Genomic DNA, 56,482 nt, shown 5'->3' with positions numbered 1-56,482 from the left:
TGGGCGACAGGTCTGGCGGGGCCAGCTGGAACAGCTCCTCCTCATCGGTCAGAAGCGGAACGTCGAGATCCAAGTGATGCCACTCGACCGTGAGGACAACGCCGGTGTGGACGGCGCCTTCACCCTGCTGACTCCGGGGAGCGGGAACCCGGTCGGATACTTGGAGGCGCAGGGCCGGAGCACACTGGTGACCGATCGCAAAGAGGTCCATGCGCTGTCGGCCCGCTATGGGATTATCCGAGCCCAGGCCCTCACTCCGAGTGAGTCACTGGCCTTCATCGAGAAGTTGCTGGGAGAGGTATGAACGTCGAAGCGCTGACCTGGACCAAGAGCAGCTACAGCGGCGCTGAGGGCGGCCAGTGCGTCGAGGTCGCCGCCACCGCGGGTGCGGTGCACGTCCGTGACTCCAAGGATACGAACCGGCCCGCGCTGACCGTGGAGCCCGCCTCCTGGACGGCGTTCGTCGAGTACGCGGTGTTGTGACAACGACGTTCCTCGACTCCACCGCCGAGCGCCTCGCCGCCCTCCCCACCGTCCGGGCCGTCGCCCTCGGCGGCTCCCGGGCCGAGGGTACCCACCGCCCCGACAGCGACTGGGACCTGGCCGTCTACTACCGGGGTGCCTTCGATCCCGCCGACCTGCGTGCCGTCGGCTGGGAGGGCGAGGTCTCCGAGGTCGGCGAGTGGGGCGGTGGCCTGTTCAACGGGGGTGCGTGGCTGACGATCGACGGGCGGCGGGTCGACGTGCACTACCGGGACCTCGACGTCGTCGAGCACGAACTGGCGGAGGCGGAGGAGGGGCGGTTCAGGGTGGAGCCGCTGCTGTTCCATCTCGCGGGCATTCCCACGTACCTCGTGGTCGCCGAGCTCGCCGTCAACCAGGTGCTGCGTGGCGAGCTGCCGAGGCCCGTCGGCTATCCGGACAAGCTCCGGCGCACGGCCTCCGAGCGCTGGTACGGCACCGCCCGAGCCACCCTTTCCTACGCGCAGGCCAACCACGCCCTGGCGGGCCGCCTCACCGAGGTCGCCGGAGCCCTGGCCCTGGCCGCCGTACAGACCGGGCATGCGGTGCTCGCGGGGCGGGGGGAGTGGGTGACGAACGAGAAGCGGCTGCTGGAGCGGGCCGGGCTGCGCGGGATCGACGAGGTGATCGGGGGACTGCGCCCCGAACCCGAGGCCCTCCGGGACGCGATCCGCGCGGCGGAGACGATTCTCGCCACTCAATAATGCTTGGGATCTGATCAGTTGATCCTGTTAACGTCCCTTCCGTGGCGAAACTCAACCAGATCATCGCAGTCGAGAAGGGCGTCAAGTCCAAGGCCCACCAGGACCTGACGGCCGCCCACCACGGCCTTCAGAAGCCTGCCCTGCTGGCCGGTATCTCGCGGACGTACCAGCCGAAGGACGAGGAGGGTGAGCAGTTGCCGCCCGAGTCGACGCGGGTGCAGGTGCAGGCCGAGGACGTGCTGCGGCAGACGGCGGCGACGCTCACGCGGCTGTTCGATGTGACCGCCACCAAGGACCGGGCCAACTGCGCCGCCCGCGCCGATGTGAAGGTGGACGGGCGGGTGCTGCTCGCCGATGTGCCGGTGGCCTATCTGCTGTTCCTCGAGAAGCAGCTCGTCGACCTCAACACCTTCGTGCGGAAGCTGCCCGTCCTCGACGCCTCCGAGTCCTGGGTGCAGGACCCGTCCACGGACGCGTGGAAGACCGAGCCCGTGCGGACGCTGCGCACCAAGAAGGTGCCGCGCAACCACGTGAAGGCGGAGGCGACGGACAAGCACCCGGCGCAGGTCGAGGTCTACTACGAGGACGTGCCGGTCGGGTACTGGACGACCGTGAAGTTCTCCGGCGCCCTCCCGGCCCGGCGCGTGAACGAGATACTCGACCGCGTCGAGAAGCTCCAGCAGGCCGTGAAGTTCGCCCGGGAGGAGGCGAACGGCGTGGAGGTCGTCGACCAGCGGACCGGAGACGCCGTGTTCGGTTACCTGTTCGAGTAATCTCGAAGACTCCCCGGCCCATCGCGGCCGGGGTGCGCGAGGAGCGCAAGCTGAAGCTGAGGCTTGTCGTGATGAGCGGCCGTACCCGCCAAAGAATTCAGGGACGGACCGCGTTCAATCTCAGACTCTCGCTCCAGACTCAGCATTCGCCGCCGATCGCCGGATCGACCGGGCCCAGGCCCCAGCACGTCGAAATGCTGGTTCAAGTCCAGCCCGCGCAGCTCGATGCGCGGTGGTCCAAAGGCAGGACGCGGCGACATAACGACTGACCTGGGCTCTCAAGCGTGCCGGCGTGCCGACATGGGCGGCATTTCAGGACCCGGGGGCAGGCTACGCCCTCGGGTCCGCTTACGTGGCCCGCGGAATTGCGTTCATAAAGAACACGGCTCCCCGGCCATCTGTCACACCGCCGAAACACATACGCCCCGTCCCGTTCGGGAACACGATTTAGGGTTGAAGCACCGAGCAGCCCGGCCACCGTCGCCCGAAGGCGCACCCCCGCCCTCGTCCGCACAGGAGCCCAGTGACCCGCGTCTCCCCCGTCCTGCCCCCGTGGCTCGCCCACGCCTTCCGCGCCCAGCGGGGACCCGTCCCCTGGAGCGCGGTCACGCGGGGTGCGCTGGCCGCCGGTCCGCTGCTCCTCGTCGCCGTGCTCACCGACCGCGTCTCCCTCGGCATCGTCGCAGCCATCGCCGCCATGCTGGCCGGGACCAACGACCGGCCGGGCAGCCGGCGGGCCTCGGTCAAGCGGCTCGGGGTGCCCGCGCTGGCCGGGGCGGCGGGGCTGCTGGTGGGGACGTACGGCGGACAGCACCTGGGAGCCGTGCCGCTGACGCTGCTGCTCACCGGGCTCGGCCTGGTCGCGGGTGGCGCGGTCGCCGTCGGGCCCGCGGCCAGCGCCGCCGGTTCGCAGCTGCTGGTCGGCGCCGCCGTCGGCGCCGGGATGCCGCTGCCCGAACCGGGGTGGCTGCGGGCTCTCGCCTTCCTCGCCGGGGCGGGCTGGCTGCTCGCGCTGCGGCTGGTGCTGCCCACACCCGGCTCCCTCGCCGGTGACTTCCGCTTCGACGGGGAGCGGGACGCCGTCGCCGGGGTGTACGACGCGATCGCCGAGCTGCTCGACGCGGTGGGGACCGAAGCCGCCCTGGCCCGCCGGGCCGCGCTGACCGCCGCCCTCGACCACGCGCAGGACGCCCTCGCCGGGCCCCGGCTGCGGCGTCATGCCAGCTCCGCGGCCGAGCGCCGGCTGCACGCCCAGTACGCCGCCGCGCTGCCCCTCGCCGAGGCCGCGACCGCCCTCGCCTGGGCCGGGGAGGCCGTCGGCGAGCGTGCCTCGGAGGGGCCCCGGCGGCTCGCCGGCGCCGTACGCGACAACAGTGGCGCCGGCCCGCTGCCCGCACCCCACCGGTCCGCTCCCGCGCTGCGCGCCCTCGACGACGCCCTGCTGCGCGCCGCCGAGACCTTCGACCGGGCCGAGAACGCACAGCGGCGGCTGCACACCCGCCGCCGCACCGCGCGGGACCTCCTCCGTGCCGCCCTCGGGAGCGGTGGACGGGAGTACGGCCTCAGGGTCGCCCTCTGCTTCGGAGCCAGCGTGGCCATCGCCCAGGCGCTGCACCACGCCCGCTGGTACGGGCACCAGCACTGGTACTGGCTGCCCGTCACAGCGGTCTGGCTCGTCAAGCCCGACCTCGGGCCGCTCGCGTCCAGGGTCATGTCCCGGGCCGCGGGAACCGTGCTGGGCGCTCTCGTCTTCGCCGGGTTCGCCGCCGTACTGCCCCGGCCCGAGGGGCTCGTCGCGCTCGTGACCGTCTGCGGGGCGCTCATCCCGGTCGCCGTCCGGCACTTCGCCGCCCAGACCGCCGTCATCACCCTGCTCGTCCTCGCCCTCGTCATGGTCGGCGGGGAACCCCAGGCCTCCGCCGGCCGGATCGGCGAGACGCTGCTGGCCTGCGCCCTCGTACTGATCGTCGGGCACCTGCCGATGCCGGGGGCGCGCGGCGCGGGCGTACGGCAGCGGCTCGCGGCGGCCGAACACGCCGCGCACGCCTACCTCGCCCACGTGCTGAGCGAGTCCGACGACCACGCCGAACGGTGGACGCTGCGCCGCGAGGCCTACCGTGCCCTCGCCGAGGCCCGTACCGCCATAGCCCTGTCCGCCGCCGAACTGCCCGCCCTCGCCCGCCACACGGAGGGCACGGACAGCGTCGCCGCCGTCCTCGAACGGCTCGTCGACACGACCACGGCGAGCGCCGTGCACCTCGACGACACCGGTCACCTGACCCCGGAGCAGACCCGGCTCCTCACCGAACTCGTCGGCGAGCTGGAGCAGGGGCGCGGTAGACCCGTTCCGCTGAAGGCGGGTTCCATTTCTCCATGAGGGGAGTCCCGTTCTTCATAGGGTGGATCCCATGGATCTCGCCGACGGCCTCATCGACCAGCCCTACGACGTCTACCGGCGCCTGCGCGAGGAGGCGCCCGTACATCGCGTTTCCGGCCCCGACGGGACGCCGGCCTGGCTGGTGACGCGGTACGAGGATGCGCGCGAGGCCCTCGCCGATCCCCGGCTGTCGCTCGACAAGAAGCACGCCACGGCGGGCACGTACAAGGGTTTCGCCCTGCCGCCCGCCCTGGACGCCAACCTCCTCAACATGGACCCGCCCGACCACACCCGCATCCGGCGCCTGGTCGGCCGGGCCTTCACACCGCGCCGCGTCCAGCAACTCCGCGAGCCCATCCGGCGCACCGCCGACGAACTCCTCGACGCGCTCGGCCCGCACGGCACCACCGACCTGGTCGCCTCCTATGCCGCGCCGCTTCCCATCACCGTCATCTGCGACCTGCTGGGCATCCCCGAGAGCCGGCGTTTCGACTTCCGGGTGTGGACCGACACCCTCATCACGCCCGACCCGGCACGCCCGGACGCGGGACGGGAGGCGGTGGCCGCCATGCTCGGCTTCTTCACCCGCCTCCTGGCCGACAAGCGCGGGGAGCCCGCCGACGACCTGCTCTCCGACCTGATCGCCGTGCGCGACGAGGGCGACCGGCTGAGCGAGGACGAGCTGATGTCCCTCGCCTTCCTCATCCTGTTCGCCGGATACGAGAACACGGTGCAGCTCATCGGCAACGCCGTGCTCGCCCTGCTGAGCCACCCCGCCCAACTGGCCGCCCTGCGCGAGGACCCCGCGCTGCTCCCCGCCGCCGTGGAGGAGATCGCGCGCTACGAGGGACCCGCCCTGCTCGGCATCCGGCGCTTCCCGGTCGAGGACGTCACCATCGGCGGGATCACCGTGCCCGCCGGCGAGACGGTCTGGGTGTCGCTGTCCGCCGCCAACCGCGACCCCGCCCGCTTCCCCGACCCCGACCGCCTCGACCTCACCCGTGACACCGGCGGCCACCTCGCCCTCGGCCACGGCATCCACTACTGCCTGGGCGCGCCGCTGGCCCGCGCCGAGACCGAGATCGCGCTGGCGGCGCTGCTGGAGCGGTTTCCGCACCTCGCGCTCGCCGATGACCTGTTGCGGTGGCGGCCCTCCCTGCGCGCCCGGGGGCTCGTCACACTTCCGGTGACGTTTGCGACGAGTGCTTGATCTGACACGTTCGGTGTTTTTGATGCCCCAAAGTGCACGGACTCTCACCTACCGCAGTGAACAGGTGTCAACAATGTCTCAGTCCCGTCACCCAGCGAGCCCTTTTCCCTTTCCAGAGCGTTAACTCCTTTACGAGTACGACGCATTTCTGGAGGTGCAGGATGGTGAACGGGCGAACGGTGCTCGAACGCTTTCCCGCCGGTGGACCGCGGGGATCCTGGCCGGCCGAGGAGTTCGCGCACGCGCGGCGCCTCGAAGGGCTGCCCGCCGAGGTCGTCATGGACCTCGCGACCGACACGTTCCTGGTGATCGTCCGGGGTGCCGACGGCGCCGAATGAGCGGGCTCAACCCGCCTTCGGGGCGGGTAGCTTCGCCGTGAACTGTTCCGCCTGGAGCGCGTACAGCTCCGCGTAGAGGCCGCCGGTGGCCAGCAACTCGTCCGGGGTGCCGGACTCCACGAGCCGGCCCTGGTCGAGGACGTGCACGACGTCGGCGTGGCGCACCGACGCCAGCCGGTGGGTGATCAGTACGACGGTCTGGCCGCTGCCCGCCAGCGCGCGGATCCGATCGAAGACCTCCAGCTCGGCCCGGGCGTCCAGGGCCGCGGTCGGCTCGTCCACGATCAGGATGCGGCCGCGCCGGTACGCGGCCCTGGCGATGCCCAGGCGCTGCCACTGGCCGCCGGACAGCTCGTGCCCGCCGCTGAAGTTGCGGGCCAGCAGGGTGTCCAGGCCGCGCGGCAGGTCCGCGACCACCTCCTGCGCCCCGGCGTCCTCGACGGCGTCGGCCAGGCGTTCCTCGGTGAGGGGCGCGGAGGAACGGCCGACGGCGACGTTGACCCGGGCCGTGAACGGCCAGCGCTTGAAGTCCTGCGCGACCATCGCGATGCGCTCGGCCAGTTGGTGCCGGTCGGCGCGCGCCGCGTCGACGCCGTCCCACAGGATCCGGCCCCGGTCCGGCTTGTACAGGCCCGCGAGCAGCTTGACCAGGGTCGTCTTGCCCGAGCCGTTCTCGCCCACCAGCGCCACGATCCGGCCCAGCGGCAGGTTGAGCGTGACGTCGTCCAGGGCGGGGCGGGTGGAGTCGCCCGGGTAGCGGAAGGTGACGTTCTCGAAGCGGATCTCGTGCGGATCCTCGGGCAGGGCCTCGCCGCCGACCGGGATGGCGCGTTCGGCCGCCTCGGTGTAGAGCCGCTGCAAGTCGCCCACGAACAGAGCCTCCTCGTGCAGCGTGTTGATCTCCAGCACCAGCGTGTCGAGGCTCGCCGAGCCGGTGCGGATCGCGATCACCGCCGTGCCCGCCACGGACAGCGCCATCGCGCCGGACAGCAGCAGCGCGCCGAGCGTCGCGTACGTCGCCACCGTCGCCAGGCTCGTCCAGGCCGCCGCGATCAGACCCGTACGGGCCGCCAGCCGGGCCAGCCGCTCCTGCTCCGCCTCCGCGCTCTCCGACATCGCCCGGAAGTGCCGCAGCAGGAAAGGGCCGACGCCGTGCACGCGGATCTCCGGGGCGGCCTCCGGTTCGGTCAGCAGGCTGCTGATCAGGTGCCCGGCGCGGGCGTGCTGCACCCAGGTGTGGAAGGACTCGTAGCGGCGCCGGGCGTTGGTCAGCGCGCCCCAGGCGCTCGGCAGGGTCATCGTGATCAGCAGGGGGAGCAGGGCCGGGTGCAGTACGGTCAGCACGCCGGCCGCCGCGATCAGCGAGATCAGCGCGTTGATCACACGTGTGCCGTACATGATCATGCGGCGCGCCGACGACGCCCCGTACTGCGCGGTGTCCAGCAGCTTGTGGAAGGCGTGGTCCTCGATCGCGGACAGCTCCACGGCCGCGGCCCGCTCCAGGTACAGCTCGGTGGCCACCCGCTCCACCTTGGGCTCCAGCCGGCCGGTCGCGTACGTCGACGCGGCGCCCAGCAGCGTGGTGACCAGCGCCACCGCGGCCATGACGATCAGGGCGGGGGCGGCGCCGCGCAGCCGCTCCTCCAGGGCGCCGCCGCCGATCAGCCGGCCCAGCACGCTGTTCACCGCCAGCAGGCTCGCCGCCTGGGCCACGCCCCGGCCCGCCTCGGCGGCCAGCACCGTACGGGCGGCCCTCCGGTCGGCCTCCCGGGCCAGCCGCAAGCTGCACGCGAGCATGCCGGGCAGCCGGGTCACCATGGCCCGGAAGTCAAGCTCCAGGAAGGCGTCCCGGTGCTGGTTCCACCCCATGTCGTAGCGCAGCGGCCCGCCGAACAGCAGCCGCTCCGACTCCGACACCTCGGGCCCCGCCGAGTCGTGCCTCTCACCCACCGTCAGCCTCCCCCCGGTCATGACCGAACGGCCACTATCGCGGGCGCGCACCTTCACGGGGCAGGGCGCGAGCCAAATCGCCGGGGGCGCGCGGGCGTACACCACCCGGCTCGCTGAATAACACGCTGAGTAGCACGCTGAGTGACAGCCCCTCCGGCGTTCGAGGAGCGGGGTCCGGGGCGGAGCCCCGGGCGGGGGCGCAGGGGCCCAGCCCCTGGAGGACGGGAAGGGCAGGGACGGCGGGGGCGAATCGCCTCCCGGACCCGCCCTGGCACCGCCCCACCCCCAACTCCCGCAAAGGCACGGAGCGCTACGCGCTGATGGGGCGTGACCAGTCCGGTGTGGTCCCGGTGACCCGGCACAGTGCGAGGTACAGCGGGATCGGCGGGGTGTACGGAACCGTGCCCTCCGGCCGGTGGATGAGGCGAGCGGTCCGGGGGACCGGGGCGCCGGTGGCGTAGTGGGCGGGGGCGGGCCACGACAGGGCGTAGTCGGAGTCGGACGGGACGATCCACCACCAGTGCACGCCGTCGGTGTACACGCACCCCACGCGTGGCAGCCGGGGCACGATCACCGGTCCGAAGCGGGCGGGAACGGCCACGGCGTCGCAGCCCAGCGGGGCCGTCATGCCATCGGGGACGGCCGGCAGCGGGGCGTTGCCGGCGCCCCCGGCGCGCCCCGACGGGCCCTGCTCACGCCGGATGCGCACCAGAGTGTCCAGGCCCATCACCTGGCCGGGGCGAGGGGTGCCGGTCACGGCCTTCCCCACGTCCGGTCCCGCCCACGCGGGATCCTTCCCGGGGCGTCCAAGTCGTGCCGCGCCTTCGCCTGCTCGTCCTCGCCCGGGCCTCGCCCCGAGCCGTGGCCCGTGCCGTGGCCCGTGCCGTGCGGTGCGGCCGGCTTGGAACGGGCGCCCCAGCCGAGGTCGTTGCGCGGTTCGTCGGCGTCGTCGTGCGGTGTGTCACCCTTGCGCGGCAGCTCGGCCCAGACCAGCAGACCCGACCCGAGCTCCTGCGCACCCCAGGCCCGGCACATGGCGTCGACGAGAAGCAACCCCCTCCCGTGCTCCTCATCGGGCCGCTGCGGCGAGGGGTGGGGCTCACCGGGGGCACAGCCTTCGTCCTGCACGGCTATGCGCACGGTGTCGTCGTGATCGTGCAGCTCGCACACGACGCGACTGCTCGCGGTGTGCACGATCGCATTGGTGACCAGCTCGGATATCACCAGAGCCGCGGTGTCACAGGTGTCCGCGCAGACCTGCCAGCCCGTCAACCGGGCACGCGCCAGACGTCTCGCCTGTGCGGGCGAACCCGGATGTGCGGCCAGCTCGAAGCGGAACCGGCGCCCGGCAGCGCCCCCACCTGGGGCGACTCCCGTGGCGGCACCGAGACCGAAACGGCCTGCGGCGGCGTCTGTTCCTAAGGGCGCGGACGGAATCACGCTTGCCACTATCGCCCCGTCGTGAACACTTGGCAAGTGTCACTCTGAAAATTGCAGAGTGCTGTGTGACTCGGTCAAACGCCGTGGCACACTGCTCGCAACAGCACGCTGAGCGGCGCCAGTTGGGATCGTCGAGGATCCACCCGATCTTCGAACGTGATTTCGAATGGCGCCGTAGGTCTGTCAGTGATTCTCGACGTTCCGTCGCGTTCCTTCGCGTTCAGGCGCGTTGAGCCGTGGTTGAGCCGTATTCGTCCGTGGAGGTGGGAGCGTGAGCGAGCCACGGTCCGCGCCGACGGTGGGCCAGGTGGTCCTCGGCCGGCGCCTGCTGGACCTGCGGGAACGCGCCGGGCTCAAGCGGGAGGAGGCCGCCCGGATCCTCCGCGTCGCCCCCGCCACCGTCCGCCGCATGGAGATGGCCGAGGTCAGCCTCAAGATCCCGTACCTCCAACTGCTCCTCAAGGCCTACGGAGTCTGCGACGAGGAGGCCGAGGCCTTCGTCCAACTGGCCGAGGACGCCAACAAGCCCGGCTGGTGGCAGCGGTTCCACGACATCCTGCCGGGCTGGTTCTCGATGTACGTCAGCCTCGAGGGCGCGGCAAGCCTCATCCGGTCGTACGAACCGCACTTCGTGCCCGGCCTGTTCCAGACCGAGGACTACGCGCGCGGGGTCCTGAGGTCGGGCGCCATCGGACAGACCCGCCCCGAGGACATCGAGCGGCACGTCGCGCTGCGCATGGAACGCCAGCAACTGCTCACCCGTTCCGACGCGCCTCGGTTCTGGGCCGTCATGGACGAGACGGCCCTGCGCCGTCCGGTCGGCGGCCCGGAGGTGATGCGCGCGCAGCTCGACAGGCTGATCGAGGCCACGAAGCTGCCCAACGTGACGCTCCAGGTCGCCCCGTTCGCCAACGGGCCGCACCCCGGCACGTACGGGCCCTTCGTGCTGTTCCGATTCGCCATGCCCGAACTCCCGGACATGGTCTACAGCGAGTACCTGACCGGCGCGGTCTACCTGGACGCGCGTACCGAGGTGGCGACCCACCTCGAGGTCATGGACCGCATGGCGGCGCAGGCCGCTACGGCACAACGCACGAAGGAGATCCTCCGGGATCTCCGCAAGGAGCTGTGAATGGATCGCATCAAGCCGCGCAGTCGCGTCTACAACGGCATGCCCGCGCGGGAGTTGGGCAGCGAAGGGTGGCACAAGCCCTGGAGCGGCGGCAACGGCGGGAACTGCCTGGAGGCGATGAAGCTCGCTGACGGCCGGATCGCCGTTCGCCAGTCGACCGACCCGGACGGTCCGGCGCTGATCTACACCACGGACGAGATGACCGCCTTCATCGAGGGCGCCAAAGCGGGGGAGGCCGACTTCCTGCTGTCCTGAGCCGCCTGTTCTAACCGCCTGTTGTTTTTGTTACTTGCTGAACTCCCCCTTCGGGTAATGACTTGAACATCTCACGGAGTGCTTCATGACCGGGCAGGACCCCACGGCCGCCATCCAGATCGACACCAGCAGGCCACACCCCGCGCGCATGTACGACTGGTATCTCGGCGGCAAGGACAACTACCCCGTCGACGAGGAGATGGGCCGGCAGATGCTGGCCCTCGAACCCAGGGTGCCGGTGATGGCCCGGGTCAACCGCGCGTTCATGCACCGCGCCACGCGGTGGCTGGCCCAGCAGGGCGTACGGCAGTTCCTGGACGTCGGCACCGGCATCCCGACCGAGCCGAACCTGCACCAGATAGCCCAGCAGGTGGCACCGGACTCCCGGATCGTCTACTGCGACAACGACCCGATCGTGCTGGCCCACGCGGCGGCCCTGCTGCGCGGCACACCCGAGGGCGCCACCGAGTACCTACAGGCCGACGTGCGCGACCCGGCCGCCATCATCGAGGGCGCGAAGCGGGTACTGGACCTCGACCGTCCCGTCGCGCTCTCGCTCGTCGCCCTGCTGCACTTCGTCTCCGACGAGGACGGCGCGCACGAACTGGTCGACCGGCTGCTGTCCGAACTGCCCTCCGGCAGCTACCTGGTGATGACCCACGCCACCGCCGACTTCACCCCCGAGGAGTCCGCGGCGGCCACCGAGAAGCTCAAGGGGGCGGGCGTCACGCTGGCGCTGCGCTCCCGCGAGGAGTTCGCCCGCTTCTTCGCCGGACTCGAACTGGCCGACCCCGGCGTCGAGATCGTCCACAAGTGGCACCCCGAGCTGGGTGATCCGGTTCCGGGGCAGGACGACGGGGTGATTCCGGGGTACGGGGCGGTGGGCCGCAAGGCATAACCCCCGGCCCCGCTGCCGGTTCGTCCCGGCCCCGCTGCCGGTTCCTCCCGGCCGCGCTCCCGGCCCCGCCCGGCCGCGCTCCCGGCCCCTCCCGGCCTCCTCACGGCGGCGGCAGTACGGCGCACAACGCGTTCACTGCCGCCGCGTACGCGTGTTCCGGCGGCGTCGCGTAGCCCACGACGAGGCCGTCCCGGGCGGACATGTCCGTCTCCGGGTGCCGGAACTCCTTGAGACCCTCGAGGGCCACGCCGTGCCAGGCGGCGGCCTTGACGGCGGACGGCTCGCTGCCGGGCGGGAGCCGGAGCACCGCGTGCAGCCCGGCCGCGATGCCGGTGACCTCGATGTGCGGGGCGTGCTCGGCGAGCGCCGCGACCAGCCGGTCCCTGCGCCGCCGGTAGCCCTGCCGCATGCGCCGCACATGACGGTCGTACGACCCCGAGACGACGAAATCGGCCAGCGCCAGCTGGTCCGGGACGCTCGCCCACGCCTCACGCTCGCCCTTGGCCGCGAGCACGGCGTCGACGTACCGCTCCGGCAGGACCATCCACCCGAGCCGCAGCGCGGGCGACAGGCTCTTGCTGACCGAGCCGATGTGGATCACCCGCTCGGGGTCGAGGCCCTGGAGCGCGCCGACCGGCTTGCGGTCGTACCGGAACTCCCCGTCGTAGTCGTCCTCCACGACCACCCCGCCACGCGCGCGTGCCCAGTCGACGACGGCGGCCCGGCGCTCCGCGTGCAGCGGACCCCCGGTGGGGAACTGGTGCGCGGGCGTGAGCAGCACGGCCCGTTCGCGCCCCAACCGGTCCACCCGCGCGCCGTGTTCGTCGAGGGGGAGCGGCACGGTCCGCACACCGGCCGTCGCGAGCACCTGCCGGTGGAAGTCCAGGCCGTACGCCTCCACCGCCAGCGGACCGCGCAGCACACCGCCGCCGGTCTGTCCCTGTCCGAAGAGCAGCCGCAGGGCGTGCGCGAAACCGGAGCAGACGACGATCCGGCCCGGCTCGGTGCGCACGCCACGCGCGCGTGCCAGATACTCCGTGAGCGCCTCCCGCAGTTCCAGCCGCCCGGCGGGATCGCCCGGCCCGAACGCCTCGCTGGGCGCGGCCTGGAGAGCCCGCCGGTAGGACGCGCCCCAGGCGGCCCGGGGGAACGCGGACGCGTCAGGAGTGCCCTGGCGCAGGTCGTGGCGGGGCCCACGCGCGCGTGCGGGTGCCTTCCGCGGCGTCCGTGCGGCCGGCCGCAGCGGCTCGGCCCGGTCGGCGACGCGGGTGCCCGAGCCCTGGCGGGCGGTCAGCCAGCCCTCGGCGACCAGTTCCGCGTACGCGTCGGCCACCGTGTTGCGGGCGACGCCCAGATCGGCGGCGAGCGAGCGGTACGGCGGCAGCGGAGTGCCCGGGGCCAGCCTGCCGCCGCGCACGGCCTCGCGCAGCGCCCGGATCAGCGCGGCCCGCCGCCCGCCCGGCCCGGACAGCTCCGCCTGTAGGTCAAGGTGCAGGTCCGAGCCGATCCGCTCTGCCAGATTGACCCATGATTCCGCCATGGAAATGCACCCTACAGCCGGTCTTTCCGGCCCGTAGGTTGAAGGACATGACGACGAACACCACAGCTTCCGCCCTGACCGCCGCCGAGACCGGACACACCCGCCTCGACTTCGCCAAGTCCGCGCCGAAGGTCTTCCGCGCCCTCGTCGGCTTCGACGCCGCCGCCCGCGAGGGCCTCGACCCCGCCCTGGTCGAGCTGATCCAGATCCGCAGCTCGCATCTCAACCACTGCGCCTACTGCCTGCACATGCACACCAACGACGCCCGCAAGGCGGGGGAGAGCGAGGACCGGCTGCACATGGTCGCCGTGTGGCGCGAGGCCCGCCACTTCTTCACCGAGAAGGAACAGGCCGCGCTCGCCCTCACGGAGGCGGTCACCCTGGTCGCCGACGGCGGCGTCCCCGACGAGGTCTACGCACAGGCGGCGGCCCACTTCGACGAGACCGAACTGGCCCACGTACTCGCCCTGATCCTCGCGATCAACACCTGGAACCGGGTGGCCCTGTCGACGGCCAAGGTGGCCGGCACGGACGAGCGGCGCCGCTGACCCCGGGACGATTCACACCCTCATGGGCCGGTCGTACGGCCCTATCGGCGCCGGCAGCCGCGAACTCCCCGTCAGATGACGGTCGACGGCCGCCGCCACCGCCCGCCCCTCCGCGATCGCCCACACGATGAGCGACTGCCCGCGCGCGGCGTCCCCGGCGGCGAACACGCCGGGGACGTTGGTCGCGAAGCCGGTGTCCCGGCTGATCGTGCCGCGCGGCTCCAGCGCCAGCCCCAACTGGTCGATGAGGCCGTCCCTGCGGTCGGGCCCGGAGAAACCGAGGGCCAGCAGGACGAGATCGGCGGGGATGTCTCTGTTGCTGCCGGGCAGCGGGCGGCGCAGCGCGTCCACCTCGACCAGGTGCAGCGACCGCACGTGCCCGTCCGCGTCACCGGCGAAACGCAGCGTCGACGCGGCGAACAGCCGCGCGTCGGCGTCCGCGACCGGCGCGGTCTCCAGATCGCGCGCCTCCTCGTGCGCGGGCGACATCCGGTAGATCTTCGGATACGTCGGCCAGGGCTCGGTGTCCTCGTCACGCTCGGCGCCCGGCTGGGCGTAGATGTCCAGCTGGGTGACGGACGCGGCCCGGTCCCGCACCGCCGTGCCCAGGCAGTCGGCCCCCGTGTCACCGCCTCCCACGATGACGACGTGCTTCCCGGCGGCCGACAGCGGCGACACCTCCAGGTCGCCCTCGCACACCCGGTCGGCCAGCGGAAGGTACTCCATCGCCTGGTGTATGCCGGCCAGTTCCCGGCCCGGCACGTCCAGTTCCCGCCAGGCCGTGGCTCCCGTGGCGATGACGACGGCGTCGTACCGTGCGCGCAGCTCGGCCGCGTCGACGTCCCGCCCGACCGCCGTCGACGTGCGGAACTTGGTGCCCTCGGCGCGCATCTGCTCCAGCCGCCGGTCCAGATGCCGCTTCTCCATCTTGAACGCGGGGATGCCGTAGCGCATCAGCCCGCCGATCCGGTCGTCCCGCTCGTACACCGCGACGGTGTGCCCGGCCCGTGTCAGCTGCTGGGCCGCCGCCAGCCCCGTCGGACCCGAGCCGATCACCGCGACGGTCCGCCCCGACAGCCGCTCCGGAGGCCGTGGCGGCGCGAAACCCTCCTCCCAGGCCCGGTCGGCGATCGCGCACTCGACGTTCTTGATGGTGACGGCCGGCTGGTTGATGGCGAGCACGCACCCCGCCTCGCACGGCGCCGGACACAGCCGCCCGGTGAACTCGGGAAAGTTGTTCGTGGCGTGCAACCGGTCGCTCGCCGCCCGCCAGTCCTCTCGCGAGACCAGGTCGTTCCACTCGGGGATGAGATTCCCCAGCGGGCAGGCGTCATGGCAGAAGGGGACCCCGCAGTCCATGCAGCGGTCGGCCTGCTTGCTGATGATCGGCAGCAGGGCTCCCGGGACGTACACCTCGTCCCAGTCCTGGACGCGCTCCGCCACCGGCCTGCGCGGCCACTCCTGGCGGGGCGTGTTCATGAAACCCTTGGGATCGGCCATGGCCGTCTTCCTTGCTCGGGCGTAGGACGGGCCGTGCGTCATCGGGCGGCACACTCTTTCGGCCACTTTACGTCCCCTCCGCCCCGCCCGCAGAGGGCTGGACAGCGCTTTCTGCGGGGGTTTCCTCAGGTGTCTGCGATGGGCCGCTCAGGCAGGGGCCAGATTTCTCCGAGGCCTCCCCGAGACCCCCTCAGGTGAGAGCCAGCACGTACACGAGCGCGGCGGCGGCCGAGGCGGCCGTGCGGAGGTGGTTCCAGAAGGTCCACTCGCGCACATATCTCGGCCAGTAGGCGGCCGCCTCCGCAGTGCCCGGATCCAGCCGCAGCAGCGTCTCGTTGCGCGGCACGTTCGCCACGACGGTCAGCCCGAACGAACCGAACAGGTACAGCGCACTGCCCAGCAGCAGCTCCACCGTCCCGTCGTCCGGCCACAGCACGAATGTCACCACGGCGATCACGGTGCACAGCACCGCCGACCCCACGAAGACGGTCATGAAGGCCGGTGTCACCGCCGCCACGTTGATCGCGTTCATCGCGGCGACGCCCTGCGCGGGCGGCAGGGCGGCGAGCCCTCTCATCACGAACGTCGAGAACGCGCAGAAGACCCCGGCCACCAGCGCGGTCCCCAGTACACCCAGCACGACCAGTACCAAGTACGGCCCGTGGATCATGCTTCAACCACCTCCCGCCTCGAATCGGGCGCCGTCGCCGCCCGCCCGCCACGACCGCGGCCCGCCATGGGCCGGCCGGCATCCGCCCCCATCTCGCCCATCTCACTAATCTCGCTATCTCGCTGATCTCACCCGACATCCATCCCGGCCGCTCGCCACCCGACCAGCACCGTCTCCACGGCCGCCGCGATCCGCCGCCGCGCCTCGTACCGCGGCACCCCGCTCATCAGCAGCTGGTCGTACGGCGTGTCCAGGTGCCGTACGGACGCCACGACCGCCGAGACCACCGCCCCCTCGGTCAGTGCCCGCCCGGCCGCGCTCCGCCCGACCCGCCCGCTGCCACGCAGGGAGGCGTGCAGGGCGATCGCCCGGGCCCGCTCGGCCGGGCATTCCGGGAAGACCCGCCGGACCTCCGCCGCGAACGCGTCCGCGAAGCGCGTGTCCTCCGCCGCCCTGCGCCGCGCCTCCCGCGCCCGGCGCCGCCGCCGCGCCTCCGCGTCCGCCAGGCAACGCTCCTCGGCCCGCGCCAGCGCCTCCTCCTCGACGAGGACGCCCTGCCGCTCGTACCGGCTCCTGCGCCGGTTGAAGCGCACCACCACCGCCGACAGCGTGCTCTCCTCGCGCGACCTGCGCGTCAGCGCGGTGTCGCCGCGCGGCAGGAAGACCAGATGCCCCAGGTCCGCGCAGTCGAGACAGCGCGGCACGCCCTCCTCCAGGACGAGCAGCGACAGCGGTCCGCGCCGGCACGCGGCACAGCGTTTGCGCCGCAGCGGCTGGATGACGAGAAGTCCGGCGTGGAACGAGGTAGTTGCGGGTCGCACCATATTCGGTTCCTTCCCCGCAGCGCCCGGGCTGCCACGCCACAGGGGTGGGGCCGCGCGGCATCATGGGCCCTGTGCGACTCGAAGCGATCACCTGGGACCGGCTCGGCGAGCTGCTCGCCGACCGGCTGGCCGAGCTGAAGCCCGCCGACGGCGGCTCCTGGCCACGCGTCGCCTTCGACGGGGCCCCGGCGGCCCGGCCGGGAGACCTCGCCGAACGCGTCGCGCAGGCCCTGCGGGTGCGCGGCCGCCCCTCGCTGGTGGTGGGGGCGGAGGGCTTCCTGCGCCCGGCCTCGCTGCGGCTGGAGCACGGCAGGCGGGACGTGGAGTCGTACTACGGCGGATGGTTCGACACCGGCGCCCTGTGGCGCGAGGTCTTCGGCCCGCTCGAAGCCGGCGGCACCGGCCGTGTCCTGCCCGACCTGTGGGACCCCGCCACCGACCGGGCCACCCGCAGCCCCCACGTCCAACTCCCGCCCGGCGGTCTTCTGCTGCTGCACGGACCCCTCCTCCTGCGCCACTGGTTCCCCTTCGACCTGACCGTCCATGTCCTCCTCTCGCCGGGCGCCCTGCGGCGCCGCACCCCCGAGGCCGACCACTGGACGCTTCCCGCCTTCGAGCGCTACACGGCCGAGACCGACCCTGCCGAGACCGCCGACGTCCTGGTGCGCGCCGACGATCCCCGGCATCCGGCGTGGAACGGCTGACCGGCGCGGCAGCCGGGCGGGGAGCGTCCTCCCGTGAACCCCTTTTCTATGCGCATGCATGTAGTTATGCTGGCGCCATGACGATCTCCACAGACGATCATGTCTCCTTCGACGGCTCCGTCCGCGCCCTCCTCGACGGCAGGAACTTCGCCGGCGTCGCCACACTCGGCCCCGACGGGGCGCCGCAGAACTCGGTGGTCTGGATCAAGCGCGAGGGTGACACCGTGCTCTTCTCCTCCGTGGACGGACGCCAGAAGGTGCGCAACCTCCGCCGCGACCCCCGCGTCAGCCTCTCGGTGTTCGACCTGGCGAACCCCTACACCTCGGCCGAGATCCGCGGCACCGCCGAGATCCTCCCCGACGAGGGCAAACGGCTCCCGTACGAGCTGTCGCACAAGTACCTCGGCATAGACCCGCCGGAGGAGAAGGACGACGAGGTCCGCGTGATCGTCAGGATCGTCCCGACGAAGGTCGTGGCCTTCTCTGCCTGACCGGCCCGTCCGCCGGGGTCAGAGCCAGCCGTTGCGCCGGAAGCCGCGGTACAGCGCCAGACACGCCACGGATATGACACCGATGACGAGCGGATAGCCGAACCGCCAGTGCAGCTCCGGCATGTGATCGAAGTTCATGCCGTACACCCCGCACACCATCGTCGGCACGGCGATCACCGCCGCCCACGCCGTGATCTTCCGCATGTCCTCGTTCTGCGCGACCGTCACCTGCGCGAGGTGCGCCTGAAGAATGGAGTTGAGCAGTTCGTCGAAGGCCGCGATCTGCTCCTTGGCTCGCATCAGATGGTCGAGGACGTCCCGGAAGTAGGCCTGTATCTCCGGCGCGATCACTCGGATCGGCTTGGTCGCGAGGTCCTCGATCGGGCGGCCGAGGGGCGCCACGGCCCGCTTGAGCTCGAGGAGTTCACGCTTCATCTGGTAGATGCGGCCCGGATCCACCCGCGCGCCGTTCTCCGCGAACACATCCGTCTCGACCTGGTCGATGTCGGCCTGCACCGAGTCCGTGACGGTCAGATAGTCGTCGACCACGTGGTCCGCGATCGCGTGCAGCACCGCCGCCGGCCCCTTGGCGAGCTGCTGCGGATCCGACTCCAGCTCCTCGCGCAGCGGACCCAGGGAGCCGTGCCTCCCGTGCCGCACCGTGACCACGAAGTCGTGGCCCACGAACACCATGATCTCGCCGGTGTTCACCACCTCACTTGTCGCCGTCAGTTGCTCGTGCTCGACATAGCAGACCGTCTTGAACACCGCGAACAGCGTTTCGCCGTACCGCTCCAGCTTCGGTCGCTGATGGGCCTCGACCGCGTCCTCGACCGCCAGCGGGTGCAGGTCGAACAGCTCGGCGATGCCCGCGAACTCACGGTCCGTCGGCTCGTGCAGCCCCAGCCAGACGAAGCCGTCGCCGCTCTTGCGCACCCGCTCCACGATGTCCACCAGATCGCCGTCCTCGGGGACCCGGACGCCGTCCTGGTACGTCACGCAGTTCACCACGGAGGAGCCCAGCGGGGAGCGCGCGGGATGACTCAGGTCGACCTTCGGCCGCCGCCGGGCCAGCCGCGCCACCCGGCGCAGACCGCCGACCCTGCCGAGGCCCGTGACCTTCCGCAGATTCCCTGCCATGGGCATCTGGATCTCCTTGCGTGGATCTCCTCGCGTAACGCTTCAGCGCCTTGCCGAGCCAGTTTGCCAGTCCTGCCCGAGCAGCGGGTAAGCCTGTGGAAACGGGTGATTCCGCTTGGTTCCCGGCTATGGACGAGACATTGGATGATCTCGGCATGACGCCACCCGACTCGACACCCTCCGACTCGACGCCGTCCGACGGGTATCTCCTCGACAACAGGCAGGACGAGGCGGGACAGCGCTTCGACGCCTTCGCCACCCTTTTCGACCCCACCACCTTCCGCCATCTCGAAGGACTCGGCATCGGCCCCGGCCTGCGCTGCTGGGAGGTGGGAGCCGGGGGCACCTCCGTGGTCTCCTGGCTGGCCGAGAAGGTCGGCCCCACCGGCAAGGTGGTCGCCACCGACATCGACATCTCGCGGGTCGCCGCGGTCGCCCGCCCACCGGTGGAGGCGCGCGTCCACGACGTCGGCGCGGAGGAGCCGCCGGGGGAGGGTTTCGACCTGGTGCACGCCCGGCTCGTCCTCGTCCACGTGCCGGACAGGGAAAGAGCGCTCCGGTCGATGGTCGAGGCGCTGCGGCCCGGCGGACGGCTCCTGATCGAGGACGCCGATCCGGCCCTGCAACCGCTGCTCTGCCCCGACGAGCACGGCCCCGCGCAACAGCTCGCCAACCGCCTGCGGCACGGCTTCCGCGAACTGCTCGCCGACCGCGGTGCCGACCTCTCCTACGGCCGCAAGCTTCCTCGCCTGCTGCGCGAGGCCGGCTTGCGCGACGTGCAGGCCGACGCCTACTTCCCCCTCACCTCACCCGCCTGCGCCGCTCTGGAGTCCGCCACCGTGCGCCAGATCCGGGAGCAGCTCGTGGCCGCGGGCCTGGCCACCGACGAGGAGATCGACCGGCACCTGTCCAACATCGCCTCCGGCTCCATGGACCTGGCCACGGCACCGATGATCTCGGCGTGGGGGCGGAAGGCGTAGAGCGTCTTCGGCCGCTGTCCGGCGCTCGCGGTGCGGTGTCTCGCGCGAGGGCGACCGCCGCGGGGCGCGGGTGGTGCCGACTCGCTGAGCCGGTGCGGTCACCCGGGCGTCGGCGGCCTGCCGCCCACCCGCTCCACCGCCCGAGCCCCGGCCCGGCAGCCCGCGACCGCGGCCTCCTCGGGGGCCGCGCCCGCGACGAGCGAGGCGAGGAACGCGCCGGTGAAGGCGTCCCCGGCGCCCGTGGTGTCCCTCGGCGTCGCCGGCGCGGCCGGGACCCGGGCAAGCAGGGCGCCGGACCGGGCCACCAACGCTCCGTCCGCGCCCCCCTTGGCCACCACCAGCGGGACATGGCGGCTCAGCTTGGCCGCCGCGTCCACCGGATCCGGCAACCCGGTCAGCAGAGCCGCCTCGTCCCGGCTGGGCAGCAGCACGTCCAGCCGCTCGGCGAAGGCGAGGAACCGGTCCACTCCCAGCCGCGCGAGGAAACCCGCCGACGCCGGATCCAGGCTCACCGGCACACCACGGGCCCGCGCCGCCCCGAGGGCCACCGCCGCCAGTGCCCGGCTCGGCTCGGAGAACAGCAGGTAGCCCGACAGATGCAGCCGGGCGACCCCGTCCAGCAGCGCGTCGGACCAGTCGGCGGGTTCCAGCCGCAGCGACGCGCCGCTGTCCGTGAGGAACGTACGCTCGGCCGACGCCCCCGTGTCGACCAGGCAGACCACCGTCCCGGTGGCCGCCTCCGGGTCGATGACGAGCCGTGGCCGCACTCCGGCCGCGACCAGCTCCCGCTCGTGCCAGGCCGCCGCGTCCACGCCCACCCGCCCCAGCAGCCGTACGTCCGCACAGCCCGTGTGGGCGGCCCAGCAGGCCACATTGGCGCCCGCGCCACCCGGCAGCGTCCGGATCGCGGCCCCCGTGTCGGTGCCGGCCGCGAGCGGCCCCCGGTGCCGGGCGACGATGTCCGTGACGACGTCGCCGACCACCAGCAACGCCCCGCTGCCGCCCGCCGGGCTACCGAAGCCCGCTGTCACCCCCGAGCCCAAGCCGTCGCGATCCGCGCCGCCAGCCGGACGTTGCCGCGCACCGCTGCGAGGTTGGCGCTCAGCGAGGCCCCGTCGGTGTGCCGCACCAGGTAGTCGAGCAGGAACGGTGTGACCGCCTGGCCGGTGACGCCTTCCGCCTCGCAGGCGTGCAGTGCGTCGGCGAGCACGCGCGCGTGCAGCGCGGGGTCGAGCTGCTCCTCCTCCGGGACGGGATTGGCGACGATCAGCGCCGACTCCGGCACACGGAGGCCGTCCTGTGCCCGCATGACCTCCGCCACCTGCTCGGGGGTCTCCAGCGTCCAGTCGACGGGATGCCCGGAGTCGGAGAGGTAGAAGCCGGGGAAGCGGTCCGTGCCGTATCCGGCGACGGCCACACCCAGAGTCTCCAGACGCTGCAAGGTGGCCGGCACGTCCAGGATCGACTTCACCCCCGCGCACACCACCGTGATCCGCGTCCGCGCCAGCAGGCCCAGGTCCGCGGACTCGTCCTGCGTGGCCGTCCACTCCCGGTGCACACCGCCCAGCCCGCCCGTCGCGAACACCCGGACGCCTGCCAGGGCCGCCAGCAGCGCGGTCGCCGACACCGTGGTCGCCCCGCTCGCCCCGGCCGCCACCGCGAGCGGCAGGTCCCGGTGGCCCAGCTTGCGTATCCCGTCCTCGTTCGCGACCCGCTCCAACTGCTCCTTGTCGAGGCCGACATGGGGCCGCCCGTCCAGCACCGCGATCGTCGCCGGTACGGCACCCTCCCGCCGTACGACCTCCTCCAGCTCCCGGGCCACCTGTAGGTTGCGCGGGCGCGGCAGCCCGTGCGCGATGATCGTGGACTCCAGCGCCACCACGGGCCGACGCGCGTTGAACGCCTCACGTACTTCCTCGGAAACCACCAGCACCACGTGCCTGCCTCCTGTCAGTCCGTCTTCCCTCATCTCTGGCGGGCCGTACGCCCGGATAAACGCTTGCGGCCTGTGGTGGCCACCACGAGCCTTGACCGTATGACCGACAACAGCACACGCCTCGACCACGTCGTCCTGTGGGTGAGCGATCCGGCTGCCGCCGCCGACTTCTACGAGAAGGCGGTCGGCCTCGAGCCTCTCAGGGTCGCCGAGTTCACCGCGGGAACGGTCTCCTTCCCCTCCGTGCGGGTCAACGAGGAGACCATCCTCGACCTCGCGCCCCGCACCCTCGCGGAGCGCATGAACATGCTCCCCGGCTCCGCCGACAGCGCGGGCCACCCCGTCAACCACGTCTGTCTCTCCCTGCCGTCAAACGCGTTCGACGCGCTCCGCGCCCGGCTCGAGGACCGCGCCGTCCCGGTGTCCGAGATCGCGCACGACTCCTACGGAGCCCGCGGCAAGGCCAGGCGCAGTTTCTACTTCCGGGACCCCGACGGCAACGTCTTCGAGGCCCGGCACTACGAGTGACCCGCCCCGGACCGCCCTGGGGCCGTCAGAACAGCGGCTCGGGCAGTACGCCCTCCAGGGCGAGCAGCTGGCGCTTGGTCTCCAGCCCGCCCCCGAATCCGCCGATGCCACCGTCGCTCTCGACGACCCGGTGGCACGGCACGACGACCGGCAGCGGATTCGCACCCATCGCCGCGCCCACCGCCTGCGCCGCGCCCGGCTGCCCGACCCGCCCGGCCAGGTCGCCGTACCCGACGACCGCGCCGTACGGGACGGCGGAGGCCAGCTCGCGCAGCACCTGCCGGTTGAAGCCGGATATCAGCGACCAGTCCAGCGGCAGCTCGAAGGTGTGCCGCTCACCCGCGAAATACGCCCACAGCTGGCGCGTCGCCTCGGCCAGCAACGGGGAGCCGGGCGCCTCGACGGGCTCGGTGCCCAGCCGGGCCGCCAGCCGCTCCAGCGCCCGGTCGCGCACCGCGTCAGTGGCGTGGAACACGACGTTGACCAGGCCGTCGCCGGTCGCCGCCAGCAGCAGGGGACCGATGTCGGTGCCGACGACGGCCCACACGACCCGCTGCTCGTACTGCCCATGGCTGTCCATGCGCCCCACGGTACGACCCGCCACTGACACCGCCCCCACCACCGGCCGCGGGCTCAGGACCCGTCGAGCGCCGCCCGCACCACGTCGGGCCTGTTCGTGATCAGGCCGTCGACGCCGTAGCGGGCCACGCTCCGGGCGGTGACCGCGTCGTTGACGGTCCAGGCGAACACGCCCATGGGCCTGCCGTGCGGTCCATCAAACATATGCACGGTGGTGACGTAGCTGGTGGAGATCGTTCCGTACGAGGGGTTGATCAGGTCGGCGAAGCCCGCGTACCGCTGGAGGCTGCCCACCGACGGCGTGCCGAGGAAGCCGGTGGTGATGCCGGGCTTCAGGTCGTGGACGATGCGCAGACTGTCCGCGCTGAAGCTCTGCACGATCAGCCGTCCCTGGTGCCCGTGGTCCAGCCAGCCCTCGTTGCTCAGGAGCTTCAGGGTCTGCCGTTCGATGCCCGGGTACAGCTCGGGGTTCTTGATCTCCAGGAGCAGCTTCTGGTGGTTGTGCTCGACCCGCCGCATGTACTGCTCCAGCGTGGGCACGCGCGTGCCCCTGTACGCGGGGCTGAACCAGCTGCCCGCGTCCAGGCGGGCGATCTCGGCGGCCGTGAAGTCCTTCACCTTCCAGGGCGCCCGGCCGGGGAAGACATCCTCGACGTTCGTGGTGCGGGCGAGGCTGTCGTCGTGGATGACGACCAGTTCCCCGTCCCTGGTGCGCTGGACGTCGTTCTCGACCCAGGAGAAGCCCAGGCCGGCCGCCTTGTCGATGGCGGGCAGGGTGTTCTCAGGGGCATAGGCGGAGGCGCCCCGGTGGGCGATGACCTCGGCATGCCCGCCGTCGTCGTCCGTCCGGGCGTGGGAGGCGGGGGTCAGCAGGGCGACAGCCCCCAGGAGTGCGGTGGTCGTGGCGGCGACTGCGCGCGCGTGCATGCGTACTCCTCGCGTCGAGACGGATGCCGGCGGATACCGACGGAAACGATGCATACCGACGGATGCCGACGGATACCGACGAATGCGGACAGCACCAGCCTGACAGCAGAGGGGCAACAGTGGCGGTGTGCGCGATGACCACAGATTGAATGGACTTGCCCAAGTCCCCTCACGGGTGCCGCACAAGTGGGGCAAGGGTGTGTTTCTTTGCCCGAAAATCGTTCGACCATTCCGGTGGGGGTCATACTCTCAGCGACAGCCCTGACCGCTGGAGCGGTCCTGGGCGGGGGCGCTTGTCATACATTCCGGGACGCACGAGGGCGGAAGGGCAGCCGCGCATGCAAGGCACGGTCGACGGTTTCAGCTACGGGGTCGTCACCCCCTTGGTGGCCTATCTGATGGCGTGCCTGGGCGGTGCCCTCGGCCTGCGCTGCACCACGCGCTCGATGCTGGTGGCCCATTCCTGGCGCCCCGCCTGGCTGGCCCTCGGCTCGGCCGCGATCGGCTCCGGCATATGGACCATGCACTTCGTCGCGATGATGGGCTTCAGCGTCAAGGAGACGCCGGTCCACTACGACAAACCGATGACGTACGCGAGCCTCGGCCTCGCCATCGTCATGGTCGGCGTCGGGATCTTCATCGTCGGCTACCGCGGCGCGACCGGCACGGCGCTGTTCACCGGCGGCACGATCACCGGTCTGGGTGTCGCCTCGATGCACTACCTCGGCATGGCGGGCATGCGCCTCAACGGCACGCTCGGGTACAACACGCTCACCGTCGCCGCCTCGGTGGTGATAGCGGTCGTGGCCGCCACCGCCGCGCTGTGGGCCGCCGGACAGGTCCGGGGATTCCTGTGGAGCGTGGGCGCGAGCCTCGTCATGGGCCTCGCGGTCAGCGGCATGCACTACACCGGCATGGCCGCCCTCAGCGTCCACCTGCACGGCACCTCCGGGACGCCCGAGGGCGAGTCACCCGCCGCTCTGCTCGCGCCCATGCTGATCGGCCCCCTCGCCTTCCTCCTCCTCGCGGGTGTCGTCGTGATGTTCGACCCGCTGATGGTCATGGGCAAGCCCGACTGGACCCGCGTCGAGCACAAGCCGGGCGTCCCGGCCGGCGCCATGACCCACCCGGACCGCCGCCCGCCGCTGCGTCCGGTCCGCCCGCAGGGCCACCGAAGCTCCCGCATCCCGCAGAACCGCTGATCAGGCCCCGTTGTCAGTGCGGGGTCGTACGGTTGATTCCATGCGGCCCGTTTCCCACATCGAACGCACGGTGGCGCCCTTCGAGGTCGTCAGCCCCTACCAGCCAAGCGGCGACCAGCCGACGGCCATCGCCGAGCTGGCCCGACGCATCGAGGCCGGTGAGAAAGACGTCGTCCTGCTCGGCGCGACCGGCACCGGCAAGTCCGCCACCACCGCGTGGATGATCGAGAAGCTCCAGCGCCCCACGCTCGTGATGGCACCGAACAAGACGCTGGCCGCCCAGCTGGCCAACGAGTTCCGCGAGCTTCTCCCGAACAACGCCGTCGAGTACTTCGTCTCGTACTACGACTACTACCAGCCCGAGGCCTACGTCCCGCAGTCGGACACCTACATCGAGAAGGACTCCTCGATCAACGAGGAGGTCGAGCGACTGCGGCACTCGGCGACCAACTCGCTGCTCACCCGCCGCGACGTCGTCGTGGTCGCCTCGGTGTCCTGCATCTACGGCCTGGGCACCCCGCAGGAGTACGTGGACCGGATGGTCCCCCTCCGGGTCGGCGACGAGATCGACCGGGACGACCTGCTGCGCCGTTTCGTGGACATCCAGTACACGCGCAACGACCTGGCCTTCACCCGCGGCACCTTCCGGGTCCGCGGCGACACCATCGAGATCTTCCCGGTGTACGAGGAGCTGGCCGTCCGCATCGAGATGTTCGGCGACGAGATCGAGGCGCTCTCCACGCTCCACCCGCTCACCGGCGAGATCATCAGCGACGACCAGCAGCTGTACGTCTTCCCCGCCTCCCACTACGTGGCCGGCCCCGAGCGCATGGAGCGGGCCGTCAACGACATCGAGAAGGAGCTGGGGGAGCGCCTGGCCGAGCTGGAGAAGCAGGGCAAGCTCCTGGAGGCCCAGCGCCTGCGGATGCGCACGACGTACGACATCGAGATGCTCCGCCAGATCGGCAGCTGCTCCGGCGTGGAGAACTACTCGATGCACTTCGACGGCCGTGCGCCCGGCTCGCCGCCCAACACCCTGCTGGACTACTTCCCGGACGACTTCCTGCTCGTCATCGACGAGTCGCACGTCACGGTCCCGCAGATCGGCGCCATGTACGAGGGCGACGCGTCCCGCAAGCGCACCCTGGTCGACCACGGCTTCCGGCTGCCCTCCGCGCTGGACAACCGCCCCCTGAAGTGGGAGGAGTTCCAGGAACGCACCGGACAGACCGTCTACCTGTCGGCGACCCCGGGCAACTACGAGCTGTCGCGCGGGGACGGCGTCGTGGAGCAGATCATCCGCCCCACGGGCCTGGTCGACCCGGAGGTCGTCGTCAAGCCCACCGAGGGCCAGATCGACGACCTGGTGCACGAGATCCGCAAGCGCACGGAGAAGGACGAACGCGTCCTGGTCACCACGCTCACCAAGAAGATGGCCGAGGACCTCACGGACTACTTCCTGGAGCTCGGCATCCAGGTGCGCTACCTGCACAGCGACGTCGACACGCTGCGCCGCGTCGAGCTCCTGCGCGAGCTGCGCTCCGGCGAGTTCGACGTCCTGGTCGGCATCAACCTCCTCCGCGAGGGCCTCGACCTGCCCGAGGTGTCCCTGGTGGCGATCCTGGACGCCGACAAGGAGGGCTTCCTGCGCTCCGGCACCTCGCTGATCCAGACCATCGGCCGCGCGGCGCGCAACGTCTCCGGCCAGGTCCACATGTACGCCGACAAGATCACCCCGGCGATGGAGCGGGCCATCGAGGAGACCAACCGCCGCAGGGAGAAGCAGGTCGCCTACAACAAGGCCAACGGCATCGATCCGCAGCCGCTGCGCAAGAAGATCAACGACATCGTCGCCCGGATCGCCCGCGAGGAGGTCGACACCGAACAGCTACTCGGCTCCGGCTACCGCAAGCTGAGGGACGGCAAGGGCGCCAAGGCCCCGGTGCCGACGCTCGGCGACAAGGCGGTCAAGGGCGCGAAGGCCGCCAAGTCCGCGAAGGGCAAGGCCAAGGACGCGGTGCCCACCGACCGCCCTGCGGCCGAACTCGCCGAGCAGATCGAGGAGATGACCGAGCGCATGCGCGCCGCCGCCGCGGATCTCCAGTTCGAGATCGCGGCCCGGCTGCGTGACGAGGTCTCCGAGATGAAGAAGGAACTGCGCCAGATGAAGGAGGCGGGCCTGTCCTGAGCCCGGGCCGCCTCGACCGGCCCCGGTGTCCGCGTGGAGTGCGGTGTGTTGCAACACCGACACAAAGCGCGGGCCGGGGGTCGGCACTGTCAGCGCCCCTGCGTAGGGTTTTGGTCAACCGCGCGCACCGCGGCAACAGGGGAAATCCGAGAGGGGAAACCGCCGTGACCGTCAACATGACCAAGGGTCAGGCCATCAGCCTGGAGAAGAAGGACGGGGGCAGCCTGACCGCGGTCCGTATGGGTCTCGGCTGGCAGGCGGCTCCCCGACGCGGTCTGTTCGGCTCGCGCACCCGGGAGATCGACCTGGACGCCTCCGCGGTGCTGTTCGCCGACAAGCAGCCCGTCGACGTCGTGTTCTTCCGTCACCTGGTCAGTGACGACGGATCCGTGCGGCACACCGGCGACAACCTCGTCGGCGGTGTGGGCCAGGGCGGCGACGACGAGGCCATCCTCGTCGACCTTCAGCGCGTCCCGGTCCACATCGACCAGATCGTCTTCACCGTCAACTCCTTCACCGGCCAGACCTTCCAGGAAGTGCAGAACGCCTTCTGCCGCCTGGTCGACGAGACCAACGGCCAGGAGCTGGCCCGCTATACGCTGGCGGGCGGCGGGGCGTACACCGCCCAGATCATGGCCAAGGTGCACCGGTCGGGTTCGGGCTGGACGATGACCGCCCTGGGCACCCCGTCCAACGGCCGCACCTTCCAGGACCTGATGCCGGCGATCCTGCCGCACCTGTAGGCCGGCTCGGCGACCTGCGCACGACATACGACCAGGGGGGACAGGCGATGACGGCCGAGCTGGTGCGGGGGCAGAACCACCCGCTCTCGCGGGTCCGGCTGGAGATCCGGATCGCGGCCGGGGTGCCGGTCGTGGCCGGGGCCACGCTCAGCGACGACAGCGGCAAGGTGCAGGGCGTCGAGTGGGTCGCCCACCCGGGTGCCCCCACCCTGCCCGGCCTGGAGGTGTCCCGCCAGGCAGCCGCCGAACACCGCCTCGCGGTGGACCTGGCTGCCATGCCCGAGCACGTGCACCGCGTCGACGTGCTGCTGGCCCTGCCGACGGGGACGGGCGGGCCGCTCCGCTTCGGCGCCGTCGCCACCCCCTCCGTCGCCGTCACCGACCTCGACGGCACTCAGGTCGCGCGCTACACGATCACCGGCCTGGACGCCGAATCGGCCGTCGTCGCTCTGGAGCTGTACCGCAGACAGGGCGCCTGGAAGGTGCGTGCCGTCGGCCAGGGCTACGCGGGCGGTCTGGCCGCACTCCTCACCGACCAGGGCCTGCCCCAGGCCGACGAGCTCGCCGGCAGCATCCAGGAGGCGGTGGCGCGAGGCCTGGCCCGCTCCATACCGGCGCCAGAGCCGCATACGGCTGACGTGGACCGTTCGCGGCAGGCGACGACTCCCGCGCCCGGCTTCGACCGGTCCGGCCCGGCACCCCAGGGCGTCCCGGAGGCGGTGCCGCCGTGGACCCCGCGACCCTACGAGGGTCAGACGCCGGCCGCCGAGGGCGACCCGTCGGGGTCCTCCGGCAACATCGACTACACGCATCCCCGGCGCCACGCGGCCCCGCCGCCTCCCGCACCCGAGCCGCCTCCTGTCCCGTCGGGGCAGCCCGCGGTGCCGGTCGCGGGTGACGCTGTCGGCTGGTCGATGGACGAACGGCTGTACAACCAGGTCTGGGGCATGTTCGAGGACCTGGCCCGCACCACGGCCGCCTACCGCAGCGCGGTCGACTTCGCCGACGTGCGCTTGGAGAAGGAGCTCGACCAGGTCCTGTCCGACCCGCGCAGCCGGCTCGGTTCGGCGGGCGACGCGGCACGCGATACGGCCCGCGCCAAGCGCGACGGCATCGTCGACCAGGCACGGGCGGCCCTCGACCGCGACCTCGACCAGCTCACCGCCGAGGCCGAGGCCGTCGAGCCTGCCCTCCCGCCGGCGTACGCCCGCTGGGACAACCCCGTCTGGCACGGATACCAGGTCCCGACAGAGCCGCCGCTCGCCCTGCGCCTGGGCGACCTCCACCTCCCCGAGAGCGCCCCCCTGCGCGTCCCGATGCTGGTCCGGCTGCCGCTGGAGCGCGGCCTGTGGATCGACAGCGGCCGAGTGACGGCACCCGACGGCACGGTCACCGAGCCGGACGAACTGCGGCACCTCGCCATGGAGGCGGCGGTGGCGCTCGCGACCCGGCTGCTCGCCGTACACCCGGCGGGGGAGTTCGGCGTCGAGGTGATCGATCCGGCCGGTTCGGCGGCCCAGGCGCTGGTCCCGTTGGTGCGCAGCGGTGTCCTCGCCGCTCCGCCGGCGGCCGGTGCCGCGGGAGTGACGGACGTCCTGGAGCGCCTCACCCGGCGCGTCGACCTGGTGCAGATGGCGGTACGCGGTGGCGCGACCGAATCACTGCCGCCCGGTCTGGACACGGCCCGGCAGCTGCTGATCGTGACCGACTTCCCGCACGGCTTCGACGACCGGGCCGTGACCGCGTTGCGTTACCTGGCGGACGAGGGCCCGGCCGTCGGCGTGCACCTGCTGGTGGTCGCCGACCGCGAGGACGCCGCCGCCTACGGCCCTTTGCTCGATCCGCTGTGGCATTCCCTCATGCGACTCACCCCGGTGCCCGACGACCATCTCGTGGATCCCTGGGTCGGCCATGCCTGGACGTACGAGCCGTCGCTGGTGCCGCCGGGCAGCGAGGTGCTCCACCATGTGCTCACGAAGGTGGCAGTCGCCTCCCTCAAGTACAGGTAAAGCGCCTCTGAACAGGGATTTTGATCTTTTCTTTGCCAATCACTTTACCTTCCCTTGGTGAATGGGGTACTGTCTTCCGTACGGAGGGGAGTACTCCCTGACTGCGGCGTACCCGTCAATACGGATCGGACGAGATCCCGGGGCGTCGGCCCATCGCGGGTGGAAGAGACCTCCGACAGCGATGACGCTGACCCTTTGCCGTTACGTACTGCCGGAGGCGCAGTGGAAGTTTCCGCCACCCTGTGGGTCCTGACCATCGTCGGCCTCGCCGCTCTCGTCGCGGTCGACTTCTTCATCGGGCGCAAGCCCCATGACGTGTCGATCAAGGAAGCCGGGATCTGGACCGTCGTCTGGATCGCCCTGGCCGGGCTCTTCGGCGCCGGCCTGCTCGTCTTCGGCGGCGGACAGCCCGCCGGAGAGTTCTTCGCCGGCTTCATCACCGAGAAGTCGCTGAGTGTCGACAACCTCTTCGTCTTCGTCCTGATCATGGCGAAGTTCGCCGTGCCCTCGCAGTACCAGCAGCGGGTGCTGCTCGTCGGAGTGCTCATAGCCCTGGTCCTGCGGGCCGCCTTCATCGCCGCCGGAGCGGCGATCCTCGCCAGCTTCTCGTGGGTCTTCTACCTCTTCGGTGCCTTCCTGATCTGGACCGCCTGGAAGCTCATCCAGGAGGCCCGGTCCGACGAGGAGGACGAGGAGTACGAGGAGAACAAGCTGCTCAAGGCAGTCGAGCACAAGTTCGGCGTGGCCGACCGCTACCACGGCACCAAGCTGTGGATCCGGCAGAACGGCAAACGCGTCATGACGCCGATGCTGGTCGTGATGCTTGCGATAGGTACGACGGACGTACTGTTCGCGCTGGACTCGATCCCCGCGATCTTCGGCCTGACGCAGGACCCGTACATCGTCTTCACCGCGAACGCCTTCGCCCTGATGGGCCTGCGCCAGCTGTACTTCCTCATCGGCGGCCTGCTGAAGAAGCTGGTCCACCTCTCCTACGGTCTGTCCGTCATCCTCGGCTTCATCGGCGTGAAGCTGGTGTTCCACGCGCTGCACGAGTCCGGGGTGCACGTCCCGGAAATCAGCATCCCGGTCTCGCTCGGCGTGATCTGCGCGGTCCTGGCGGTCACCACCGTCACCAGTCTCATGGCGTCCAGGAAGCAGGCGGCGCTCGGGACGGCGCAGGCAGGCGGCGAGAGCGCTCCGAAGGACAGCATCGACGCCTGACCTCGTCGGACGTAGGAACAACCAGCACGGGGAGCGGTGCGTGGCGCATTGCCGACCATCGCTCCCGGTGCTTCGTTGGGTGCTGAGCGCGTCCCCGGCCGGGGACGCCGTTGCCCGGGGGAGGCGTCCGTGAAGTTCGTCCAGATCATCGAGTTCGAGACCGACCGCATCGAGGAGATGAGGCAGCTTTCCGACGACATGGAGAACCGCTCGGCAAGCCGCGAGGACGGCCCCACCCGCCGGCTCGTCCTCGCGGACCGCAACCGGCCGGGCCGCTATCTCGCGGTGATCGAGTTCGACTCGTACGAGGAGGCCATGCGCAACAACGGCGATCCTGAGACAAGCAAGTTCGCCGAGCAGATGGCCGCCCTGTGCACCCGGCCGCCGTCCTTCGCCGACTGCGACGTCGTGGACATGAGCGAGTTCGGGTAACCGACGCGCTGCACACCCGGTCCGCCGGGGGTCCGTACCGCGTCGGCAGCGGCCCCCGGCAACGAAAGGACTGGAATGCGAACCGTGTACACCTCTGCCACCATCACCGCATGATCGCTCGGCGGAGGTCGCTCACCACCCAGTGGACGTTCCTCGTGCCGGTTCTCGCGGTCGTCCTCCTCGTCCTGACCTGGGGCAGGCATCTGCCCGACGCGGTCGTCGTGCTGGTCACCGTGGTCCTCGCCGGGTCCGTGCTGGCCGCGGTGCACCATGCCGAAGTGGTCGCCCATCGCGTCGGTGAACCCTTCGGCTCCCTCGTCCTCGCCATAGCCGTGACGATCATCGAGGTCGCCCTGATCGTCACCCTCATGGCCGACGGCGGCGCCAAGAGCGCGACGCTGGCCCGGGACACGGTCTTCGCGGCCGTGATGATCACCTGCAACGGGGTCGTCGGCCTGTGCCTGCTGGTCGCCTCGCTGCGGCACGGCACGGCGGTCTTCAACCCCGAGGGCACCGGTGCCGCCCTCGCGACTGTGGCCACGCTGGCCACCCTCAGCCTCGTGCTGCCGACGTTCACCACCAGCAAGCCCGGCCCGGAGTTCTCGTCCGTGCAGCTGACCTTCGCCGCGCTGTCCTCGCTGATCCTCTACGGCCTGTTCGTCGCCACCCAGACCGTGCGGCACCGGGACTACTTCCTCCCGATCACCCGGCAGGGCGGGGTGATCGAGGCGGACCACGCCGACGTGCCGACCGCGCGTACGGCGCGGCTCAGCCTGGCCCTGCTCGGCCTCGCGTTGGTCGGAGTGGTCGGACTGGCCAAGGGGGTGTCGCCCACCGTCGAGTCCGGCGTGGCGGCCGCCGGTCTGAACCAGGCGGTCGTCGGTGTGATCATCGCTCTGCTCGTGCTGTTGCCCGAGACGATCGCCGCCGTCCGTTCGGCCCGCCGCGACCGCGTGCAGACCAGCCTCAACCTCGCCCTTGGCTCGGCGATGGCCAGCATCGGTCTCACCATCCCCGCCGTCGCCCTAGCCTCCGTCTGGCTCTCCGGTCCGCTCGTTCTCGGCCTGAGCGCGATCCACATGGTGCTGCTCGCCCTGACGGTGGTGGTCAGCTCCCTGACAGTGGTGCCGGGCCGGGCCACACCGCTGCAAGGAGGCGTCCATCTGGTGCTGTTCGCCGCCTACCTGGAGTTGGCGATCAACCCGTAGCGGGTCGGCCGGTGACCGGTTCCACCGCCCCGGCCACCGGCACCGGACGCGTCTCGGGCAGCAGCGCGAAGCACCCGAGGCTGAACAGCGCGACCCCGGTCAGATAGGCGCCCACGCCCCAGGGCACCCGCCCCGAGTGCTCGGCGAGTGCGGTGGCCACGATGGGGGTCAGCGCGCCGCCGAGCACCCCGCCGAGGTTGTAGCCGACCGCGGCGCCGGTGCAGCGCACCCTCGGCTCGTACAGTTCCGGCAGGTACGCGGCGATCACCGCGAACATGGTGATGAACGCGAGCAGCGCCCCGAGGAAGCCGAGGAACATCAGCGCGGGCTCACCGGTCGCCAGGAGCGCGACCATCGGGAACATCCACAGCGCGGTCGCCGTGCAGCCCGCCAGACACAGGGGCCGTCGCCCGAACCGGTCGCCGAGCAGCGCCATCAGGGGGGTGAGCGTCCCCTTCACCGCCACGGCGGCCATGACGCAGGTCAGCATGACGGTGCGGCTCACTCCCAGCCGTTCCGTCGCGTAGGCCAGGGACCAGGTCGTCACGGCGTAGAACACCGCGTAGCCGACCGCGAGCGCGCCGGCCGTCAGCAGCACCAGCCGCCAGTGGTCACGTACGACCTCGACGAGCGGCACGCGCGCGTGGTCCTCGATCTCCAGGAACCGGGGACTCTCCACCAGCGAGGAGCGCAGCCACAGCCCGGCCACGGCCAGCACCCCGGCAGCCCAGAACGGCACCCTCCAGCCCCACTGTGCGAACTGCGCGTCGGACAGCAACGCCGACAGCGCCAGCATCAGGCCATTGGCCAGCAGGAACCCCAGAGAGGGCCCCACCTGCGGGAAGCTCGACCACAGCGCGCGCCGCCCGGCCGGCGCGTGCTCGGCCGTCAACAGCACCGCCCCGCCCCACTCACCGCCGAGCCCCAGCCCTTGCAGGAAGCGCAGGAGCAGCAGCAGCAAGGGCGCGGCCACGCCGATCGTGCCGTACGTCGGCACGCAGCCGACCGCGACCGTGGAGACGCCGGTCAGCAGCAGCGAGGCGACGAGGACCGGCCGGCGCCCGCGCCGGTCCCCGATGTGCCCGAACAGCACCGAGCCCAGCGGCCGGGCCACGAACCCCACCCCGAAGGTCGCGAAGGCCGCCAGCGTCCCGGCCAACGGCGAGAACGTCGGGAAGAACAGCGGCCCCAGGACCAGGGCAGCCGCCGTTCCGTAGGCGAAGAAGTCGTAGAACTCGATCGCTGTCCCGGCGAGCGAGGCGGCCCCGAGCCGCAGCATGGAGGGTGCCCTTACGGTGCGTACGTCGTGCATGCCGCGTCAACTACCCACGGTGACCAGTGGTTACGGGGGGCGTGCGGGGGCACGTCCCTGTGTCAGTAGGTGACCGTGATGCGCCGGGCGGGGCCGTCGACGCGGACGGTACCCCCGTAGGGGATGACCAGTTGCGGATCCGTGTGCCCGAAGTCCACGTCGAAGACGGCCAGGGTGTCCGGGGCGTACGCGCTCAGCGCCCGCCGCACGGCCTCGCGCTGCTCGGCGGCGTACCGAGCGCCCTCCTCCGGACTGTTGGGGTGTTCAAAGGACCAGGTCTTCGCGCGGCCCATCAGGAGCGCCGGGAACCGCTGCAACAGGCCGCGCTCGCCCATGCCGCGCAGGATCCGGAAGACCTCCGTGCCGCTCGGCAGCTCTTCCGAGGTCTCCAGGAACAGCACGCCGCCGTCGTACACGGACAGGTCGTGCGACACCTCCCGGTCGGCCATCAGCAGCCAGGAGAGGATCTCCAGGTTGCCGCCCCAGGCCCGGCCCTCCACCACGCGGTCGGCTCCCAGCCAGGTCCATCCGGTGCCCGGCCGGGTCGCCGGTTCCGCCTCGAAGGTCGCCGGGTCGGCCCAGTCGCGGTCGACGTCGTTCCAGCTCTCGGCGGGCCGCAGTTCGTACGGGCCCGAGGTGAACAGCGCCGCCCGCAGGGAGTCGGCGGTCCGCGGGTGCATGGCTCCGGGTCGGCCCAGTTCGCACATCACACTCGCGCCGTGGTAAGCGACCACTCCGGCGTTGTACAGGAACGCGAGCAGGTTGGTGTTGTCGCTCCACCCGAAGAAGGGCTTCGGGCCGGCCCGCAGCAACTCCCGGTCCAGCAGCGGCAGGACGGTGATCTGGTCGTCGCCGCCGATCGACGCGATGACCGCCTTGACCGAGGGGTCGGCGAAGGCCGCGTGGATGTCATCGGCCCGCTCCTGGGGAGTGGTGCCCGTCTTCCGCGTCGTCGGGTACTCGACCGGTTCGAGGCCGAACTCCTCGCGCAGCCGTTCCAGGCCGAGTTCGTAGGGGTGCGGGAAGAGCTCGGGCAGACCGTCGGAGGGCGAGACGACGGCTATGCGGTCGCCAGGCGAGGGCTTGGGAGGGTACTGGGGGGTGGTCATGCCCGGGAGCGTACGGTCTGCGTCTCCCTCGTTTCACCGTGATAAACCGGGGTGAGCAGCGGTCCCCGGCGGGCCGCTCACGCCGAACGGACCGGAGGAACCGTGACCCGCACCCTGGCCAACGCCCCGATCATGATCCTCAACGGGCCCAACCTGAACCTGCTCGGCCAGCGCCAGCCCGAGATCTACGGCTCCGACACGCTCGCCGACGTCGAGGCCCTGTGTGTCAAGGCGGCGGCCGCGCACGGCGGCACGGTCGACTTCCGGCAGTCCAATCACGAGGGGGAGCTGGTCGACTGGATCCACGAGGCGAGGCTCAACCACTGCGGCATCGTCATCAATCCCGGCGCCTACTCGCACACGTCGGTCGCGATTCTGGACGCACTCAACACCTGTGACGGCATGCCCGTGCTGGAGGTCCACATCTCCAACATCCACCAGCGAGAGTCGTTCCGGCACCACTCGTACGTCTCCCTGCGCGCCGACGGCGTCATCGCCGGATGCGGCGTGCAGGGCTATGTGTTCGGTGTGGAGCGGGTCGCGGCGCTGGTGGAGGCGGCGCGGGCCGGGGCGTAAGCCCCGAGCGTCATTGCGCCCGCCCCTTACAGGCGGCCCGCCTTAACGATCCGCCGCAGGAAGCGCCGCGTGCGCTCCTGCTGCGGATCGCCGAAGACCTGCTCGGCGGTGCCGCGCTCCAGCACGACCCCTCCGTCCAGAAAACAAACCTGGTCCGCGACATCACGGGCGAAGCCCATCTCGTGTGTCGCCAGCACCATGGTCATGCCGTCGTCCTTCAGATCGCGCACCACGGTGAGCACCTCGCCGACCAGTTCCGGGTCGAGGGCCGCGGTGATCTCGTCGAGCAGCAACAGCCGGGGACGCACCGCCAGGGCACGCACGATCGCCACCCGCTGCTGCTGACCGCCGCTCAGCCGGTCCGGATACGCGTCCGCCTTGCCGCCCAGCCCGAGCCGCTCCAGCAGTTCCCTGGCGTGTTCCTCGGCCTCCGCACGGGGCACGCCGTGCACCCGGCGCGGGGCCAGTGTGATGTTCTCCAGCACCGTCATGTGCGGAAAGAGGTTGTACGCCTGGAAGACCACGCCGATACGGCGCCGGACGGCGTCCTGGTCGACCCGCGGGTCGGTGATCTCCTCGCCGTCCAGCCAGATCGCGCCGTCGTCGATCTCCTCCAGCAGGTTGGCGCACCGCAGCAGCGTGGACTTGCCGGAGCCGGAGGCACCGATCAGCGCGGTCACCGTGTGGGGGGCGACCTCCAGGCCGACGTCCCGCAGCACGACCGAGTCCCCGAAGGTCTTGCGAACGGACTCCATCCGCAGCACGGGGGAGCCGCCGGGGACACCGGGTGCGTCGCTCATATCGATCCTCCCTGGGCCCGCCGACGGTCCATCCTGGCCGTCACCCAGTCCGTGAAGCGGGTCATCGGGATGGTCAGCGCCACGAAGACCAGGCCCGCGACGATGTACGGCGTGTAGTTGAGACTGCGGCCCACGATGATGTCGGCCGCCCGGACGGCGTCGATCGCGCCGCCGATCGAGACGAGCCCGGTGTCCTTCTGGAGCGACACCAGGTCGTTGAGCAGCGGCGGCACCTGGCGGCGCACCGCCTGGGGGAGCACCACGTGGCGCAGCGCCTGCCGGTTGGTCAGCCCGAGGGAGCGGGCGGCGGCGCGCTGCGAGGGGTGCACCGACTCGATACCGGCACGGAACACCTCGGCCACGTACGCCGAGTACGTCAGGGTCAGTGCCGTACCGCCGAGCAGCACCGGGTCGACGGTCACGCCCTGAAGCCGCAGCGCCGGCACACCGAGCACCACGATCATCAGGTTGATGATCAGTGGCAGCCCCCGGAAGAAGTCGGTGTAGGCGGCAGCCAGTACCCGCAGCGGGAAGAACACCGGCCCGCGCAGGGTGCGCGCGACGGCGATCAGCATCCCGAGGACCAGCACGGCGGCACCGCAGACGAGCAGCAGCCGGACGTTCAGCCACAGCCCTTCCAGGACCTTGGGCAACGCCTCGCGCGCGTACTGCCCGTTGAAGAACGTCTCCTTCGTGCGCGGCCAGCCCGGCGCGCCGACGACGACGAGATAGAGGACGACGCCGGTGACCAGGGTCGACAGCGCTGCGATCGCCGTTGCGCGGCGGGCCCGGGCACGCTTGAAACGCTCGCGCTCGAGCCGCCGTTGCGAGGGGACGTAGCCGTCGTCGCCCGCGCCGCCGGCCATGTCACCCTTGTCGTCCGCGCCCTCCCGGTCGGACTCCTCCTTCGTGACCGTCACTTGAGCACCGGTGCGTCGACGGCGTCGGAGAGCCACTGCTTCTCGATCTTCGCCAGCGTGCCGTCCTTGCGCAGGCCGTCCACGGCGTCGGAAACGCACGATGTGAGGGCGCTGCCCTTGTCGAGCACCAGCCCGAACTGCTCGGGTGCGCCGCCCTGGTTCTCGAACTGACCGACGATCCTGGCGTCCGTCACCTCGGCCGCCGTGATGTAGAACGCGGTCGGAAGGTCGACGACGACGGCGTCGACCTGACCGTTCTTCAGCGCCGACTTGGCCTGGTCGTTCTTGGCGTACACGGCCGCTTCCTGCTTCGGCTTCACCACGTCGTCGATGTAGTCGAGACTGGTGGTGCCCACCTGGGCGCCCAGCTTGAGGCCCTTGAGGTCCGCGATGCTCGTCGCCTTCGCGGCCTTGCTGCCCTTGAGCGCGATGACGGCCTGGCGGACGTCGTAGTAACCGGAGGAGAAGTCCACGGCCTTCTTGCGCTCGGCGCTGATCGACACCTGGTTGATGTCGAAGTCGAAGGTCTTCACGCCGGGTGCGAAGGCCTTGTTGAAGGGGACGCTCTGCCAGACGACGGCGCTCTTGTCGTAGCCGAGCCGCTGCGCCACGGCGTAGGCCACCGCCGACTCGAAGCCCTTTCCGCTGGCGGGCTTGTCGTCCTTGAACCAGGGCTCGTACGCCGGCTCGTCGGTGGCGATCGTCAGCTTGCCGGAGGCCTTGGTGGCCAACTTGCCCTTCGCACAGCTCTTCCCGGCCGACGCGGACGGAGAAGCGGCGGCCTTCTCCTCGGGCTGCGGAGCGCAGCCGACAGCGGTGGCGAGCAGGGCTATGGCCGCGGAGGCGACGGCGCGGCGCAGTGCGCGAGGGGCGAGTTGCATGGCGGGAGAGTGGCAGGGCAGCGCCCGTTTGTCGAGGTCAAAGCGCCAACTGTCTGCATATTGGGAGCGGGTGTTGCATTTTCGTGAACACGTCCCCGTGGGGCTCGCCTGGGCCGCCGGCCGAGGGCGGGGAAAGGTAGACCGGCGGCCCATTCCGCGCGGGTGCCGTCTTCCCGCGCGTGGCTCCTACCAGTTGAGCGCGCAACGACGCGCCCCGCGAGCGCGCACGCGCCGTCAGCACGTGTGCGCGATTCACACGGGGCGCGCATGAGGCTCGCGCGGGACGCTGGTACGCACTCGCGCGGGGCGCGGGGGTGCGGCGTACGCACCCCCCGGTCGGACGGGTCTCACCACCCGCGCGCGTGCCACTCCCGAAGATGCGGTCGCTCGGCGCCCAAGGTGGTGTCGTTGCCGTGGCCCGGGTAGACCCAGGTCTCGTCCGGCAGCACCTCGAAGATCTTCGTCTCCACATCGTGGATCAGGCTGGCGAACGCCTTCGGGTCCTTGAAGGTGTTGCCCACGCCGCCCGGGAAGAGACAGTCGCCGGTGAAGACGTGCGGGTGGCCGTGCGGGTCGTCGTAGACCAGCGCGATGGAGCCCGGGGTGTGCCCCACCAGATGGCGCGCGGTGAGTTCCACGTGCCCCACCCGGATGGTGTCGCCGTCGTCGACGAGGACGTTCGTCGGCACGGGGATGCCGGCGGCGTCCTCGCGGCCCGCGTACGTCCGGGCGCCCGTGGCCGCGACGACCTCGGCGAGCGCCTGCCAATGGTCACCGTGCCGATGCGTGGTGACGACGGACGCGATGCCGTCGTCACCGATCATCCCCAGCAGCGTCTGCGCCTCGTTGGCGGCGTCGATCAGCAGCTGCTCGTCCGTGGCCCGGCAGCGCAGCAGATAGGCATTGTTCTCCATGGGACCCACCGCGATCTTGGTGATCATCAGGTCCTTGAGCTCGTGCACATCGGCCGGTCCGCCGACCGTCACCTCTCCGCTGTACGTCATGACGATCAGCCTATAGCGGGGGAGCGGTCCACAGGCCGCTCAGGTGCTACAGCGGGGGCAGCGACGGCAGTGCGCCGCCCTTCACCGCGAGCCCCGAGCCGTCGCGGCGGCCGGCGAGCCAGCCGAGCAGCTCGGCGGCCGAGCCCTCGATGCCGATCGGGCCTCCTTCGGCGCCGCCCCCGGTGGTCCAGATCCGGCCGTCGTCGGTACGCAGACCGGTCGAGGGCACGTCCTTGTGCCCGCCGAAGCGCTCCGCGAGGAAGCCGATCTCCCGCTCGGCGAACTCCGCCGGAAGATCCTCCAGCTCGTATCCGATCCCGAGGTCGACATGGTGCAGCTCGACCTCGTTCCAGCGCCGGAAGGGCACCCGGGCCGCGGCGTCGGTGACACCGTTGCGCAGCTCGACCGTGCGCGACCAGTCCGCGAGTGCGGCCCCCGTCTCCTGGAAGCGGGCGGCGCTCTTTCGCAGGTCGGCGAGCTGGATGTCCAGGGGGCGCGGGGCGTCCCGCTCGATGTCGGCGTCCCGGGCGTCCGCCGACTCGTACATGGGACGTCCCTCGAGGACGTTGACGAGCGCGTCCGCGTTGCGGGCGAGGTGGGCCAGGATGTGGCCCCGGGTCCAGCCGGGCAGCCGTGACGGCTCGGTCACAGCCGCGTTGTCCAGTCGGCCCGCTGCGCTGAGGAGCCGCTCGGTCGCCTCCCGTACAGAGGCCAGGTCACGTGTGTGATCAATCATGCTGCTGACACTAGCCTCGCCACTCATTCGGGTGAAGGTGGTGAAGCTGTGCCGTAAATCGAATGCGCGTGCTATATGGTCGGGGCTGGCGTCGGGCATGCTGGATGGCCGGGGGTTGTTATGCAACCGGGAATCCGACCGGCGTTGTCAGTGGCTCCCCCTAGTCTGAAGAAGCACGGGGGCCCCGCCCCTGTCACTTCTCTCAAGAAAGGTGCGGACCGGCGTGGCCGACCGTCTCATCGTCCGTGGCGCGCGCGAGCACAACCTCAAGAACGTCTCGCTCGACCTGCCTCGGGACTCGCTCATCGTCTTCACGGGCCTGTCCGGGTCGGGCAAGTCCTCCCTGGCCTTCGACACCATCTTCGCCGAGGGCCAGCGGCGCTACGTGGAGTCGCTCTCCTCGTACGCCCGCCAGTTCCTCGGCCAGATGGACAAGCCGGACGTCGACTTCATCGAGGGCCTCTCCCCGGCCGTCTCCATCGACCAGAAGTCGACCTCGCGCAACCCGCGCTCGACGGTCGGCACCATCACCGAGGTCTACGACTACCTGCGTCTGCTGTTCGCGCGCATCGGCAAGCCGCACTGTCCCGAGTGCGGCCGCCCGATCTCACGCCAGTCGCCGCAGGCCATCGTCGACAGGGTCCTGGAGCTGCCGGAGGGGAGCCGCTTCCAGGTGCTCTCGCCGCTGGTGCGCGAGCGCAAGGGAGAGTTCATCGATCTCTTCGCCGACCTCCAGACCAAGGGCTACAGCCGCGCGCGTGTGGACGGCCAGACCATCCAGCTCTCCGAGCCGCCCACGCTGAAGAAGCAGGAGAAGCACACCATCGAGGTGGTCGTCGACCGCCTGACGGTGAAGGACTCCGCCAAGCGACGGCTCACCGACTCCGTGGAGACGGCCCTCGGCCTCTCCGGCGGCATGGTCGTGCTGGACTTCGTCGACCTCCCCGAGGACGACCCCGAGCGCGAGCGCATGTACTCGGAGCACCTGTACTGCCCCTACGACGACCTGTCCTTCGAGGAGCTCGAGCCCCGTTCCTTCTCGTTCAACTCGCCCTTCGGCGCCTGCCCCGAGTGCACCGGCATCGGTACGCGCATGGAGGTCGACCCGGAGCTGATCGTCCCGGACGAGGACAAGTCCCTCGACGAGGGCGCCATACACCCCTGGTCGCACGGGCACACCAAGGACTACTTCGGCCGTCTGGTCGGCGCCCTCGCGGACGCGCTGGGCTTCCGGACGGACATCCCCTTCGCCGGTCTGCCGCAGCGCGCGAAGAAGGCCCTGCTGTACGGCCACAAGACGCAGATCGAGGTCCGCTACCGCAACCGGTACGGGCGCGAGCGTGTGTACACCACGCCCTTCGAGGGCGCCGTGCCCTTCGTCAAGCGCCGGCACAGCGAGGCCGAGAGCGACGCCAGCCGCGAGCGCTTCGAGGGCTACATGCGCGAGGTGCCCTGCCCCACCTGTGAGGGCACCCGCCTGAAGCCGATCGTCCTCGCCGTCACGATCATGGAGAAGTCGATCGCCGAGGTCTCCGCGATGTCCATCAGCGACTGCGCGGACTTCCTGGGCGAGCTGAAGCTGAGCGCCCGCGACAAGAAGATCGCCGAGCGTGTGCTGAAGGAGGTCAACGAGCGGCTGCGGTTCCTGGTCGACGTCGGCCTGGACTACCTCTCGCTCAACCGCGCGGCCGGAACCCTCTCCGGCGGCGAGGCCCAGCGCATCCGCCTGGCCACCCAGATCGGCTCCGGCCTCGTCGGCGTCCTGTACGTCCTCGACGAGCCCTCCATCGGCCTGCACCAGCGCGACAACCACCGGCTGATCGAGACCCTGGTCCGGCTGCGGGACATGGGCAACACCCTGATCGTCGTCGAGCACGACGAGGACACCATCAAGGTCGCCGACTGGGTGGTCGACATCGGCCCCGGCGCCGGCGAGCACGGCGGCAAGGTCGTGCACAGCGGCTCCCTGAAGGAGCTGCTCGCCAACGCCGAGTCGCAGACCGGCCAGTACCTGTCCGGCAAGAAGTCGATCCCCGTGCCGGGCATCCGCCGCCCCCGTGACCCCTCGCGGCAGCTCACCGTGCACGGCGCCCGGGAGAACAACCTCCAGGACATCGACGTGTCCTTCCCGCTCGGCGTGTTCACGGCCGTCACGGGTGTGTCAGGCTCCGGCAAGTCGACGCTGGTCAACGACATCCTGTACACGCACCTGGCCCGCGAGCTGAACGGCGCGCGCAACGTCCCTGGCCGGCACACGCGCGTGGACGGCGACGACCTGGTCGACAAGGTGGTGCACGTCGACCAGTCGCCCATCGGACGCACCCCGCGGTCGAACCCGGCGACGTACACCGGTGTCTTCGACCACGTCCGCAAGCTGTTCGCGGAGACGACCGAGGCGAAGGTCCGCGGCTACCTGCCCGGCCGCTTCTCCTTCAACGTCAAGGGCGGCCGCTGCGAGAACTGCGCCGGTGACGGCACGATCAAGATCGAGATGAACTTCCTCCCGGACGTCTACGTCCCGTGCGAGGTCTGCCACGGCGCCCGGTACAACCGGGAGACCCTGGAGGTCCACTACAAGGGCAAGTCCATCGCCGACGTCCTGAACATGCCGATCGAGGAGGCCACGGACTTCTTCGAGGCCGTCCCGGCGATCGCCCGGCACCTCAACACGCTGAAGGACGTCGGCCTCGGCTACGTCCGTCTCGGGCAGTCCGCCACCACCCTGTCCGGCGGTGAGGCACAGCGCGTGAAGCTCGCCAGCGAGCTTCAGCGCCGCTCCACCGGCCGCACGGTCTATGTGCTGGACGAGCCGACCACCGGCCTGCACTTCGAGGACATCAGCAAGCTGCTCAAGGTCCTCTCCGGCCTGGTCGACAAGGGCAACACGGTCATCGTCATCGAGCACAACCTCGACGTGGTCAAGACCGCCGACTGGGTCGTCGACATGGGCCCCGAGGGAGGCGCCGGCGGCGGCCTCGTCGTCGCGGAGGGCACCCCCGAGCAGGTGGCCGGGGTTCCGGCCAGCCACACCGGCAAGTTCCTCCGGGACATCCTCCAGCCGGAGACGATCAGCGACGCCACGCCCCCGGCGAAGGCGACGGCGAAGAAGACGGCAACGGCCCGGACCGCCAAGGCCGCCAACAACACGGCGACCGGCAAGGCCGCCGGAGCCACGAAGAAGGCGGCACCCGCGAAGAGGACGACGCGGGCACGCAAGGCCTGAGCGACACAAGGAGCGGTGCCCCGCGGGAACTGACCGCGGGGCACCGTCCGTTCCATCGTCAGATGTCCCCCAGCTCGGCGGCGAACGGCGGCTCGGCTCCCGCCCGTGAGCAGGTGATCGCCGCCGCGCGCGCCGCGTACCGCAGCAACCGCGTCCAGCCGTCCGCGCCCAGGGCGGCGACGACCCCGGGGGAGAGGGCGTCCTGGCCGGCCAGACCGTGCAGCAGGGCGGCGTTCACCGTGTCACCGGCGCCGATGGTGTCCACGACGTCGACCTTCACACCCGGTACGGAATGCTCCGCGCCCTCCCGGGTGAAGACGGTGAGACCGTCGCCGCCCCGGGTGATCACGACGGCCGAGGGGCCCGCGGCCAGCCAATCGCCCGGGGTGCCGCCCAGCCACCGGGCGTCCTCCTCGGAGAGCTTGAGCAGGGTCACCGACGGCAGCCAGCTCTTGAAACGCGCCCGGTAGGCGTCCGCGTCGGGGATCAGGCCCGGCCGGATGTTCGGGTCGAGCGCGGTGAACAGGCCCTGCCCGGCCGCGGTCCGCATCAGCTCCTCGTAGGCGCTCGCCCCCGGTTCCAGGACGAGCGAACAGGTGCCGAACGACACCGCGCGGGTGCCGGCGGGAAGGCGGGCGGGAGCCGTGAACAGGCGGTCGGCGGTGCCCTCGACGTAGAAGGAGTAGGCGGCCGAGCCGTCGGCGCCGACGGTGGCGACCGCGAGGGTGGTCGGTTCTGTGCCGCGCTGCACGGCCGAGACGTCCACGCCCGCCTGCCGCAGCCCGTCGAGCAGGGCCTCGCCGAAGGCGTCGAGGGAGGTGCGGGAGCAGAAGGCGGTGGGGGAGCCGAGACGGCCCAGCGCCACGGCCGTGTTGTAGGGGCCGCCGCCGCGCGCCGGCTGTAGCCCCGCGAGGGGCCCCGGGCCCCGCGGTACCAGGTCGATCAGTGCCTCACCGGCGACGACGATCAAGAGTCGGTTCCTTTCTCGGGGCACCCGCACGATGTGCGATGGACGAAGGAGCTGGGCAGCCGGACGGTCCGGGCGGGACCGTCCGGTGCGGCCAGGCGGTCGAGGAGCACCTGGACGGCCCGTGCCCCGATGTCCCTGCTGGGCTGGGCGACCGCGGTGAGCCGCGGGGAGAACAGATCGGCCCACGCGAAGTCGTCGAAGCAGCACAGGGCGATGTCGCCGGGCACGAACAGGTCCCGCGCGCGCAGGGCGCGCAGGGCGCCGATGGTCATCGCGTTGTTGGCGGTGACGAGCGCAGTCGGCGCGGGGGTGAGCGCCAGCAGGGCCGCGGTGGCCCGCTCGGCGCCGGCCGACTCGGAGTTGCCGCAGACCTCGAGGCGTTCGTCGCGGGCCAGCCCGGCGGCGGCCAGGCCGTGCCGGTAGCCGGCGATCCGCTCGCTGGTGGTGCTCAGCCCGGGCAGCCCGGCGACCAGCCCGATCCGGCGGTGGCCGAGCCCGGCGAGATGGGTCACGAGCCGGGTCATCGGTTCGGTGTTCTCCGCGCAGACCTGGTCGAAGCGCGAGCCGGTGCCGGTGCGGCCGTCGATCACCCGGTCCAGGAACACGGCCGGTACGTCGTGCCGGCCGAGGTAGGCGACGAGGCCGCGGGGGTCCGCGGACGGGGCGACGATCATGCCGTCGACACGGCGCTCGTGGAGGAGCTGGACGACCTTGCGCTCGTGCTCGGGGTCGTCGTGCGGATCGGCGATGAGGAGGCTGTATCCCTCCTCCAGGGCGGCGGCCTCCACGCCCTGGAGGATCTCCGTGAAGTACGGGTTGCTGGTCGCCGACACCGCGAGCCCGATGGAGCGGGTACGGGAGGTCACCAGGGAGCGGGCGAGGGTGTTGGGCGTGTAGCCGAGTTCGTCGACGGCGTCCAGGACGGCCCGGCGCGTGTGCGGGAGCACCGGGCGCGTGCCGTTGAGTACGTGCGAGACGGTCGCCACCGAGACTCCGGCGCTCCGGGCGACGTCGGCCATGGTGGACATGGGACGGGTTCCCTCCTGGGCCGGGGCGGCCCTCTGGCGGAAAATATCCCATCCGGGCGCCCGACGTAAACGCTTGCGCAAGCGTTTACGTCCCAGGTTCACACCCCTATGAGGCCGGACTCAGCCCCAGTCCCAGCAGATGCCCACGATGCCCGGCCGGGTCCGTGGCTCGACCAGATGCACCGAGCGGTGCAGCCCGCTGAGCGGCAACTCCTGCCGCCCGCTGCGCGGGGCCGCCGTCGAGTGCTGGGTGAACCGGTGGCACCGCACCGGCACCGCCCCCGCGGCGAAGCGCACCTGGAGGGCGTACTGGCCGCCGGGGAAGCCGAAGCCGCGCGCGTACTCGCGTGCGACTCCGGCCGTGCCGTCCTCGACGCCGTACCGGAAGAGGAAGGTGTCGCCGGACCGCAGCCGGGTGTCGAAGAGCAGTTCCGCGACGAGCAATCCGCTGTCCTGGTCCCAGCGGATCCGGCCGGTGCGGCAGTTCTCCAGGGCGTGCACCGTCATGCGCTGCGGCACGCAGCCCGGGTCCCCGTGGTGGACGGCCACGAAGCGGTCCACGCCGTCCCGGTGGGCGCGCACGATGTGGTGCGACTCGCGGCCGGCCAGTTCACGGCGCGCGCCGATCCGTATCCGCTCGTGGTGGCCGAGAGTGTGCAACCCGCCGTCGAGGGCCCAGCCCAGGTCGGCCTGGAGCCGTTCCAGGACGTCGGAGGCCTCGACCAGGGAGCGGTACGACCGGGCCGCCGCCGGGCGTGCGGCGGCCCGGCTCTCTTCGGACTCGGCGAGCAGCCGGATCAGCGACTCGTCCGGCAGCTGGAGGATCTCCTCCAGGGCCCGCACGGCGCGCAGCGACTCGGGGCGCTGCGGGCGCCGGGCGCCCTGCTGCCAGTAGCTCAGGCTGGTCACGCCCACCTTGACCCCATGGCGCGAGAGGTGGTGCTGCACGCGCTGGAGCGGAAGCCCGCGGGCGGCGATCGCGGCGCGCAGGGCGACATGGAAGGGGCCGCCCCGCAGGGCCGTGTCCAGTTCCGCGGTGGCGACGTCCGCGCGCTGTGTGACGTGCGGCATGCAGAGGGGCCTTTCTGTGAAGGTTCACTACGGCTGGTCAGACCGTTCGCAACGGGCCCTCGGGCCCGGTCGGGGCCACCCCGTCCGCGCCGGTGCGTCCGCACATCTGTACGCCGTATCCGTGCGCCGTCGTTCACGGCCCCCGAGTTCCCCCGCATTGAAGCGTGTTGACCTTGCTCCGACAACACCTCGCGTTCGGCCGCCGTACACACCTGGCCGAGGCGCGACCCCCGGGCGGCCGGGAGGCGCACGGCGTTGTCCACAGGCCCGTCGCGGTGTCGGTCCTCGCCAGTAGGGTGTGAGACATGGCCGACCCCTCCAGCTACCGCCCCACCCCGGGAGACATCCCGGACTCTCCCGGGGTCTACAGGTTCCGTGACGAGCACCGCCGGGTGATCTACGTCGGAAAGGCGAAGAGCCTGCGCCAGCGCCTGGCGAACTACTTCCAGGATCTGGCGAACCTCCACCCCCGCACCCGGACGATGGTCACCACCGCCGCCTCCGTGGAGTGGACCGTGGTGTCCACGGAGGTCGAGGCGCTCCAGCTGGAGTACTCGTGGATCAAGGAGTACGACCCCCGGTTCAACGTCAAGTACCGCGACGACAAGAGCTACCCGTACCTCGCGGTGACGATGAACGAGGAGTTCCCCCGGGTACAGGTGATGCGCGGTCACAAGAAGAAGGGCGTCAGGTATTTCGGCCCGTACGCGCACGCGTGGGCTATCCGCGACACCGTCGACCTGCTGCTGCGCGTCTTCCCGGTGCGCACCTGCTCGGCCGGCGTCTTCAAGAACGCCTCCCGCACCGGCCGCCCCTGCCTGCTCGGCTACATCGGAAAGTGCTCCGCCCCCTGCGTCGAGCGGATCTCCGCCGAGGAGCACCGCGAACTGGCCGAGGAGTTCTCCGACTTCATGGCCGGCCGCACGGGCACGTACCTGCGCCGTCTGGAGAAGCAGATGATGGCGGCGGCCGACGAGATGGAGTACGAGCGGGCCGGCCGCCTGCGCGACGACATCGAGGCCCTGAAGAAGGCCATGGAGAAGAACGCGGTCGTGCTCGCCGACGCGACCGACGCCGACCTCATCGCTGTCGCCGAGGACGAGCTGGAGGCGGCCGTCCAGATCTTCCACGTCCGCGGCGGCCGGGTGCGCGGCCAGCGTGGCTGGGTGACCGACAAGGTCGAGGAGGTCACCACCGGCGCTCTGGTGGAGCACGCCCTCCAGCAGCTCTACGGCGAGGAGAGCGGCGACGCGGTCCCCAAGGAGGTCCTGGTCCCCGCCCTGCCCGAGCCGGTCGAACCGGTCCAGGAATGGCTGACCGGCCGCCGCGGCTCGAACGTCTCGCTGCGCATCCCGCAGCGCGGCGACAAGAAGGCGCTCATGGAGACCGTGCAGCGCAACGCCCAGCAGGCCCTCGCCCTGCACAAGACCAAGCGCGCCTCCGACCTCACCACCCGTTCCCGCGCCCTGGAGGAGATCGCCGGGGCCCTCGACCTGGACAGCGCCCCCCTGCGGATCGAGTGCTACGACATCTCGCACCTACAGGGCGACGACGTGGTGGCCTCCATGGTCGTCTTCGAGGACGGCTTGCAGCGCAAGAGCGAGTACCGGCGCTTCCAGATCAAGGGCTTCGCGGGTCAGGACGACGTCCGCTCCATGCACGAGGTGATCACCCGCCGCTTCCGCCGCTATCTCGCCGAGAAGGAGAGGACCGGCGAGTGGGTCGACGACGGCTCCCAGGACGGCGTCACGGGGGACGGAGCCACGGGAGACGGCAGCACGGGGGACGGTGACATCAGGGAGGGCCTCAAGGACGACGACGGCCGCCCCAGGAAGTTCGCCTACCCGCCGCAGCTCGTCGTCGTCGACGGCGGCCAGCCGCAGGTCGCGGCCGCCCAGCGGGCCCTGGACGAGCTCGGCATCGACGACATCGCCGTCTGCGGCCTCGCCAAGCGCCTGGAGGAGGTCTGGGTGCCGGGCGAGGACGACCCGGTGGTCCTGCCCCGCACCAGCGAAGGCCTCTACCTGCTCCAGCGCGTCCGCGACGAGGCGCACCGGTTCGCGATCACCTACCAGCGGACCAAGCGCGCCAAACGGTTCCGCGCCGGCCCCCTCGACGACGTGCCCGGCCTCGGTGAGACCCGCAAACAGGCGCTGATCAAGCACTTCGGCTCGGTGAAGAAGCTGCGGGCCGCCACCGTCACCCAGATCCAGGAAGTGCCCGGCATAGGCCGCAAGACGGCCGAGACCATCGCCGTGGCACTCGCGCAGGCGGCCCCGGCCGCACCCGCCGTGAACACGGCGACCGGAGAGATCATTGAAGACGAGGAGCCCGAGACGACGGCGGGTGACTCGGGGGAGCCCGTGCCCGCGGGCGCCCCGGACGAACGACGGGGGCAGGAGACATGAACGAGCACGACGCACAGCCCACAGCGGACCGAGATCCGGCACCCAGGGACACCGGTGAGGATCAGCCGCAGCAGCAGGTCCAGGACAACGGAGCACAGGTGAGTACGGGCAGCGAGACAGCCGGGGCCCCCGACACGGCCATCCCCGAGCTGGTGATCATCTCCGGCATGTCCGGAGCCGGCCGTTCGACGGCCGCCAAGTGTCTGGAGGACCTCGGCTGGTTCGTCGTCGACAACCTCCCGCCGGCCCTGATCCCCACCATGGTGGAGCTCGGTGCCCGCTCCCAGGGCAACGTGGCGCGGATCGCGGTCGTCGTCGACGTACGCGGCCGGCGTTTCTTCGACAACCTGCGTGAGTCCCTCGCGGACCTCGACACCCGGGGTGTCACCCGCCGGATCGTCTTCCTGGAGTCCTCCGACGAGGCACTCGTGCGCCGCTTCGAGTCGGTGCGCCGCCCGCACCCCCTCCAGGGCGACGGCCGGATCGTCGACGGCATCGCCGCCGAACGGGAACTGCTGCGCGAGCTGCGCGGTGACGCCGACCTGGTGATCGACACCTCCAGCCTCAACGTGCACGAGCTGCGCGCCAAGATGGACGCGCAGTTCGCCGGTGAGGAGGAGCCCGAGCTGCGGGCCACCGTGATGTCCTTCGGCTTCAAGTACGGCCTCCCCGTCGACGCCGACCTGGTCGCGGACATGCGCTTCCTGCCCAACCCCCACTGGGTCCCGGAGCTGCGCCCGTACACCGGCGTCAACGAGGAGGTGGCCGCGTACGTCTTCAACCAGCCCGGCGCCAAGGAGTTCCTCGACCGGTACGCGGAACTGCTACGGCTCATCGCGGCCGGTTACCGCCGTGAGGGCAAGCGCTATGTGACGATCGCCATCGGCTGCACCGGCGGCAAGCACCGCTCGGTCGCCATGTCGGAGAAGCTCGCCGCACGCCTCGCGGCCGAGGGCGTGGAGACGGTGGTCGTCCACCGGGACATGGGACGGGAATGACGGAACGTACACCGCGGCTGAGCAGGCTGCGCCGGATGGTGCCCGAGGCCAGGGCCGGCCGGCCCGCGGAGATCCGCGGCGGCCGGCCGCGCCGTCGCGGCACCCAGCCCAAGGTCGTCGCCCTCGGCGGCGGCATGGGCCTGTCCGCCTCGCTCGCCGCGCTGCGCCGGATCACCGGCGACCTCACCGCCGTCGTCACCGTCGCCGACGACGGCGGCTCCAGCGGGCGCCTGCGCGACGAGCTGGGCGTGCTGCCGCCCGGCGACCTGCGCAAGGCGCTGGCCGCGCTGTGCGGCGACGACGACTGGGGGCAGACCTGGGCCCGGGTCATCCAGCACCGCTTCCAGTCCCAGGGCGAGATGCACGGCCACGCGGTCGGCAACCTGCTGATCGTCGCCCTGTGGGAGCAGCTCGGTGATCATGTGCAGGCCCTGGACCTGGTCGGCAAGCTGCTGGGCGCGCACGGGCGCGTGCTGCCCATGTCCGCCGTGCCGCTGGAACTCCAGGCCCTGGTCAAGGGGCACGACCCGGAGCGCCCGGACGAGGTCGACACCGTGCGCGGGCAGGCCACCGTCGCCCTCACCCCGGGCGAGGTCCAGTCCGTGCACCTGGTGCCGCACGACCCGCCCGCCGTCCCGGAGGCCGTCGCCGCCGTCCTGGACGCCGACTGGGTGGTGCTCGGCCCCGGCTCCTGGTTCTCCTCGGTCATCCCGCACCTGCTCGTCCCCGAACTCCTGGACGCCCTCACGGAGACGAAGGCACGCCGGGTGCTCTCCCTGAACCTCGCCCCGCAGCCCGGAGAAACCGAGGGCTTCTCTCCGCAGCGTCATTTGGAGGTTTTGGGGCGACACGCCCCTAAACTCGCCCTGGACGTGGTGCTGGCCGACGAGGCCGCCGTGCCCGACCGCGACTCGCTCACCGAGGCCGCCAAGCGGCTGGGAGCCGCGGTCGAGCTGGCGCCCGTGGCCCGGACCGACGGGACCCCGAGGCACGACCCGGAGCTGTTGGCCGCCGCGTACGACCGTATTTTTCGGATGCATGGAAGGATCGGCCCATGGCGATGACGGCAGCGGTGAAGGATGAGATCTCCCGGCTCCCCGTCACCCGGACCTGCTGCAGGAAGGCGGAGGTCTCCGCCATTCTGCGGTTCGCCGGCGGCCTCCACCTGGTGAGCGGGCGCATCGTGATCGAGGCGGAGCTGGACACCGCGATGGCGGCCCGCCGCCTCAAGCGGGACATCCTGGAGATCTTCGGCCACACCTCGGAGCTGATCGTGATGGCGCCCGGTGGGCTGCGCCGCGGCTCACGGTACGTGGTGCGGGTGGTCGCCGGCGGCGACCAGCTGGCCCGGCAGACCGGTCTGGTGGACGGCCGGGGCCGCCCGATCCGCGGCCTGCCCCCGCAGGTGGTCTCCGGCGCGACCTGTGACGCCGAGGCGGCCTGGCGCGGGGCCTTCCTGGCGCACGGCTCGCTGACCGAGCCCGGCCGTTCCTCCTCCCTGGAGGTGACCTGCCCGGGGCCGGAGGCCGCGCTGGCGCTGGTGGGCGCCGCTCGCCGGCTGTCCATCGCCGCGAAGGCCCGCGAGGTCCGGGGCGTGGACCGGGTGGTCGTCCGTGACGGCGACGCGATCGGCGCCCTGCTCACCCGGCTCGGCGCGCACGAGTCCGTGCTGGCCTGGGAGGAGCGCCGGATGCGCCGCGAGGTGCGGGCCACCGCGAACCGGCTCGCCAACTTCGACGACGCCAACCTGCGCCGCTCGGCCCGCGCCGCCGTCGCCGCCGGTGCCCGCGTCCAGCGTGCCCTGGAGATCCTCGGCGACGAGGTCCCCGAGCACCTCGCGGCCGCCGGGCGGCTGCGCATGGAGCACAAGCAGGCCTCCCTGGAGGAGCTGGGCGCCCTCGCCGACCCGCCGCTGACCAAGGACGCCGTCGCCGGCCGTATCCGCCGTCTGCTGGCGATGGCCGACAAGCGCGCCTCCGACCTCGGCATCCCGGGGACGGAGTCCAACCTCTCCGAGGAGCTGGCCGACAACCTGGCAGGGTGATTGACGGCTTGTCAGATCGCCGGTGTCCGAGCCCACTTGGGTGATCGGCACCGGCGTTTTGCTGTCCTTGAGGCGCCCTTGACTCGATCATGTTGTGTCATGAGCCTGGCAGATGTTCGCCGCTGTGGCGAACCACGGCAAGGGGGGTTCATGAGACACAGAGCGAGATCGATCCTCGCTGTCGGCGCGCTTCTCATCGGCGGAGCGAGCCTCGCACCCATCGCCCAGGCACACAGTGGTACCCCGGCCAAAGCTGACGCCAACAGCGACAACGAGGTCAAGGTATTCCGCGCCGAAGTCACCCAGAAGCAGGTGCCGCTGCTGCTCGCGGCCGGACAGGACGGCAACGAACTCGGCGAGCAGGCGGCCGGACCCGGCAAGCACACCGTCGAGCTCTATCTCACCGGCCAGCAGGCGAAGAAGCTCGAGAAGCAGGGCGTCGACCTCACCGAACACACACTTTCCGCCAGGGCCGCGACCCGCGTCGAGGACGCGGCCCAGGGCGTGTTCCGCCCCTACAGCGGCAGCGGCGGCCTGAAGGCGGAGATCCTCCGGACCGCCCAGCAGAACCCCGGCCTCGCCAAGGTCGAGTCCATCGGCAAGACCGTGGGCGGCCAGGACATCCTCGCGCTCAAACTGACCAAGAACGCGAAGAGGTCCAAGGACGGCTCCAAGCCCTCCGTGCTGTACATGTCCAACCAGCACGCGCGCGAGTGGATCACGCCGGAGATGACGAGGCGGCTGCTCCACTACTACCTGGACAGCTACAAGACGGACAAGCGGATCAAGAAGATCGTCGACTCGACCGAGCTGTGGTTCGTCCTGTCGGCCAACCCCGACGGCTACGACTACACCTTCAAGAACTCCGCCTCCCGCCTGTGGCGCAAGAACCTGCGGGACGTCAACGGCGACGGAGCCATCTCCACCGGCGACGGCGTCGACCTCAACCGCAACTTCGCCTACAAGTGGGGCTACGACGACGAGGGTTCGTCACCCAACCCCACGAGCGAGACCTATCGCGGCGCGAGCCCGGAGTCCGAGCCCGAGACCAAGGCCCTCGACGGCTTCGAGAAGCGCATCGGCTTCGCGTACGCCGTCAACTACCACTCCGCCGCCGAACTGCTCCTCTACGGCGTCGGCTGGCAGGTTGCCACCCCGACCCCGGACGACGTCCTCTACAAGGCCCTCGCCGGCACCCCCGACAAGTCCGCGATCCCGGGCTACCACCCGCAGGTCTCCTCGGAGCTGTACACCACCAACGGCGAGGCCGACGGCCACGCCTCCAACGTCAACGGCATGGCGATGTTCACGCCTGAGATGTCGACCTGCCAGACCGCGTCGAACCTCGACCCGAACGACGCCTGGAAGGCCTCCGACTGCCAGTCGGTCTTCAACTTCCCCGACGACGAGAAGCTGATCCAGCAGGAGTTCACCAAGAACGTCCCGTTCGCGCTCTCCGTCGCCGAGACCGCCGCCCACCCCGACAAGCCGTCCTCCTCGGTCGGGCTGAGCGCCGCCGACTTCACCCCGGCGACGTTCTCGACGTCGTACTCGCGCGGCGCCGACCAGCAGGTCTCGGTCGTCGTCCGCAAGTCCGTGCGCGACAAGGAGCTCAAGTACCGCGTCAACGGCGGCCGCACGCGGGACCAGGCGCTCAGGTCCTGGAAGGGCGGCGAGACCTACGGCGGTGAGGACAACCTCTACTTCGACGAGTACCGGGCCAAGGTCCGGGCCGGCAAGCCCGGCGACAAGGTCGAGGTGTGGTTCACCGGACGGACGAGGAGCGGAAAGCGCACCTCCAGCACGCACTTCACGTACACCGTGGCCAAGCGGCCCGCGGCGGACACCCTCGTGGTCGCCGAAGAGGGCGCGGCCGCCACTCAGGCGCAGAAGTACGTGGACGCGCTGAAGGCGGCCGGCCGCAGGGCGGTCGTCTGGGACGTCGCCACGCAGGGGGCGCCCGACGCGCTCGGCGTGCTGAAGTACTTCAAGACGGTCGTGCACTACTCCGGCACGAGCGGCCCGGGCAACGCCACCCAGCTCCAGCTGCGCGCCTACCTCAACGAGGGCGGCAAGCTGATCGAGGCCGGTGAACTGGCAGGCGGCAACGTCGCCCTCGCCGACGGCACCCCGTCGGACGACTTCAGCCAGTACTACCTCGGCGCCTACTCGCGCACGTCGCTCACCGGGGCCACCGGCTTCACCGGCTCCGGCGCCCTCGGCGGCTTCACCGGCGCCCTCGGCGACGCGCCCGGCAACCCGCTCGACAAGGCCGGCACCTACTCCGTCACCTCCGACGAGCTGTCCACGGCCGCCTACCCGCAGTTCGCCAGCGCGGGGGCGGGCCAGTTCGCCGGGACCGTCAACCCGTACGGGCCGTACACGGGCTCGTACATGGCCGCGGCGGTGCACACCGACGACGCCTACAAGCGGCTCACCCGCACCATCGACCTCACCGGTGTCAGCGCGGCCGACAGGCCGACGCTGCGCACCCGCCTGCTGTGGGACACCGAGCCCGGCTACGACCACGCGGTGGTCGAGGCGCACACCACCGGCGCCGACGACTGGACGACGCTTCCGGAGGCGGGCGGCGCCACCTCCAAGGCGGTGCCCACCGACTGCGAGTCCGGTTTCCTGGTCAACGAGCATCCGTGGCTCCAGCACTACCTGACCGTCGCGGCCGGCGGCTGCACCGCGACCGGCAGCAGCGGCTCCTGGAACAGCCTCACCGGCAGCTCGAACGGCTGGCAGTCGGTCGGTTTCGACCTGAGCGCCTACGCCGGGAAGTCCGTCGAGCTCTCGATTGCCTACATCACCGACCCGGGCACCGGCGGCCACGGCGTACTCGCCGACGACGCCTCGCTCGTCGTCGGCGGCACGGCCAAGGAGACCGAGGGCTTCGAGACGTCGCTGGGCGCCTGGAGCGTGTCCGGACCGCCCCCGGGCAGCCCGGCGGTCCTGAAGGACTGGACGCGCACTGGAGCCTTGTTCAAGACGTACGGAGCGGTCACCACGGACCGGACCGTGCTGCTCGGCTTCGGCCTGGAACAGGTCCAGGCGGCGGCCGACCGGAAGGCCCTGGTGAAGAAGGCCCTCGAGGCACTCGACAAGTGAGCCGACGCGCTCACGAACGAGTGATCCGGGTGGTCGTCCGGCACTGACACTCCATAGCCAAATGGGGTGATCCCGGCGCAGAGCCGGGGCGGTCCGTACCCCTACTGGCGGGTACGGACCGCCGTGCCGTGTATGGGGTATCTGGATGTCACCACCGGGCCCCCAGGGAGGTAGGGTCGGGGGTGGTCGGGGACATCCCAAACACAGCTCGCCGGCACCGCATGGCCGGCGTACCAACGAGGAGATCGGTTCGTGACGATCCGCGTAGGCATCAACGGCTTCGGCCGCATCGGACGTAACTACTTCCGCGCGCTGCTGGAGCAGGGTGCAGACATCGAGGTTGTGGCTGTCAACGACCTGGGTGACACCGCGACCACCGCCCACCTGCTCAAGTACGACACGATCCTGGGCCGCCTCAAGCAGGAGGTCTCCCACACCGCCGACACGATCACCGTCGACGGGCACACCATCAAGGTGCTCTCCGAGCGCAACCCGGCCGACATCCCATGGGGCGAGCTGGGCGTCGACATCGTCATCGAGTCGACCGGCATCTTCACCAAGAAGGACGACGCCGCGAAGCACATCGCCGGCGGCGCGAAGAAGGTCCTCATCTCGGCCCCGGCCAAGGACGAGGACATCACCATCGTGATGGGCGTCAACCAGGACAAGTACGACGCCGCGAACCACCACGTCATCTCCAACGCCTCCTGCACCACCAACTGTGTGGCGCCGATGGCGAAGGTCCTCGACGAGAACTTCGGCATCGTCAAGGGCCTGATGACGACGGTGCACGCCTACACGAACGACCAGCGCATCCTGGACTTCCCGCACAAGGACCTGCGCCGCGCCCGTGCCGCCGCCGAGAACATCATCCCGACCACCACGGGTGCCGCCAAGGCCACCGCGCTGGTCCTGCCGCAGCTCAAGGGCAAGCTGGACGGCATCGCGATGCGCGTCCCGGTCCCGACCGGCTCGGTCACCGACCTCGTCGTCGAACTCGGCCGTGAGGTCACCAAGGAAGAGGTCAACGCCGCCTTCCAGAAGGCCGCCGAGGGCGAGCTGAAGGGCCTCCTCGACTACACCGAGGACCCGATCGTCTCCTCCGACATCGTCAACGCCCCGGCGTCCTGCACCTTCGACTCCTCCCTGACCATGGTCCAGGAGGGCAAGAACGTGAAGGTCATCGGCTGGTACGACAACGAGTGGGGCTACTCCAACCGCCTCGTCGACCTGACGGTCTTCGTCGGCAACCAGCTCTGATCGCCGAAGCAGGCATCTCGGTGTGAGGACAGGGCTCGGGCAGCGCAAGGTCGCGC

At 71.1% G+C, this 56,482-nt stretch carries 51 protein-coding genes and 1 pseudogene (1 of these 52 cut by a window edge); 30 read left to right on the top strand and 22 right to left on the bottom strand.

Annotated features, from left to right (window positions below):
- From ACWGJM_RS27755 to ACWGJM_RS27725, 7 genes and pseudogenes are all read left to right on the top strand, one after another.
- Positions 1–304: pseudogene (locus tag ACWGJM_RS27755) on the top strand (helix-turn-helix domain-containing protein); it begins 468 nt to the left of the window's first position.
- Positions 301–483, top strand: a complete 183-nt coding sequence (locus ACWGJM_RS27750; RefSeq protein ID WP_453414437.1) for a DUF397 domain-containing protein — start codon at positions 301–303, stop codon at positions 481–483. Before ACWGJM_RS27755 ends, ACWGJM_RS27750 begins: the two are co-directional and overlap by 4 nt.
- Positions 480–1,226: a nucleotidyltransferase domain-containing protein gene (locus ACWGJM_RS27745; protein ID WP_453414436.1), complete on the top strand. Its 747-nt coding sequence runs from the start codon at positions 480–482 to the stop codon at positions 1,224–1,226. The genes ACWGJM_RS27750 and ACWGJM_RS27745 overlap by 4 nt, the downstream gene beginning before the upstream one ends.
- Before the next feature lie 41 nt (positions 1,227–1,267).
- Positions 1,268–1,999, top strand: a complete 732-nt coding sequence (locus ACWGJM_RS27740; RefSeq protein WP_453414435.1) for a DUF7873 family protein — start codon at positions 1,268–1,270, stop codon at positions 1,997–1,999.
- Positions 2,000–2,522: 523 nt separating this feature from the next.
- Positions 2,523–4,376 carry an FUSC family protein gene (locus tag ACWGJM_RS27735; RefSeq protein WP_453414434.1) on the top strand — a complete coding sequence of 618 codons (1,854 nt, stop codon included), beginning with the start codon at positions 2,523–2,525 and terminating at the stop codon, positions 4,374–4,376.
- A 31-nt stretch (positions 4,377–4,407) separates the two neighbouring features.
- Entirely contained in the window at positions 4,408–5,586 is a 1,179-nt protein-coding gene (locus tag ACWGJM_RS27730) for a cytochrome P450 family protein (protein WP_453414433.1), read from the top strand.
- Positions 5,587–5,747: 161 nt separating this feature from the next.
- Positions 5,748–5,924 (top strand): hypothetical protein, encoded by a 177-nt coding sequence (locus ACWGJM_RS27725; RefSeq protein WP_361437143.1) that lies wholly within the window; start codon positions 5,748–5,750, stop codon positions 5,922–5,924.
- Positions 5,925–5,930: 6 nt separating this feature from the next.
- Here ACWGJM_RS27725 and ACWGJM_RS27720 read toward each other — a convergent pair whose 3' ends face one another.
- The 3 genes from ACWGJM_RS27720 to ACWGJM_RS27710 form a co-directional block, all read right to left on the bottom strand.
- Entirely contained in the window at positions 5,931–7,793 is a 1,863-nt protein-coding gene (locus tag ACWGJM_RS27720) for an ABC transporter ATP-binding protein (RefSeq protein WP_453414515.1), read from the bottom strand.
- Between the two features lie 391 nt (positions 7,794–8,184).
- Positions 8,185–8,631 (bottom strand): hypothetical protein, encoded by a 447-nt coding sequence (locus ACWGJM_RS27715; protein WP_453414432.1) that lies wholly within the window; start codon positions 8,629–8,631, stop codon positions 8,185–8,187.
- Complete coding sequence (locus ACWGJM_RS27710; protein WP_453414431.1) at positions 8,628–9,323, bottom strand: ATP-binding protein; 696 nt, start codon at positions 9,321–9,323, stop codon at positions 8,628–8,630. The genes ACWGJM_RS27715 and ACWGJM_RS27710 overlap by 4 nt, the downstream gene beginning before the upstream one ends.
- Positions 9,324–9,585: 262 nt before the next feature.
- Here ACWGJM_RS27710 and ACWGJM_RS27705 point away from each other — a divergent pair, with 262 nt between their 5' ends.
- From ACWGJM_RS27705 to ACWGJM_RS27695, 3 genes are all read left to right on the top strand, one after another.
- The gene (locus ACWGJM_RS27705; protein WP_453414430.1) at positions 9,586–10,446 is read left to right on the top strand and encodes a helix-turn-helix domain-containing protein; all 861 of its coding nucleotides are present in this window, start codon (positions 9,586–9,588) and stop codon (positions 10,444–10,446) included.
- Entirely contained in the window at positions 10,447–10,701 is a 255-nt protein-coding gene (locus ACWGJM_RS27700) for a DUF397 domain-containing protein (RefSeq protein WP_132854465.1), read from the top strand.
- An 85-nt stretch (positions 10,702–10,786) separates the two neighbouring features.
- Positions 10,787–11,599 carry an SAM-dependent methyltransferase gene (locus ACWGJM_RS27695; protein ID WP_453414429.1) on the top strand — a complete coding sequence of 271 codons (813 nt, stop codon included), beginning with the start codon at positions 10,787–10,789 and terminating at the stop codon, positions 11,597–11,599.
- 100 nt (positions 11,600–11,699) lie between these two features.
- Here the strand turns inward: ACWGJM_RS27695 and pdxR are convergent, their stop codons facing one another.
- Positions 11,700–13,139 carry a MocR-like pyridoxine biosynthesis transcription factor PdxR gene (gene pdxR / locus ACWGJM_RS27690; RefSeq protein ID WP_453414428.1) on the bottom strand — a complete coding sequence of 480 codons (1,440 nt, stop codon included), beginning with the start codon at positions 13,137–13,139 and terminating at the stop codon, positions 11,700–11,702.
- 47 nt (positions 13,140–13,186) lie between these two features.
- Between pdxR and ACWGJM_RS27685 the strand changes: the two genes are divergently transcribed.
- Positions 13,187–13,687: a carboxymuconolactone decarboxylase family protein gene (locus ACWGJM_RS27685; RefSeq protein WP_453414427.1), complete on the top strand. Its 501-nt coding sequence runs from the start codon at positions 13,187–13,189 to the stop codon at positions 13,685–13,687.
- A 12-nt stretch (positions 13,688–13,699) separates the two neighbouring features.
- Here ACWGJM_RS27685 and ACWGJM_RS27680 read toward each other — a convergent pair whose 3' ends face one another.
- The 3 genes from ACWGJM_RS27680 to ACWGJM_RS27670 all read right to left on the bottom strand — a co-directional run bounded on the left by ACWGJM_RS27680 (position 13,700) and on the right by ACWGJM_RS27670 (position 16,681).
- Positions 13,700–15,187, bottom strand: a complete 1,488-nt coding sequence (locus tag ACWGJM_RS27680; RefSeq protein ID WP_453414426.1) for a glutamate synthase subunit beta — start codon at positions 15,185–15,187, stop codon at positions 13,700–13,702.
- Positions 15,188–15,377: 190 nt separating this feature from the next.
- The gene (locus ACWGJM_RS27675; RefSeq protein ID WP_453414425.1) at positions 15,378–15,857 is read right to left on the bottom strand and encodes an anthrone oxygenase family protein; all 480 of its coding nucleotides are present in this window, start codon (positions 15,855–15,857) and stop codon (positions 15,378–15,380) included.
- A 128-nt stretch (positions 15,858–15,985) separates the two neighbouring features.
- Positions 15,986–16,681: a DUF2293 domain-containing protein gene (locus ACWGJM_RS27670; RefSeq protein WP_453414424.1), complete on the bottom strand. Its 696-nt coding sequence runs from the start codon at positions 16,679–16,681 to the stop codon at positions 15,986–15,988.
- 62 nt (positions 16,682–16,743) lie between these two features.
- Here ACWGJM_RS27670 and ACWGJM_RS27665 point away from each other — a divergent pair, with 62 nt between their 5' ends.
- Together ACWGJM_RS27665 and ACWGJM_RS27660 are read left to right on the top strand one after the other, a co-directional pair.
- On the top strand, positions 16,744–17,385 hold the full coding sequence (locus tag ACWGJM_RS27665; protein WP_453414423.1) for a uridine kinase: 642 nt from the start codon (positions 16,744–16,746) through the stop codon (positions 17,383–17,385).
- Between the two features lie 77 nt (positions 17,386–17,462).
- Positions 17,463–17,876: a PPOX class F420-dependent oxidoreductase gene (locus tag ACWGJM_RS27660; RefSeq protein WP_453414422.1), complete on the top strand. Its 414-nt coding sequence runs from the start codon at positions 17,463–17,465 to the stop codon at positions 17,874–17,876.
- A gap of 18 nt (positions 17,877–17,894) precedes the next feature.
- On the opposite strand, the gene ACWGJM_RS27655 is transcribed toward ACWGJM_RS27660, so the two are convergent.
- Positions 17,895–19,022 (bottom strand): magnesium and cobalt transport protein CorA, encoded by a 1,128-nt coding sequence (locus ACWGJM_RS27655; RefSeq protein ID WP_453414421.1) that lies wholly within the window; start codon positions 19,020–19,022, stop codon positions 17,895–17,897.
- A 149-nt stretch (positions 19,023–19,171) separates the two neighbouring features.
- Between ACWGJM_RS27655 and ACWGJM_RS27650 the strand changes: the two genes are divergently transcribed.
- Positions 19,172–19,996 (top strand): methyltransferase domain-containing protein, encoded by an 825-nt coding sequence (locus ACWGJM_RS27650; RefSeq protein ID WP_453414420.1) that lies wholly within the window; start codon positions 19,172–19,174, stop codon positions 19,994–19,996.
- A 98-nt stretch (positions 19,997–20,094) separates the two neighbouring features.
- Here ACWGJM_RS27650 and ACWGJM_RS27645 read toward each other — a convergent pair whose 3' ends face one another.
- Positions 20,095–21,027, bottom strand: a complete 933-nt coding sequence (locus tag ACWGJM_RS27645; protein WP_453414419.1) for a carbohydrate kinase family protein — start codon at positions 21,025–21,027, stop codon at positions 20,095–20,097.
- Positions 21,024–21,932: a pseudouridine-5'-phosphate glycosidase gene (locus ACWGJM_RS27640; protein WP_390734887.1), complete on the bottom strand. Its 909-nt coding sequence runs from the start codon at positions 21,930–21,932 to the stop codon at positions 21,024–21,026. The genes ACWGJM_RS27645 and ACWGJM_RS27640 overlap by 4 nt, the downstream gene beginning before the upstream one ends.
- 99 nt (positions 21,933–22,031) lie before the next feature.
- Here ACWGJM_RS27640 and ACWGJM_RS27635 point away from each other — a divergent pair, with 99 nt between their 5' ends.
- Positions 22,032–22,460 (top strand): VOC family protein, encoded by a 429-nt coding sequence (locus ACWGJM_RS27635; protein ID WP_453414418.1) that lies wholly within the window; start codon positions 22,032–22,034, stop codon positions 22,458–22,460.
- 25 nt (positions 22,461–22,485) lie between these two features.
- Here ACWGJM_RS27635 and ACWGJM_RS27630 read toward each other — a convergent pair whose 3' ends face one another.
- Together ACWGJM_RS27630 and ACWGJM_RS27625 are read right to left on the bottom strand one after the other, a co-directional pair.
- On the bottom strand, positions 22,486–23,040 hold the full coding sequence (locus tag ACWGJM_RS27630) for a methylated-DNA--[protein]-cysteine S-methyltransferase (protein WP_453414417.1): 555 nt from the start codon (positions 23,038–23,040) through the stop codon (positions 22,486–22,488).
- Positions 23,041–23,093: 53 nt separating this feature from the next.
- Positions 23,094–23,966: a glycerophosphodiester phosphodiesterase gene (locus ACWGJM_RS27625; protein WP_453414416.1), complete on the bottom strand. Its 873-nt coding sequence runs from the start codon at positions 23,964–23,966 to the stop codon at positions 23,094–23,096.
- 338 nt (positions 23,967–24,304) lie between these two features.
- On the opposite strand from ACWGJM_RS27625, the gene ACWGJM_RS27620 reads away from it, so the two are divergent.
- The 7 genes from ACWGJM_RS27620 (at position 24,305) to ACWGJM_RS27590 (ending at position 32,972) form a co-directional block, all read left to right on the top strand.
- The gene (locus tag ACWGJM_RS27620; RefSeq protein WP_453414415.1) at positions 24,305–25,168 is read left to right on the top strand and encodes an MHYT domain-containing protein; all 864 of its coding nucleotides are present in this window, start codon (positions 24,305–24,307) and stop codon (positions 25,166–25,168) included.
- A 40-nt stretch (positions 25,169–25,208) separates the two neighbouring features.
- A complete protein-coding gene (gene uvrB, locus ACWGJM_RS27615) occupies positions 25,209–27,356 on the top strand; it encodes an excinuclease ABC subunit UvrB (protein ID WP_453414414.1) in 2,148 nt (715 codons plus the stop codon).
- Positions 27,357–27,520: 164 nt separating this feature from the next.
- Positions 27,521–28,099: a TerD family protein gene (locus ACWGJM_RS27610; protein ID WP_361810727.1), complete on the top strand. Its 579-nt coding sequence runs from the start codon at positions 27,521–27,523 to the stop codon at positions 28,097–28,099.
- Positions 28,100–28,146: 47 nt separating this feature from the next.
- On the top strand, positions 28,147–30,108 hold the full coding sequence (locus tag ACWGJM_RS27605; protein WP_453414413.1) for a TerD family protein: 1,962 nt from the start codon (positions 28,147–28,149) through the stop codon (positions 30,106–30,108).
- A 222-nt stretch (positions 30,109–30,330) separates the two neighbouring features.
- Positions 30,331–31,332 carry a TerC family protein gene (locus ACWGJM_RS27600; RefSeq protein ID WP_453414412.1) on the top strand — a complete coding sequence of 334 codons (1,002 nt, stop codon included), beginning with the start codon at positions 30,331–30,333 and terminating at the stop codon, positions 31,330–31,332.
- A gap of 129 nt (positions 31,333–31,461) precedes the next feature.
- Positions 31,462–31,764, top strand: a complete 303-nt coding sequence (locus ACWGJM_RS27595) for a hypothetical protein (protein ID WP_453414411.1) — start codon at positions 31,462–31,464, stop codon at positions 31,762–31,764.
- A gap of 110 nt (positions 31,765–31,874) precedes the next feature.
- The gene (locus ACWGJM_RS27590; RefSeq protein ID WP_453414410.1) at positions 31,875–32,972 is read left to right on the top strand and encodes a calcium:proton antiporter; all 1,098 of its coding nucleotides are present in this window, start codon (positions 31,875–31,877) and stop codon (positions 32,970–32,972) included.
- Here the strand turns inward: ACWGJM_RS27590 and ACWGJM_RS27585 are convergent.
- Positions 32,962–34,251 carry an MFS transporter gene (locus tag ACWGJM_RS27585; RefSeq protein ID WP_453414514.1) on the bottom strand — a complete coding sequence of 430 codons (1,290 nt, stop codon included), beginning with the start codon at positions 34,249–34,251 and terminating at the stop codon, positions 32,962–32,964. The two genes, ACWGJM_RS27590 and ACWGJM_RS27585, sit on opposite strands and share 11 nt — an antisense overlap.
- A 95-nt stretch (positions 34,252–34,346) precedes the next feature.
- Positions 34,347–35,393 (bottom strand): S66 family peptidase, encoded by a 1,047-nt coding sequence (locus tag ACWGJM_RS27580; RefSeq protein WP_453414409.1) that lies wholly within the window; start codon positions 35,391–35,393, stop codon positions 34,347–34,349.
- Positions 35,394–35,495: 102 nt separating this feature from the next.
- Between ACWGJM_RS27580 and aroQ the strand changes: the two genes are divergently transcribed.
- Positions 35,496–35,969, top strand: a complete 474-nt coding sequence (gene aroQ / locus ACWGJM_RS27575) for a type II 3-dehydroquinate dehydratase (RefSeq protein ID WP_453414408.1) — start codon at positions 35,496–35,498, stop codon at positions 35,967–35,969.
- A 26-nt stretch (positions 35,970–35,995) separates the two neighbouring features.
- Here aroQ and ACWGJM_RS27570 read toward each other — a convergent pair whose 3' ends face one another.
- The 5 genes from ACWGJM_RS27570 to ACWGJM_RS27550 form a co-directional block, all read right to left on the bottom strand.
- On the bottom strand, positions 35,996–36,769 hold the full coding sequence (locus tag ACWGJM_RS27570; protein ID WP_453414407.1) for an amino acid ABC transporter ATP-binding protein: 774 nt from the start codon (positions 36,767–36,769) through the stop codon (positions 35,996–35,998).
- The gene (locus ACWGJM_RS27565) at positions 36,766–37,689 is read right to left on the bottom strand and encodes an amino acid ABC transporter permease (protein WP_453414406.1); all 924 of its coding nucleotides are present in this window, start codon (positions 37,687–37,689) and stop codon (positions 36,766–36,768) included. Before ACWGJM_RS27565 ends, ACWGJM_RS27570 begins: the two co-directional genes overlap by 4 nt.
- The gene (locus ACWGJM_RS27560) at positions 37,686–38,570 is read right to left on the bottom strand and encodes an ABC transporter substrate-binding protein (protein WP_453414405.1); all 885 of its coding nucleotides are present in this window, start codon (positions 38,568–38,570) and stop codon (positions 37,686–37,688) included. Before ACWGJM_RS27560 ends, ACWGJM_RS27565 begins: the two co-directional genes overlap by 4 nt.
- A 347-nt stretch (positions 38,571–38,917) precedes the next feature.
- Complete coding sequence (locus ACWGJM_RS27555; RefSeq protein ID WP_453414404.1) at positions 38,918–39,574, bottom strand: MBL fold metallo-hydrolase; 657 nt, start codon at positions 39,572–39,574, stop codon at positions 38,918–38,920.
- Positions 39,575–39,620: 46 nt separating this feature from the next.
- Positions 39,621–40,310 carry a maleylpyruvate isomerase family mycothiol-dependent enzyme gene (locus ACWGJM_RS27550; RefSeq protein ID WP_453414403.1) on the bottom strand — a complete coding sequence of 230 codons (690 nt, stop codon included), beginning with the start codon at positions 40,308–40,310 and terminating at the stop codon, positions 39,621–39,623.
- A 223-nt stretch (positions 40,311–40,533) separates the two neighbouring features.
- On the opposite strand from ACWGJM_RS27550, the gene uvrA reads away from it, so the two are divergent.
- Positions 40,534–43,533, top strand: coding sequence for an excinuclease ABC subunit UvrA (uvrA, locus tag ACWGJM_RS27545; RefSeq protein WP_453414402.1), 3,000 nt, complete (start codon positions 40,534–40,536; stop codon positions 43,531–43,533).
- A 58-nt stretch (positions 43,534–43,591) separates the two neighbouring features.
- Here the strand turns inward: uvrA and ACWGJM_RS27540 are convergent, their stop codons facing one another.
- The 3 genes from ACWGJM_RS27540 to ACWGJM_RS27530 all read right to left on the bottom strand — a co-directional run bounded on the left by ACWGJM_RS27540 (position 43,592) and on the right by ACWGJM_RS27530 (position 46,602).
- On the bottom strand, positions 43,592–44,503 hold the full coding sequence (locus ACWGJM_RS27540) for a carbohydrate kinase family protein (protein WP_453414401.1): 912 nt from the start codon (positions 44,501–44,503) through the stop codon (positions 43,592–43,594).
- A complete protein-coding gene (locus ACWGJM_RS27535; RefSeq protein WP_453414400.1) occupies positions 44,500–45,531 on the bottom strand; it encodes a LacI family DNA-binding transcriptional regulator in 1,032 nt (343 codons plus the stop codon). The genes ACWGJM_RS27540 and ACWGJM_RS27535 overlap by 4 nt, the downstream gene beginning before the upstream one ends.
- A 120-nt stretch (positions 45,532–45,651) precedes the next feature.
- On the bottom strand, positions 45,652–46,602 hold the full coding sequence (locus ACWGJM_RS27530; RefSeq protein WP_453414399.1) for a hypothetical protein: 951 nt from the start codon (positions 46,600–46,602) through the stop codon (positions 45,652–45,654).
- A 305-nt stretch (positions 46,603–46,907) separates the two neighbouring features.
- Here ACWGJM_RS27530 and uvrC point away from each other — a divergent pair, with 305 nt between their 5' ends.
- The 6 genes from uvrC (at position 46,908) to gap (ending at position 56,426) form a co-directional block, all read left to right on the top strand.
- Entirely contained in the window at positions 46,908–49,010 is a 2,103-nt protein-coding gene (uvrC, locus tag ACWGJM_RS27525) for an excinuclease ABC subunit UvrC (RefSeq protein WP_453414398.1), read from the top strand.
- On the top strand, positions 49,007–50,008 hold the full coding sequence (rapZ, locus tag ACWGJM_RS27520) for an RNase adapter RapZ (RefSeq protein WP_453414397.1): 1,002 nt from the start codon (positions 49,007–49,009) through the stop codon (positions 50,006–50,008). The genes uvrC and rapZ overlap by 4 nt, the downstream gene beginning before the upstream one ends.
- Positions 50,005–51,072, top strand: a complete 1,068-nt coding sequence (locus tag ACWGJM_RS27515) for a gluconeogenesis factor YvcK family protein (RefSeq protein WP_453414396.1) — start codon at positions 50,005–50,007, stop codon at positions 51,070–51,072. The genes rapZ and ACWGJM_RS27515 overlap by 4 nt, the downstream gene beginning before the upstream one ends.
- Entirely contained in the window at positions 51,063–52,052 is a 990-nt protein-coding gene (whiA, locus tag ACWGJM_RS27510; protein ID WP_453414395.1) for a DNA-binding protein WhiA, read from the top strand. The genes ACWGJM_RS27515 and whiA overlap by 10 nt, the downstream gene beginning before the upstream one ends.
- Before the next feature lie 150 nt (positions 52,053–52,202).
- Positions 52,203–55,166 carry a M14 family zinc carboxypeptidase gene (locus ACWGJM_RS27505; protein ID WP_453414394.1) on the top strand — a complete coding sequence of 988 codons (2,964 nt, stop codon included), beginning with the start codon at positions 52,203–52,205 and terminating at the stop codon, positions 55,164–55,166.
- A gap of 252 nt (positions 55,167–55,418) precedes the next feature.
- The gene (gene gap / locus ACWGJM_RS27500) at positions 55,419–56,426 is read left to right on the top strand and encodes a type I glyceraldehyde-3-phosphate dehydrogenase (protein WP_132854504.1); all 1,008 of its coding nucleotides are present in this window, start codon (positions 55,419–55,421) and stop codon (positions 56,424–56,426) included.
- Positions 56,427–56,482: the final 56 nt, after the last annotated feature.

This window comes from Streptomyces sp. NPDC054834 (assembly GCF_053611185.1).
Note: the sequence above shows the minus strand (reverse complement) of the source record. Positions and strands in the feature narration are given on the sequence as shown.

What these genes read in the sequence shown, in the direction of transcription:
- ACWGJM_RS27665 (WP_453414423.1), top strand. Translation starts at nt 16,744, where the DNA reads ATGGGCCCTGTGCGACTCGAAGCGATCACCTGGGACCGGCTCGGCGAG.
- ACWGJM_RS27750 (WP_453414437.1), top strand. Translation starts at nt 301, where the DNA reads ATGAACGTCGAAGCGCTGACCTGGACCAAGAGCAGCTACAGCGGCGCT.
- ACWGJM_RS27505 (WP_453414394.1), top strand. Translation starts at nt 52,203, where the DNA reads ATGAGACACAGAGCGAGATCGATCCTCGCTGTCGGCGCGCTTCTCATC.
- ACWGJM_RS27695 (WP_453414429.1), top strand. Translation starts at nt 10,787, where the DNA reads ATGACCGGGCAGGACCCCACGGCCGCCATCCAGATCGACACCAGCAGG.
- uvrB (WP_453414414.1), top strand. Translation starts at nt 25,209, where the DNA reads ATGCGGCCCGTTTCCCACATCGAACGCACGGTGGCGCCCTTCGAGGTC.
- ACWGJM_RS27660 (WP_453414422.1), top strand. Translation starts at nt 17,463, where the DNA reads ATGACGATCTCCACAGACGATCATGTCTCCTTCGACGGCTCCGTCCGC.
- ACWGJM_RS27620 (WP_453414415.1), top strand. Translation starts at nt 24,305, where the DNA reads ATGCAAGGCACGGTCGACGGTTTCAGCTACGGGGTCGTCACCCCCTTG.
- pdxR (WP_453414428.1), bottom strand. Translation starts at nt 13,139, where the DNA reads ATGGCGGAATCATGGGTCAATCTGGCAGAGCGGATCGGCTCGGACCTG.
- ACWGJM_RS27720 (WP_453414515.1), bottom strand. Translation starts at nt 7,793, where the DNA reads ATGGGGTGGAACCAGCACCGGGACGCCTTCCTGGAGCTTGACTTCCGG.
- ACWGJM_RS27605 (WP_453414413.1), top strand. Translation starts at nt 28,147, where the DNA reads ATGACGGCCGAGCTGGTGCGGGGGCAGAACCACCCGCTCTCGCGGGTC.
- ACWGJM_RS27560 (WP_453414405.1), bottom strand. Translation starts at nt 38,570, where the DNA reads ATGCAACTCGCCCCTCGCGCACTGCGCCGCGCCGTCGCCTCCGCGGCC.
- uvrC (WP_453414398.1), top strand. Translation starts at nt 46,908, where the DNA reads ATGGCCGACCCCTCCAGCTACCGCCCCACCCCGGGAGACATCCCGGAC.
- ACWGJM_RS27555 (WP_453414404.1), bottom strand. Translation starts at nt 39,574, where the DNA reads ATGACGTACAGCGGAGAGGTGACGGTCGGCGGACCGGCCGATGTGCAC.
- ACWGJM_RS27635 (WP_453414418.1), top strand. Translation starts at nt 22,032, where the DNA reads ATGACCGACAACAGCACACGCCTCGACCACGTCGTCCTGTGGGTGAGC.
- ACWGJM_RS27700 (WP_132854465.1), top strand. Translation starts at nt 10,447, where the DNA reads ATGGATCGCATCAAGCCGCGCAGTCGCGTCTACAACGGCATGCCCGCG.
- ACWGJM_RS27685 (WP_453414427.1), top strand. Translation starts at nt 13,187, where the DNA reads ATGACGACGAACACCACAGCTTCCGCCCTGACCGCCGCCGAGACCGGA.
- rapZ (WP_453414397.1), top strand. Translation starts at nt 49,007, where the DNA reads ATGAACGAGCACGACGCACAGCCCACAGCGGACCGAGATCCGGCACCC.
- ACWGJM_RS27550 (WP_453414403.1), bottom strand. Translation starts at nt 40,310, where the DNA reads ATGATTGATCACACACGTGACCTGGCCTCTGTACGGGAGGCGACCGAG.
- ACWGJM_RS27535 (WP_453414400.1), bottom strand. Translation starts at nt 45,531, where the DNA reads ATGTCCACCATGGCCGACGTCGCCCGGAGCGCCGGAGTCTCGGTGGCG.
- ACWGJM_RS27730 (WP_453414433.1), top strand. Translation starts at nt 4,408, where the DNA reads ATGGATCTCGCCGACGGCCTCATCGACCAGCCCTACGACGTCTACCGG.
- ACWGJM_RS27515 (WP_453414396.1), top strand. Translation starts at nt 50,005, where the DNA reads ATGACGGAACGTACACCGCGGCTGAGCAGGCTGCGCCGGATGGTGCCC.
- whiA (WP_453414395.1), top strand. Translation starts at nt 51,063, where the DNA reads ATGGCGATGACGGCAGCGGTGAAGGATGAGATCTCCCGGCTCCCCGTC.
- ACWGJM_RS27725 (WP_361437143.1), top strand. Translation starts at nt 5,748, where the DNA reads ATGGTGAACGGGCGAACGGTGCTCGAACGCTTTCCCGCCGGTGGACCG.
- ACWGJM_RS27630 (WP_453414417.1), bottom strand. Translation starts at nt 23,040, where the DNA reads ATGGACAGCCATGGGCAGTACGAGCAGCGGGTCGTGTGGGCCGTCGTC.
- ACWGJM_RS27675 (WP_453414425.1), bottom strand. Translation starts at nt 15,857, where the DNA reads ATGATCCACGGGCCGTACTTGGTACTGGTCGTGCTGGGTGTACTGGGG.
- ACWGJM_RS27670 (WP_453414424.1), bottom strand. Translation starts at nt 16,681, where the DNA reads ATGGTGCGACCCGCAACTACCTCGTTCCACGCCGGACTTCTCGTCATC.
- ACWGJM_RS27585 (WP_453414514.1), bottom strand. Translation starts at nt 34,251, where the DNA reads ATGCTGCGGCTCGGGGCCGCCTCGCTCGCCGGGACAGCGATCGAGTTC.
- ACWGJM_RS27625 (WP_453414416.1), bottom strand. Translation starts at nt 23,966, where the DNA reads ATGCACGCGCGCGCAGTCGCCGCCACGACCACCGCACTCCTGGGGGCT.
- ACWGJM_RS27655 (WP_453414421.1), bottom strand. Translation starts at nt 19,022, where the DNA reads ATGCCCATGGCAGGGAATCTGCGGAAGGTCACGGGCCTCGGCAGGGTC.
- ACWGJM_RS27580 (WP_453414409.1), bottom strand. Translation starts at nt 35,393, where the DNA reads ATGACCACCCCCCAGTACCCTCCCAAGCCCTCGCCTGGCGACCGCATA.
- ACWGJM_RS27570 (WP_453414407.1), bottom strand. Translation starts at nt 36,769, where the DNA reads ATGAGCGACGCACCCGGTGTCCCCGGCGGCTCCCCCGTGCTGCGGATG.
- ACWGJM_RS27530 (WP_453414399.1), bottom strand. Translation starts at nt 46,602, where the DNA reads ATGCCGCACGTCACACAGCGCGCGGACGTCGCCACCGCGGAACTGGAC.
- ACWGJM_RS27650 (WP_453414420.1), top strand. Translation starts at nt 19,172, where the DNA reads ATGACGCCACCCGACTCGACACCCTCCGACTCGACGCCGTCCGACGGG.
- ACWGJM_RS27680 (WP_453414426.1), bottom strand. Translation starts at nt 15,187, where the DNA reads ATGGCCGATCCCAAGGGTTTCATGAACACGCCCCGCCAGGAGTGGCCG.
- ACWGJM_RS27590 (WP_453414410.1), top strand. Translation starts at nt 31,875, where the DNA reads ATGATCGCTCGGCGGAGGTCGCTCACCACCCAGTGGACGTTCCTCGTG.